Genomic DNA, 48,359 nt, shown 5'->3' on the forward strand with positions numbered 1-48,359 from the left:
ATCTGGGGCCGTGGGGCCCCGGCACCGGTTCAGGTGGTTCTGCGGCTGCGCGCCAGATAGCGCTGGGCCACGACGACAACGATAAGGAAACCGCCGCTGACGACCGACTGGTACGAGGAGTTCAGCGAGCCGATCTGGTTGATCAGGTTCTGGATCACCTGAAGGAGCAGGACGCCCCAGAGCGTTCCGCTGATGGAGCCGGCGCCGCCGATGAGGAGGGTGCCGCCGATGACGACGGCGGAGATCGCGTCGAGCTCCATGCCCACGCCGACGATGGTGACTCCGGAGGAGAGCCGGGCGGCGTTGAGCGCGCCGGCCAGCCCGGCCAGCAGACCGCTGAGCGTGTAGACGAGCATCTTCGTACGGGCGACGGGCAGGCCCATCAGCGTGGCGGCGTCGCTGCTGCCGCCGACGGCGAAGATCGACTGCCCGAACGAGGTGCGCTGGAGGAGGAGTCCGCCGAGGCCGAACAGCGCGAGGGCGATGAAGATCGGGTAGCCGAAGCCCCAGACGGCACCCTGGCCGAGTTCGGCGAAGGCGGAGTCCTTGGGCACCAGGTAGGTGGTGGCGCCCTCGTCCGTGATCGCGAGGAGCAGTCCGCGCGCCCCCAGGAGGGTGGCGAGCGTGACGATGAACGGGGCCATTCCGGCGCGGGCCACGAGGAAGCCGTTGAGCAGTCCGATCGCGCCGCACACCACCAGCGGGACCAGCAGGGCGGGCAGGATGCCCCATTGGGAGGCCCAGGCGGCGAGCACCCCGCCCAGGGCGAAGACCGACCCGACGGAGAGGTCGATGCCGCCGGTGATGATGACCATGGTCATCCCGAGCGCGACGACGGCCAGGAACGATGCCTGGACGGTCACTCCGCGGGCGTTGTCCACGGTGGAGAACGTCGTCGGGTAGATGCAGGACGCGACGATCACGACTGTCAGGAAGACGACCAGGACGCCCTGGCGTTGCAGGAGTTCGGCGATCCGCCGTCCGGTCGTCCGCGGCGCCGCGGCACCGGGCGCCGGCGTGGTGGCGCCGGAGGCGGCGGAGGTCTTGCGCGGGGCCGGGGCAGGGGCCGCCGGGGCAGGTGAGGTTTCGTTCATCGGGACCGACGCTCCCGGGCGACGTAGACGGCGGCGATGATGATGGCCGCCTGGGCGATCTGTGCGGTGGAGTCGGGCAGGTCGTGCTTGATGAGGGTGGCCCGCAGGAGCTGCATCAGCAGGGCGCCGGCGACGGTGCCGAGGACCCGGATGGAGCCGCCGTTGAGCGGCGTCCCGCCCACCACGACCGCCGTGATGGCGGAGAGTTCCATGAGGGTGCCGAGCGAGGAGGGGTCGCTGGCGGTGAGCCTGGCGGTGGCCAGGACTCCCGCGAGGGCGGCGAGCACCCCGCAGAGCACGTACACGCCGATGAGGACACGGCGCACGGGCAGTCCGGCCAGGGCGGCGGCGGAGCGGTTGCCGCCGATGGCGACGACCTGGCGGCCGAAGGTGGTCCGGGTCACGAGGAAGGCCACGGCGACGGCGAGGACACCGGCGATGAGGACGACCAGCGGGATGCCGAGGAAGGAGCCGGTGCCCAGGGAGAGCAGGTCGGGGTTGACGATCTGCTTGAGCTGGCTGTCCGCCATGACCAGGGCGAGGCCCCGGCCGCCGACGAACAGGGCGAGTGTGGCGACGATCGGCTGGAGGCCGACGAGCGAGACCAGGGTGCCGTTGACCGCTCCGACGAGGGCACCGGCCAGCAGCGCCATGACGAGTGCGGGGACCAGTCCGTAGCCGAGGTAGAGCGGCAGCAGCGCGGCGGCCAGGGCCATGGTCGAGCCGACGGAGAGGTCGACGCCCTCGGTGCCGATGACGAGCGCCATGCCGAGGGCGACGATGACGATCGGGGCGACCTGGACGAGCTGGGTGCGCAGGTTGTCCACCGTCATGAAGTGCTCGGTGAACACGGCGTTGAAGACGAGGACGACCGCGACGGCGAGGTAGACGCCGTACTCCTGGTACCAGGCGGGGTCGCGCAGCCGGGCGAACGGCCGGGCTGCGGGGGTGGTGACTGCGGCCTGGGTCATCGGGGGTCCTCCTTCGCGGCCGGCGCCTTGTCCGCGGCTGCCGGTGAGTGGTCGGCGAGCACTTCGAGCAGATGGCTCTCCGCCACCTCGTCGCCCGCCAGTTCGCCCGCGACCGCACCGCCCCGCAGGACGACGATCCGGTCGGCGCCCTCGATCAGTTCCTCGATGTCGGAGGAGATGAGCAGGACGGCCAGGCCCTCGCGGGCGAGGTCGTCGATGAGGCTCTGGACCTCGGCCTTGGCGCCGACGTCGATGCCCCGGGTGGGTTCGTCGAGCAGCAGGACCTTGGGTTCCAGGCAGAGCCAGCGGGCCAGCAGCACCTTCTGCTGGTTGCCGCCGGACAGCTCGCCGACCTTCTGCTCGGGGCTCGCCGCCTTGATCCTCAGTCGCTTCATGAAGATGTCGACAATGCGGTCCTGCTTGGCGCGGGAGACGATGCCGGCGCGGGAGAGCCGGGGCATCGCGGCCAGCACGATGTTCTCGCGGACCGAGAGCCCGGGCACGATGCCCTCGGCCTTGCGGTCCTCGGGCAGCAGGCTGATGCCGGCCCGGATGGCGCCGGCGGAGGTGAGGCGGCGCAGGGTGCGTCCGGCGATGCTCACCTCTCCGGAGTCCAGTGAGAGCGCTCCGGCGACGGCCTTCGCGGTCTCGCTGCGGCCGGAGCCAAGGAGGCCGCCGAGGCCCAGGACCTCACCCGCGTACAGGTCGAGGGAGATGTCGTGCAGCTGGTGGTCGCGGGAGAGGCCGGTGGCGGTGAGGACGGGGGTGCGCGCTGCCTCATGGCCCTCGGAGCCGAAGCTGGTGAGCCCTTCGCGGCGCACCTCGGCCATGTCGCGGCCGAGCATCATCGAGACGAGCTGCATACGGTCGAGGTCGGCGAGGTCGCCGGTGTGGATGTGGTGGCCGTCGCGCAGGACGGTGACCCGGTCGCAGATCCGGTACAGCTCGTCCATGCGGTGGCTGACGTAGAGGACGGCGATCCCGCGTCCGCGGAGGTCCTCGATGACCCGGAAGAGGGTCTCGACCTCGCGGGGCTCCAGCGAGGAGGTGGGTTCGTCCATGATGACGACCTGGGCGTTCACCGAGACGGCGCGGGCCATCGCGACCATCTGCTGGGTGCCGATGCCCAGGGTGTGCAGGGGGCGCTTCGGGTCGACGCGTACGCCGAAGCCGTCGAGCAGTTCGCTCGCCTCGCGGTGCATCCGGGGGAAGTCGATCAGGCCGAAGCGGTTCTTGGGCTCGCGGCCGAGGAAGATGTTGCGCGCCACGCTCATCAGCGGGACGAGGTTCACCTCCTGGTAGATCGTGGAGATCCCGGCCTCCTGCGCCTCGAACGGCCGGGCGAACGCGATCGGTCGGCCGGCCAGCCGCAGTTCGCCCTCGTCGGGGCGGTAGACGCCGGTCAGCACCTTGATGAGGGTGGACTTGCCGGCTCCGTTCTCCCCCACCAGGGCGTGGGTCTCGCCGGCGCGCAGGGAGAAGGAAACGCCGTCGAGGGCGACGACGCCCGGGAACCGCTTGCTGACCGAGCGGGCCTCCAGGACGGCCGGTGCCGCGCCGGGCTCGTCCGCGAGGGCCGTTCCGGCCGCGCTCCTCTCCTTCTCGTCGGCGGCCGGCTCCGGCGGCTGCGGTACTGCTTCGGGTGGTGCCATGGCTGGTCTTGGCCTTCCGCTCTTCCAAGGATGGGGGCCCGGCGGCCGCCGTGACGGGGGTGCGCCACGGCGGCCGAGAACCGACGGAGCCGGTACGGGCAGATGGGGCCGGCTGGGATCAGAACGCGTTGCCGACCGTGGACTTGGCGTTGGACTCGTCGTAGGAGCGGTCGCTGATGATGACGTTCTCGGGGATCTCCTCGCCGCCGTAGAACTTCTGGGCGGTCGCGAAGGCCAGCGGGCCGAAGCGCGGGTTGGACTCGATGACGGCGTTGTACTCACCGTTGACGATGGCCTGGACGGCGTTGCGGGTGCCGTCGACGGAGACGATCTTGATGTCCTTGCCGGGCTTCTTGCCGGCGGCCTTCACGGCGGTGACGGCGCCGAGGCCCATCTCGTCGTTCTCCGCGTAGATGGCGGTGATGCCGGGCTTGGACTGGATCAGCTGCTCGGTGACCTGCTGGCCCTTGTCGCGGGCGAACTCACCGGTCTGCTGGGCGACGATCTCCATGTCCGGCGCCTTGGCCTTGAGCTGGTCCACGAAGCCCTTGGTGCGGTCGGTGGTGACGTTGTTGCCCGACGAACCGAGGAGGATGGCGACCTTGCCCTTGCCGCCGGTCGACTTGATCATCGCGTCGGCGGCGCGCTTGCCCTGCTCCACGAAGTCGGAGCCCAGGAAGGCCACGTAGTCCTTGCAGGCGGTGGCGTTGAGCTTGCGGTCGACGGTGAGTACCGGGACCTTCTTGGCGGCGGCGGCCTTGAGGGCCGGCTCCAGGCCGTCCGAGTTCAGCGGGGCGACGATGAGGAACTGGGCGCCCTGGGCGAGCATGTCCTGGATGTCGCTGATCTGCTTGGACAGCTGGGACTGGGCGTTGGTGGTGAGCAGCTTCTTGACGCCGATCTTGTTCGCCTCGTCCTTGATGGACTGGGTCTCGGCGATACGGAAGGGGTTGGCCTCCTTCTCCGACTGGGAGAAGCCGACCACCGCGTTCTTCAGGTCGAGCTTGGGCGCGCCGTAGCTCTGCAGCGAGCAGCCGGAACCGGACGAGGACTCGGGGGTCTTGGCCGCCTGCGCGGCCTGGCTGCTGTCGCTGCTCGCGTTGTTGTCCGAGCCCTCCGACTTGGAGCAGCCGGAAACGGCCAGCGTGGCGGTGGCGGCGAGGACGCACGCCACGGCGAGGGTACGGGGTCGGCGCTGGATCATCATGCGCGGGGGCTCCTTGGCGGGATGACGGCACGCCGGAAAGCGTGCGGTCGGTCATGGCTGGACGATGCATCGGCCGCTGCGCGGCGGCTGATGACACTGCACTCACGGCCCCGCTAGGAGACGGCCCCCTAGCTGCACAAACTGCGGTCGTGAGAGCCTGCGCGGCCTCTCGGCGGCTCGGTTTACAACGTTATATAGGCGGCGCGGCGCGGGCGGCAAGAGCGTTGTCGATGCGTTTCCAAAATGTGTCGGGGCGGGCCTCACCGGGTGGCGGCACCCGTCGGGGGAGATGCCGCCGCACCCCTGGACAGCCGCCCGACGACGTGCTGTCATACCGCCTGAACCCCGTTTTCCAACGTTGCATAAGAGGCACCGCACCCTCCGCCCGGATCGTGTCGGCGCTCTTCGCCATGCGTGCGTCCGGACCGCACCGCCACCGCCACGTCCCCCCTCTTGTCATGCGCATTCCTTGAGCCGGAGCCCCGCGTCCGGCAGAGCAGGAGCCCTCTCCCATGCCTCTGAACCGCAGACAGCTCATGACCGGCGCCCTCGCCACCGTCGCCGCCACCACGGCGGCCGGCCGCTGGTCGGCCACCGCGACCGCCGCCGAGCACCGCGCGCGGCCCGCGCACGGCGGCCACTACTCCCCCAACGCGGAACCCCTGCACCCCACCGCCTTCCTGAAACTCCCGCCAGGCAAGGTCACCGCGCGCGGCTGGCTCGCCGGACAGCTGAAGCTCCAGCTGGACGGGCTGTGCGGCCGCTACGAGGAGTTCTCGCACTTCCTCGACTTCACGGCCACCGGCTGGGTCCGCCCCGGACTCGGCGGCTGGGAGGAGGTCCCGTACTGGCTGCGCGGCTACACCGACCTGGCGATCGTCACGGGCGACGCGAAGGCGCTCGAGGCGGTGCGCCGCTGGTTCGACGCGATCCTCGCCACCCAGCAGTCCGACGGGTTCTTCGGCCCGAAGGCGCTGCGCACCTCGCTGAACGGCGGCCCGGACTTCTGGCCGTTCCTGCCGCTGGTGCAGGCCCTGCGCTCCTGGCAGGAGTACACCGGGGACACCCGGATCATCCCCTTCCTGAGCCGGTTCTTCCGCTACATGAACGCCCAGGGCCCGGGCGCCTTCAACACCAGCTGGATCGCCCTGCGCTGGGGCGACGGCCTGGACAGCGTCTTCTGGCTCTTCAACCGCACCGGCGACACCTTCCTCCTGGACCTCGCCGACAAGATCCACACGTACGGGGCCGACTGGGGCGACAACCTGGTCAACCCGCACAACGTGAACATCGCCCAGGGCTTCCGCGAGCCCGCCCAGTACGCGCTGCGCAGCGGCTCGGCCCAGGACACCCGGGACACGTACGGGACGTACGGCAAGGCCATGGACCAGTACGGCCAGTTCCCCGGCGGCGGCTTCGCCGGGGACGAGAACGCGCGCCCCGGGCACGGCGACCCCCGGCAGGGCTTCGAGACCTGCGGCATCGTGGAGTTCATGGCCAGCCACCAGCTGCTGACCCGGATCACCGGCGACCCGCTGTGGGCCGACCGCTGCGAGGAGCTGGCGTTCAACTCGCTGCCCGCCTCGCTCGACCCGTCGGGGAAGGCGATCCACTACATCACCAGCGCCAACAGCGTCGACCTGGACAACGTGCCCAAGTCGCAGCGCCAGTTCCAGAACGGGTTCGCCATGCAGGCGTTCCTGCCGGGCGTCGACCAGTACCGCTGCTGTCCGCACAACTACGGCATGGGCTGGCCGTACTTCACCGAGGAGCTGTGGCTCGCCACCCCCGACGGGGGGCTGGCCGCCGCGATGTACGCCGCCTGCGAGGTGACGGCCAAGGTCGCCGACGGCACCGAGGTCACGTTCACCGAGGAGACGGACTACCCCTTCAAGGAAACCGTCACCCTCACCCTGAAGGCCCCGAGGCGGCTGGCCTTCCCACTGGTGCTGCGCGTCCCCGCCTGGTGCGACGCCCCCGAGATCACGGTGAACGGGCGGCGCGTGGACGCCCCGGCCGGGCCCGCCTTCACCCGGATCGACCGCACCTGGGCCGACGGGGACCGGGTCGCCCTGCGCTTCCCGCAGCGCACCACCGTACGCACCTGGGCGCACAACCACGGCTCCGTCAGCGTGGACCGCGGCCCGCTCACGTACTCGCTGCGCATCGGCGAGACGTACGAGCGCATCGGCGGCAGCGAGCAGTTCCCCGAGTACGCGGTCCACGCCACGGGCCCGTGGAACTACGGGCTCGTCCTGGACGCGAAGAAGCCCGCCGCCGCCCTGCGCCACCACACCGCCCGCGGAGTGAAGGGCGGCAACCCCTTCACGCTGGACGGGACCCCGCTGTCCATCACCGCGAAGGCGCGCCGCATCCCGGAGTGGACGGCCGACGACGAGCACGTGGTGGCCCCGCTCCAGGACTCGCCGGCCCGCAGCGCCGAACCGGTGGAGGAGGTCACCCTCGTCCCGATGGGGGCGGCCAGGCTGCGCGTCACCGCGTTCCCGACCGCTGCCCCGGACGCGGAACCGTGGCTCGCGGACCGCTGGTACCGCATCCGCAACCGGCACTCCGGCAAGGTCCTCGGCGTCGACGTCATGTCCACCGCCAACAGCGCGCACGTGGTGCAGTTCGGGGACACGGGCACCGACGACCACGACTGGCGGCTGATCGCGGAAGGCGACGGCTGGTACCGCATCCGCAACCACCACTCGGGCAAGGTGCTCGGCGTCGACAACATGTCCATGGACGACAGCGCCCACGTCGTGCAGTTCGACGACAACGGCACCGACGACCACCTCTGGCAGCTCGTCCCGGACGGCGGCGGCTGGTACCGCATCCGCAACCGCCACTCCGGCAAGGTCCTGGGCGTCGACAACATGTCCATGGACGACAGCGCCCACGTCGTGCAGTTCGACGACAACGGCACCGACGACCACCTCTGGCAGCTCGTCTGATTCCGGGTGCCCCGCGCACTCCCCCCATACCGCTCCCGTCCCCGGGGGCAGAACCGAATCAAGGAGACGAACCTGTGAGCCGTTTACGTGTGCCGGGCCGAAGGCCGTGGTGGAGACGGGCGATCGCGACGACCGGGCTGCTGGCGGTGGTGTCCTCCACGCTGGTCGGGGTCGGCGCCTCGCCGGCCGGGGCCGCGTCCTGGTCGCCCAAGACCCCGCCGATGACGACACCCTGGACCGGTCAGGTCCCGGTCGACAACCCGCTGCCGGAGTACCCGCGCCCGCAGCTGACCCGGTCCGACTGGGCCAACCTCAACGGCATCTGGGACTTCGCGGTGACCGGCCGGGACGCCGGGCAGCCGTCCTCGTGGCCGGAGCAGATCCGGGTGCCGTTCGTCGCCGAGTCCGCGCTCTCCGGCATCCAGCGCAGGATCACCGAGAACGACAAGCTCTGGTACAAGCGCACCTTCACCGTCCCGTCGAACTGGAACGGCCGCCGGACCGTGCTCAACTTCGGCGCCTCCGACTGGCAGACCACGGTCTGGGTCAACGGCACCCAGGTGGGCACGCACAAGGGCGGCTACGACTCGTTCTCGTACGACATCACGCCCCAGCTGGGCGGCGGTACGAACACGATCGTGGTGTCCGTCTACGATCCGACGCAGACCGGCGGCCAGGCGGTCGGCAAGCAGCGCATCAATGAGGTGCAGCCGCACAACGGGGGCGGCATCTTCTACACCGCCGCCTCCGGCATCTGGCAGACGGTCTGGCTGGAACCGGTCGCCGCCGCGCACATCACCCGGCTGGACATGACGCCGAACCTGGGCGACAGCACCCTGCGGGTGAAGGTACAGGCCGACTCAGCCTCCGGGCGTACCGCCAGGGTCACCGTCTCCAGCGGCGGCACCGTGGTCGGCTCGGCCAGCGGTACGGTCGGCTCCACGGTCTCCGTGCCGGTGCCGAACACGCATCTGTGGACTCCGGACGACCCGTTCCTCTACGACGTCAAGGCGGAACTGCTCGACGGCACGGCGGTGACGGACACGGCCGGCAGCTACACCGGCATGCGCTCGATCGCGATCGCGAAGGTCGACAACGTCCTGCGGCCGGTGCTGAACGGCAGGTTCGTCTTCCAGACGGGCACCCTGGACCAGGGCTACTGGCCGGACGGCATCTACACCGCGCCGACCGACGCCGCCCTGAAGTCGGACCTCCAGGCCCACAAGGACCTCGGGTTCAACATGGTCCGCAAGCACATCAAGGTCGAACCGCAGCGCTGGTTCTACTGGGCGGACAAGCTGGGGCTCCTGGTCTGGCAGGACATGCCGGCCATGGACACCGGCAAGTCCCCGAGCACGGCGGCCCGCACCCAGTGGGAGACCGAGTTCCACGCGATCATCGACCAGCACCGCAGCTCCCCGTCGCTGGTCATGTGGGTGGACCAGAACGAGGGCTGGGGCCAGTACGACCAGGCCAGGATCGCGAGCGAGGTCAAGGCGTACGACCCGACCCGGCTGGTCGACAACATGAGCGGGGTCAACTGCTGCGGCTCGGTGGACGGCGGCAACGGTGACGTGGTGGACAACCACATCTACGTCGGTCCGGGCAACACCGCGCCGACCGCGACCCGGGCGGCCGTCCTCGGCGAGTTCGGCGGGCTGGGCTACAAGGTCCCGGGGCACGAGTGGTTCCCCGGCGGCGGCTTCAGTTACGAGGACCAGTCCAGCCTCTCCGCGCTGAACGACCGGTTCGTCGGGCTCATCGACGGCATCCGGATCGGCCAGCTGCCGGCGGGCCTCTCCGCCTCCGTCTACACCGAGATCACCGATGTGGAGAACGAGGCCAACGGGCTCCTCACCTACGACCGCCAGGTCGTCAAGGTGGACACGGCCCGGGTGCGGGCCGCGAACCAGGCCCTGATCAACGCCTCGAAGAACCCGGCCCCGCCGGTGACCCTGCCCACCGGGGGCTACAAGTCCCTGCGGGTCACCACGCCCGGCTACACCAACAAGTACCTGCGCCACCAGGACTCGCTGGCCTTCACCGAGGTGGTCGACGGCAACAGCGGGGCACTGCTGAAGAACGACGCCACCTGGAAGATCGTGCCGGGCCTGGCGAACGGCAACTGCTACTCGTTCGAGTCGCGCAACTACCCGGGTGAGTATCTGCGCCACCGCGACTTCCGGGTCCGCCGCGAGGCGAACGACGGCTCCGCGCTGTACAAGGCCGACGCCACCTGGTGTGCGGTCGCCGGCTCCGGCGGTGTGCGGCTGACCAGCGCGAACCTGCCGGGCAGCTATCTGCGGCACATCAAGTCGGAGGTGTGGCTGGCCACCCCGGGCGGCGGTCACGACTGGGACAACCCGGCCACGTTCACCGAGGACACCACCTGGGCGGTGGAGGCGCCCTGGGCACCCTGAGCCGGGCACCGGGGCCCGGCGGACCGCCGCCGGGCCCCGGCTTCGTCACGCGTCGCCCATGACCAGGCCCTCGATGGTGTGCTTCTGCACGATGGGCGCGAGTTCATCGACCACCGGGCAGCCCAGGTGCGCCCGGACCCGCTCGGGCAGCGACTCCCAGAAGCCCCGGGTGACCGCCATGTCGTGGTGGCCGTCGTTCCCCGCGCCCGGGCCGTCCACGCCGAGGACCAGGACCGGGCGCGGGTCCTGCGACTGGTTGGCGGTGCCCCGGTGGACGGTCAGGGCCGAGCGCGCCGAGATGTCGCCGCGCTGCGGGTACTTGCGCTCGGCCAGCGCCTCGTAGCGCGGGTAGTCCTCGCGGCGCGGGAACATCGCGTGCCCGAAGCGGGCGTCGTCGTCCCACTGGGTGCCGGGCGCGATCTCGAACGGGCCCATGTCCGCACGGGTGTCGACGGCGGTGAGGTTGAACGCCAGCGAGGTGAGCCTGCGGTCGCGGCGGGTCTCCTCCGGCATCGGGAAGTCGCGGTGCCAGGGCTGGTTCACCGCCCCGGCCAGCGGCACGTCGAAGCCCAGCTCCACGATCCGGTAGCCGGGGCCGAGGACCGCCTCGCTCACCGCGCGCACCCAGGGGTGGTCGACCAGGTCCACGAAGCCCCGCAGCTGCTCCGGGTGGATCTCCACGTAATAGCGGTGCGGGCCGCGGCCGACCGCGCCGCCCTCCCGGCCGCGCGCCTCGGCGAACGCCGCGTCGATGTCCTCGCGCATCCGGTCCGCCCACTCCGGGGTGAAAGCCCCCCGGCAGGCGGTGATCCCCGGGCCGTACAGGTCGCGCACCGCGTCCTCGGCGGGCGGGAAGGGGGCGGTGGTGGTCGCGGCCTCAGTCATGGTGTGTTCCTTCCTCACGTTCTGGGCCCCCTCATATTGCAACGTTGCAATCAACGTGGCAAGGGCTTGTGCGGGTGGATCTCGCACCACCTGTTACGGTCACTGCGCACAGCCCGCCGGCAGAGAGCAGGAGCACCGAACGTGGCAGCGAGACTCAAGGACGTGGCCGCACTCGCGGGTGTGTCCGTCAGGACCGTCTCCAACGTGGTGAGCAACGCCGCCGCCGTCGCCCCCGGCACCCGGGCCCGGGTGCTCGCCGCGGTGGAGGAGCTGGGCTACCGGCCCAACCTCGCCGCCCGCAACCTCCGCCAGGGCCGCACGGGGCTCATCGGTGTGGCCGTCCCGGAGCTCCACTCCCCCTACTTCGGCGCGCTGACGGGCCTGCTCATCGACGCGGCCCAGGAGCGCGGCTGGACGGTGCTCGTGGAGCGGACCGGGGGCCGGGCGGACCTGGAGCGGAGGCTGCTGGACGGCTCCGAGGGGCACCAGGTGGACGGGATGGTCATCAGCCCGTGGTCGACGTCCCCCGCCGAACTGGCCTCGCTCGCGGGGGGCCTGCCGCTCGTCGTGCTCGGCGAACTCGATCCCCGCGGGTCCATCGACCATGTGGCCCTGGACAACGTGGCGGCGGCCCGGGACGCCGCCCGGCATCTGGTGGCGGCGGGCCGCCGGCGGGTCGCCGCGATCGGGCTCCAGTCAGCCCTGGGGCACGGCACCGCCGAGCTGCGGGCCGAGGGCTTCCGGCAGGGGCTCGCCGAGGCGGGGCTGAGCCCGGTCGCCGAGATGGAGGTGGCGGACCTGCACCGGGAGGAGGGGGCGCGGGCGCTGCGCGAGCTGCTGGATCTGCCGGAGCGCCCGGACGCGGTGTTCTGCTTCAGCGACGAACTGGCCCTGGGGGCGCTGCGGGCGGCCGGTGAGCGGAGGGTGCGGGTGCCCGAGGAGCTGGCGCTGGTGGGCTTCGACGACATCGAGGACGGGCGGTTCTCCACGCCTTCGCTGACCACGGTCTCGCCGGACCTGGCGCAGATCGCCGAGCGGGCGGTGCAGTGCCTGAGCGAGCGCGTCCTCGGTCGGCTCTCGGGGCTGGCGGCGCGGCGCATCGTGGTGCCGCACCGGCTGCTGGTCAGGGAGAGCAGCGCAGCGTAGGGGTCCTTCTTCGGACAGCCGGAAGCTCCCGGCGGTGCGGGCCTTTGCACCGCACCGCCGGGAGCGGTCCTGGGAGCGGGGAGGGCTTACGCCTTCCCGCCGTCGTACAGCGCGGTCACCTCCTGGTCGGTGAGCGCCTTGTCGTACACCTGGACCTGGTCCACGGAGCCGTTCCAGAAGTCGGTGTTGTTGCCCGACCACTTGGCGCGTCCCACGGACAGGGCGCCGCTGCTCACGTCGGCCGATCCGGCCGCGGCGGTGGAGGCGAGCTTGCCGTCCACGTACAGCTTGATCCGGTCACCGCTGCGGACGCCGACCAGGTGGTACCAGTGGCCGAGCTCCGGGGTCATCTCCGCCCGGGCGCGGTGGGCGCCGGGGGTGGAGAAGGCGAACGCGCCCTGACCGTACTGGAGGTAGAACGGGTTCTCCTGGCGCCGGCCGTCCTGGCTGACGACGGTCGCGTAGTTGCCCGGGAGGGCGTCCAGGGAGGCCCATGCCGAGACGGTGTAGTCGCCGGTGGTGTCGACGACCGGGCCGTCGGTCTCCGCGTACTGGCCCTCACCGTTGAACTTCAGCGCCGAGCCGTGCACGCCGGGGGTCCAGGACGTGCCCTCGGAGAGGGTGAGGTCCTTGTGGTTCGGGCCGCTGTCGGCGGCCTTGGTGCCCTTGTTCTCGTCCAGCGACCAGGAGCCGCCGCCCTTGACCGGGGTGCGGGAGCCCGCTGCGGCGCCGGCGGCGATGACCTGCTGGTTGATCTCGCGGACCTCGGCGGCATTGACCTTGATCTCGCGGCGGTCGTACGTCCAGAGGCCGTTGAGCTCGTTCTCCAGGTCGGTCACCTGGGTGTAGATGGAGCCGGAGAGTTCGGCGCCGGCCGCTTCCAGGTAGTACTTGCGGGTGTTCTCGACGTACTTGGCGGTCAGCGCGGCCTTGTCGGCGACACCGCTGTAGATCACGGTCGGGGCGCCGGGCCACATGTGGCCGGGCATCCGCAGGGTGAAGCCGCCGTGCTCGCCGTCCATCGCGGCGCGGCCGGCGTCCGGGAAGGCCGGGTCGGTGTTGTTGTAGTCGTGGTGGTCGATGATGTCGCCCTTGCCCGAGTCACCCTTCGAGTTGCAGCAGTTGACACCGCTGTGGGCGTTGACGATGCGGGAGGGGTCGGCGGCCTGGACCTTCTCGGTGATCTTCCCGGTCTCGGTGCGGTCCCATTCGCCCCAGCCTTCGTTGAAGACGATCCAGGAACCGATCGAGGGGTAGTTGTGGAGCTGCTTCATCATCTCGGCGCCCTGGTCGAGGAAAGCCTGGTGGCCCTTCTCGTTGGTGAGGTTGCCGGAGACGAAGTCCTGCCAGACGAACAGACCGAGCTGGTCGGCGTGGTAGTACCAGCGGGCGGGCTCGACCTTGATGTGCTTGCGCACGGAGTTGAAGCCGAGGTCCTTCTGCGCCTTCAGGTCGAAGACCAGCGCGTCGTCACTGGGCGCGGTGTTCAGGCCGTCCGGGTAGAAGCCCTGGTCGAGCTGGGCGAGCGAGAAGAACGGCTTCCCGTTGAGGACGATCTTCTGGTAGCCGCCGACCTTGGCGATGCCGACGGAGCGCATGCCGAAGTAGCTGTCGACGGTGTCCTTGTACCGGCCGTCCTTGAGGGTGACCTCCAGGTCGTACAGGTACGGGTCGTCCGGCGTCCACAGGTGCTGCTTGGCGACGGGCAGGCTCAGGTCGCTGTTGGCCGGTCCGGTGACCGTGCCGACGACCTTGCCCTTCTTGTCGCGGGCGACGGCGGTGATCCGGGCCGACTTCGAGGCGTCCCCGGAGTTCACCTTCAGGGCGAGGCGGCCCTTGTCGATGTCCGGGGTGGTCGTCAGGGAGTCGACGGCCGCCGGGGCGACGGGCTCCATCCAGACGGTCTGCCAGATGCCGGAGGAGGCGGTGTAGAAGATGCCGCCGGGGTTGGCCGACTGCTTGCCGGTGGGCTGGTCTGGTCCGGTGGTGTCGGTGACCGCGACCACGATCTCCTGCGGGCCGCTGCCCTTGACCGCGTCGGTGATGTCGGCGCTGAAGGCGGTGTAGCCGCCGGTGTGCTCGGCGACCTGCTTGCCGTTGACCCAAACGGTGGCCTGGTAGTCGACGGCGCCGAAGTTGAGCTTCAGCCGGTTGCTCTTGCCGTGCTTGTCGCCCTTGACGGCCCAGTTCTTCGGAACGGTGACGAGCTTGCGGTAGAACATGTGGTCTTCGTGGCGCTCCAGGCCGGAGAGCTGCGACTCGACCGGGTACGGCACGGTGATGCGCTCACCGAGCTTCTTCCCGAAGACGGGCTTCTCGCCCGCCTCGGCCCCGGCGAACTCCCACTGCCCGTTGAGGTTCTGCCACTTGTCGCGCACCTGCTGCGGCCGGGGGTACTCGGGCAGCGGGTGGTTGCGGTCGACCTTGTCGCCCCACTTGGTGGTGAGGCGGTGCGTGGAGTTGTTGGTGGCGGTGCGGTTGATGTCGGGGACGGTCTCGCCGCCCGCCTTCAGGCCGCCCTTGCCGTCGTACGCGATCTTGACGCGCTGGTCCTTGAGGACGGCGGCGTCCAGCTTGACGACGAGTTCCCTGCCGTCGCGGGTCCGGGTGACGGACTTGACCGGCATCGGGGTGGTGTCGGCCTCGATGGTGAGGTGGTTCTTCAGGTCCGCGTAGTCGCTGACCTGGTCGTCGAAGACCGCGTGCAGTTCGGTGCCGTTGTCCGCGACGCTCAGCCCGACCGGGTAGACCTCGAAGTCGGCGGGCGGGGTGAAGGCGGACTCCGGGACGAACTGCCTGGCCAGGTTCGCGCTGGACCAGCGCAGGAACATGTTGGCGCCGCCGGTGTCCTGGAACATCTCCAGCTTGAACTCGTGCGCCTCGCCGGCCTTGAGCGATATCGGCGCGCTGGTCTGCTCGTTGTCCCAGTCGGGCTCCCAGTGGTCGATGACGGCCTTGCCGTCGATGAACAGCCGGAAGCCGTTGTCGCCGCTGGCGGCGAAGGTGTAGTCGCCGTCCTCGGGGGCGGTGATGAAGCCGGTCCAGCGGGCGGTGGTGTTCTCCGTCCGACCGGTGGTCGACTCGAACGTGCCGGTGAGGCCGGGGAAGTTGATGTTCGGGTCGAGCGAGACCCCGCCCAGCTTGTCGAAGTCGCGCGCACCCGGCGCGGACATGCTGAAGTATTCGCCCTTCAGCCCGTGGACGGTGGTGGCCGGGTCGCCGGCCTTGAAGGTGGTCGAGGCGGCGCTCGCGGGGGCGGCCGCAGCGGCCGGGACGAGCGTGGCGCCGAGGGGGATGAGCAGCGCGGCGGCGCAGGCCGCCGTCCTGAACAGAGCGCGGGGGTGGGGCGTTTGTGGTCTCAAGGCGTCGTCCTGTCGAGAGAGCTGAAGTGCCTCGAACCTGTGAGGCACAGCACACAATCGAACATTGAGCCACAGCATCAAACGCAAAACAACAGTCGTGCGCGAGGATTTTTCAACGATAGAAAGAACGGCCGGTGCGGGTCCCGCGAGGGAGCACGCAGACCGCCCCCTTCGCACACCTTGGGTGCGAAGGGGGCGGTCGGGTACGAAAGGGCAAGCCCTCAGGGTGGGTCAGATGGCGTAGCCGTACGGGGTGGGGGCGTGCACCGTGCCGTTCAGCGCGCGGGCCGCGTCCCGCGCCCAGGAGGGGCTGCGCAGCAGTTCGCGGCCGAGGAGGACGGCGTCCGCGCGGCCCTCGGTGAGGATCTTCTCGGCCTGCTGCGGGTCCGTGATGAGGCCGACGGCCGCCACCGGCAGCGAGGTCTCCCGCTTCACGCGCTCGGCGAAGGGCACCTGGTAGCCCGGGCCGGTGGCGATACGGGCGCGGGGCGCGTTGCCGCCGGTGGAGACGTCGAGCAGGTCCACCCCGTGGTCCCGCAGGAGCGCCGCGAGGCGCACGGTCTCGTCGGCCGTCCAGCCCTCGCGCTCGTCCTCGGGGTTCTCGGTGAGCCAGTCCGTCGCGGAGACGCGGAAGAAGACCGGCAGCTCCTCGGGCCACACCTCGCGGACGGCGTCGACCACCTGGAGGGCGAGGCGGACGCGGTTCTCGAAGCTGCCGCCGTACTCGTCGGTGCGGTGGTTGCTGTGCGGGGAGAGGAACTGGCCGATGAGGTAGCCGTGCGCACCGTGCACCTCGGCGACCTGGAAGCCCGCGTCGAGGGCGCGGCGGGCGGCCTGGCGGAAGTCGTCCACGACGCGCGCGATCTCGTCGGTGGTGAGTTCGTGCGGGACCGGGTAGCCGTCGTCGAACGGCAGCGGGCTGGGGCCGACCGGGGTCCAGCCGTGCTCCTCGGGTCCGACGGGGCCGCCGCCGGTCCAGGGGGCGGCGGTCGACGCCTTGCGGCCCGCGTGGGCGAGCTGGATGCCGGCCACGGAGCCGTGCGCCTTGACGAAGTCGGTGATCCGGCGGAACGCCTCGGTCTGGGTGTCGTTCCAGATGCCGAGGTCGGCCGGGCTGATGCGGCCCTCGGGACTGACGGCCGTGGCCTCGGTCAGGATCAGGCCGGTGCCGCCGGTGGCCCGGGCGGCGAGGTGGGCGAAGTGCCAGTCGTTGGGCACACCCGTCTCCGGCCCTTCCACCGCGGCGCTGTACTGGCACATCGGCGCCATCCACACCCGGTTGGGCACGACAAGCGACCTGAGGGTATAGGGCTCGAAGAGGGCACTCACGACGGACTCCGTTTCGCCGGGTACGGAAGGATCGCTAGTACGATACATCCCGTAGTACGACGCCCGTCAAATTACGACCACTCTCGTACAAGCGGACTGCCGTTTCGCGGGGTCCGGGTCAGCGGGGTTTCAGCGGGTACGAGCTGCGGCCGGCCGCGTCGTCTATCTCGTCGTGCGCCTTGGTCAGGAGCTTCATCGCCAGTTCGTTGAGCGCGCGGGCTCCGGCGATCTCCTCCCCCACCCGTGGCTGCTCGGCGTCGGAGGGGTGGCGGCTGGCGTAGCCGTGGGCGCGCACCTCCTGCCCGTCGGAGAGCCGCACCAGGGCGGCCGCGCGGGTGCGGTGGGTGTCCTCCTCGAATGCGAGCTCGATGTGCCATCCGACAGCGGTTCGGGTCATGGCGGTCCACCTCCGGAAGGTCTCCTTCCAGGGTGCGCCCGCCGCCGGGCCGCGCGCGAACGGGCGGCCCTCGCCCTAGGCGCCCGGCAGCCGGCCCCGGCGCCGGAGCGGGATGGCGGCGTCGGCGTCGTACATCTGGTTCCAGCTGCGCCCGGCGCCGGACGCCCAGGTGACGTGGGCGGTGCCGCCTTCGACGCGGACGGCCTCCACGGTCATGGCGCGGTCTCCGTCGCGCACATCGCCCCGGCGCAGTTCCTCCGCCCTGACGGTGACGGGGTCGGCCGGCCCGCTCTCGGCCTCGTCCGCCGCGAGGCCGAGGGCGGCGGCCAGTTCCCGGGCCCGGGCCGGGGTGCACAGGAAGGTGTGCCCGCCGGACGGGACCGCGACCGTGATCCCGACCGCCGCCCCGGCGGGGGCGACCTCCAGGATTCCGCCGTCCCCGTGCTCGTCCGTCATCGTGCGCACCTTCCCGTGTACGTTCCGTGCCCCGGGCTCAGTCCAGCCGGAGGCTTTCCGGCGGGCCCAGGTAGCTCGGTTCGAGGCCGCCGGTGTCGATCACCAGGTTCTGGAGGACCACCGTCGGGTCGACCATCCAGAATTTCAGCACATGCACCCCGGGACCGGTGATGCGGTGGACCGTGCCGGTGATGTTGACGTTGTCGGAGGTGTGCCGGGCCCACTGCGGGTTCATGGTCCCGTCGTCGGCCCCCGTCGCCTCGGTGACGTTCACCCGCTGCGGGGCGGCGTCGTCGAAGGAGACCGCGTACGTCAGCCCGTCGGTCGGCAGCGCGTTGTTACGGGGCGAGAGGTACGCGTACACGGTGACCGGCCCGGTGGTGAAGAGGCTGACCCGGTACTCCAGGCGCGGGCTCCGGCCGCCGGGCGTCCGGCGGGCGGCGGTGACCGGGAAGGGCTCCATGCCGGCCCCGGTGCGTCCGATGTCCGGGATGCGCTGCCAGGTGACGCCCCCGCCGCCGACCGCCCGGTGGTAGTGGTCGGCCTCGATGGACACGTATCCCCCGGCCTCCAGGAAGCCGCCGAGCCGGGACCGGGAGAGCGTGGGGCGGTCGGCCACCGCCGTGACGGTCACCTCCGTCCCGTCCGGCCCGGTGACGACGACCGGGACGCGGGTGACGCCCTTGGGCGCGCGGTCCCAGTCGACGCGCAGGGTGATCCGGTCCTGCGTGGTGACGCGGCCGCGCACCCGGTCGACGGTCAGCCAGGACGCTCCGGTCCGCACCCGGTAGTCGAACGGATCGCGGCCCCGGTTGAACACCTCGATGTACTGCGCGGGCCGGGTCTGGTACGGGCTGAACACCGGCAGCACGGCGGGCGCGGTCTCGTGCGGCCACCACGCGGTGGAACCGTCGACGGCGACGCCCATCCGGGCCCCGGCGGGCAGGTCGATGCGCTTGACGGCCGGGAAGAGCACGTCCTTGATGGCCACGTTGTCGACTTCGGGCTGCTGCCAGGGCGCGTTGGGTCCGTAGCGTTCGACGTCGCCGTAGTCGATGTGCGGCTGGGTCTGGAAGCCCTGCCACTTGCCGCCCGCGATCTTCTTGTTGAAGCGGTCGGCCAGGGCGAAGTCGTCGGCGAGTCGCGCCTCCGCGGTGGCTGCCAGCTCGTTGGTGAGGGCCCGGCCCTGGGCCGCGTAGTGGATGTTGGTGAACTCCGCCTCGCGCAGCGCGTACAGGTTGGCGGTGGCCGCGACCTCGTAGCCGACCAGTTCGTACCAGGCGTCCTGCGCGGAGGCGGGAAGCCTGCGCCCGATCCGCCCGGCGCGCTCGCCGAGCCGGCGCCACTCCTCGGTGACGCGTTCCAGCTCGCGGTAGTGGACGAGGCTGAAGGGGGTCGACCGGTCGTCGTAGACCACGGCCGAGCTGTCGGTCGCGGGGTCCTTGGCCGGGTCGAGGGTGATGCGCCTGTTGAGCAGTTCGGGCTTGCGGCGGGCCTGGAGCCGGGCGTACTCACGCAGGACGGAGGCGATCTCGGCGGCCTGCTTCTCGCCGAAGTTCTGCCGGGCGTACGTCTCCTCCCACTCCGGCAGCCGGTCCAGGGTCCAGCGCTCCGGGTTCCAGGCGTACTCCAAGAAGAACTGCGTGGGCAGTTCGTTGCCCTTGAGGTCGCCGACGTTGGTGACCCAGAGACCGTGGTTGCCGTACGCGTCGCACTGGTGGAGCTGGTCCCACATGTTGGGGAGGGACGCGGTGTCGACCCACTTGTAGTTGCGCCCGACGCCCACGTAGTCGAAGTGGTAGTACAGCCCGTAGCCGCCCCGCCTCGGGCCCTCGGCGGGGTCGGGGAGCTTGCGGACGTTGGCCCAGTTGTCGTCGGTGAGGACCACGGTGACGTCGTCGGGGACGCGCAGGCCCCGGTCCCAGTAGCGCTGGACCTCCTTGTAGAGGGTCCAGACCTGCGGGATGGTGGTGACGTCCTTGCCGGAGACCTCGGCGAGGATCTGCCGTTGGGTGGCGATGATCTCGCTCATCAGCTCGATGCCGTCGCCGTCGGGGAGGCTGACGTCGCCGTTGCCGCGCATGCCGAGGGTGACGACGCCCTCGAAATCCTCGTCCTTCATCCGGCGGATGCCGTCCGCCCAGTACGCCTTGAGCGCGTCGGCGTTGCGGCGGAAGGACCACTCGCCGGTGCCGCCGTACGGGTCGTGGCCGGGGGTGGTGACGTTGCCCTCGCTGTCGCGCACGGCGGCGACGGCGTGCCGGTTCCACTCCTCGATGCCGCGCATCATGGGTGCCTCGTGCGAGGTGCCCATGACGACGCCGTACGCCTTGGCGGTGGCGTGGTTGAGCGGGTCGTCCTCGGCGAAGGCGCGGCCCCAGACGGCCGGCCACAGGTAGTTGGCCTTGAGCCGGAGCATGACCTCGAAGACGCGGGCGTAGAAGTCCGCGTTGAAACCGCCCTCGAAGCCGGGCGCCTTGCCGGGGCCGAAGTAGGCGGGGGCCCAGGTGCCGAGGGCCGGGTTCTCGTCGTTGATGAAGAAGCCGCGGTACTTCACGGCCGGGGTGCCCTGGGTGTGCCGTCCGGGCAGTACGTGGATCTCGTCGCGGTGTACGGGGACGACGTCGTCCCACCAGTACCAGGGCGAGACGCCGATGCCGCGCGAGACGTCGTAGGCCCCGAAGATCGTCCCGCGCTGGTCGCTGCCCGCGATGACGAGGGCGCGTTCGACGCCGGGCAGCGGGTTGTCGACGACGGTCTGGAGGCTCGTCTCCCACTTGCCCCGGATCGAGGAGACGTCGAGCCGGCCATCGGCGACCAGCCGGTCGATCAGGGGGCTGCGGCCCACGGTGCCGACGATGGTGATCTCGCGGGCCTCGGGCACCGTCCCGTGCGAGAGGGCGGGGCGGACCCCGGTGACGCGTGCGATGTCGTCGCGGAGGTCGCCGGCGGCCCTGACGACGCCCGGCCAGTCGCTGTCGCTGACCAGGAGCGGTGCCGCCCGTCCGTGCCTGACCAGCGGGAAGCTGCCGCGCCGGGCGGTGAACGAGATGTAGGCGCCGGGGTCGGTGGGCCGGGGCGCGGGGCCGTGTCCGGTGGCGGACGCCTCACCGGCCAGTCCGACGAGGGAGCCGAGGGGTGTGGCGGTGAGTGCGGTGAGGCCCAGGCCGAGGCCGAGGACCGATCTGCGGGTGGCCCGGCGGGGCGTGCCGTTGCCGGAGCTGCCCGGGCCGGGAGTGTCGCTGTCCATCCTGCTCTCCTTCTCCGTACTCAGTTACGGCCGCCGGCGAGGAGCAGGTCGTCGCGCAGGGCGCTGTAGGCGGGCTTGGCCTTGTAGTCCTCGTCGAAGAGGTTGGCCGCGCCCTCGCCCTCGAAGGTGTCGGGCACCCAGGAGTACTTGTCGGTGAAGCCCCATACCGTGAAGTCGGTGCACTTGCGGGTGAGCAGGCAGCCGCGCAGCAGCACGTCGTAGCCCTCGGCCTGGGCCTCCTGCTTGGTGCTGTCGGAGGGCATCGGGATACGGACGTCGGCCTCGGTGATCGCGGTCTCCAGGCCGAGGTCGTCGAACCGCTTCATGTTCTCGGCGATGTCGTGGGGCGCGTTGTACTGGACGGACAGGTGGCCCTGGATGCCGACACCGTGGATCGGTACGTGCTGCCTGCGCAGCTTGACGACCAGGTCGTAGAGGGCGGTGCTCTTCGCGTTGACGCCCTCGATGTTGTAGTCGTTGATGAAGAGCTTGGCCTTGGGGTCGGCCTCGTGGGCCCAGCGGAAGGCGTCCGCGATGTAGCCGGGGCCCAGCTTCTGGAGCCAGATGCTGTCGCGCAGGCTGCCGTCCTCGTTGAACGCCTCGTTGACGACGTCCCACTGCCAGATGCGGCCCTTGAAGTGGCGGGCCTCGTCGGTGATGTGCTTGCGCAGGATGGCGCGCAGTTCGTCGGCGGTGAAGTCGCCGGTGGTGAGCCAGGCGGGCAGCTGGTTGTGCCAGAGCAGGGTGTGGCCGCGCACGAGCTGGCCGTTGGCGCGGGCGAAGTCGACCAGTTCGTCGGCCGCCTTCCAGTCGTACTGTCCGCGAGCCGGCTCGACGACCTCCCACTTCATGACGTTCTCGGGGGTGACCGAGCTGAACTCGCTCGCCGCCTTGGCGCGGTAGGGCGCGTCGTCCGCCAGGGCCGCCATGTCGACGGCGGTGCCGATGCGCACGCCCGACCGCAGGCCGAGGGCGCCGAGGGTGGTGGCCCGCGTGTCCTGGTGCCCGCGTCCGTGGTCGTCGTGGGCGGCGAAGGCGTTGATGGTGCACGGGGCGAGCAGAGCGGCGGCGGCGGTGCCGACCAGAACAGCCTTGATTGGCTTGCGCATGACAGAAACCCTTCGAGAGAGCGCGCACGGCCGGACCCCGGTGACCGGGAGGCGTGCGCGGGTGTGGGTGTTTCGAAAGTTTCGTGGATCTCTGGACCGGGCGGGGGCGTTGCGGCCACCCCCCCCCCCCCCCCCCCCGGGGTACGGGGGCGGTCAGCCCTGTACGGGAGCGACCGCCGGCATGGCTTCGACCTCGGCGTCGCACACCAGCCGGCGCCGGTGATCCACCGTGCGCTCGGGTCCGGTGAGGCGCAGGTGCACCGTGTGCCGGATGTCCTCGGCACCGCTGGACGTGGCGAGCCGCAGCTCCAGCGCGCCCGGCTCCACGACGCGTCGCCCGCCGATCCCGGTGAAGGACACCAGGTCGGCGTGGAACCGGAAGCGCACCCGCGCCTCCTGGCCCGCGTCCAGCGGGACCCGGGCGTAGCCGATGAGCCGCGTGTCGGGCCGGGTCGTCTGGGCGACCGGGTCGTGCACGTAGAGCTGGACGACCTCCGCGCCCGCCCGGTCCCCGGTGTTGCGGACGGTCAGCTCGATGTCGGCCGAGCCGTCGGTGGGGATCTCCTCCGGGGCGGGGGCGCCGGGCTCCCAGGCGAAGGAGGTGTACGTGAGGCCGTGGCCGAAGGGGTACAGCGGCGTCGGGTCCAGGTTGCTGACCCCGTTGGCGAGCCCGAGCGGCGGCTGGAGGTAGGTCCACGGCTGGCCGCCCGGGTGGCGCGGCACGGAGACCGGCAGCCGGCCGGAGGGGCTGACCCGGCCGGAGAGCACGGAGGCCAGGGCCGGGCCGCCCTCCTCACCGGGGAAGAACGCCTGGACCACGGCGGCGGCACGGTCTGCCCACCGGCCGAGCGCGTACGGGCGGCCGGTCAGCAGGACCAGGACGACCGGGGTGCCGCTGTCCAGCAGCGCGTCGAGCAGTTCGCCCTGCACGCCCGGGAGCGCGAGGTCGTCGGCGTCGCAGCCCTCGCCCGAGGTGCCGCGCCCGAACAGCCCGGCCCGGTCGCCGAGTACGGCGACGCACACGTCCGCGTCCCGGGCCAGGCCGGCCGCCTCGGCGATGCCCGAGGTGTCGGTGCCGTCCACCTCGCAGCCGGGGGCGCCGGTGACCGTGGCCCCGGGGAACTCGCCGCGCACCGCGTCGAGCACGGTGGGGATGTCGATGCCCATGGCGGTCTCGGGGTGCAGGACGCCTACGTGGCTGGGGAAGGAGTAGCAGCCGAGCATGGCGAGCGCGTCGTCGGCGCGGGGACCGATCACCGCGATCCGCCCGGTCCCGGCGAGCGGCAGCACCCCCTGCGGGTTGGCGAGCAGGACCACGGCCTGTTCGGCGAGTTCGCGGGCGAGGGCGCGGTTGCGCGGCGGGTCCAGGTCGATGGTCTCGCGGGCCTGCTCCGGGTCGGTGTCGCGCAGGAGCGCGGGGAGCGGGGTCCAGTCGGGGTCGAGCAGCCCGAGTTCGCACTTCTGGAGGAGGACCCGGTGCAGCGCGCGGTCGACCAGGGCCTCGGGGACCGTGCCGGCCAGGACGGCGGCGGCGAGTTCGTCACCGTAGCTGCGGACGGTCGGCAGTTCCACGTCGACCCCCGCCTGCAGCGCGAGGCGGGCGGCGTCGGCGCGGCCCTCGGCGACCTTGTGCAGCGTCTCCAGGAAACCGATGGCGAAGTAGTCGGCGACGACGGTGCCCTCGAAGCCCCAGGTGTCGCGGAGCAGCCCGGTGAGCAGGGCGGGGTCGGCCGCCGACGGAACGCCGTCGATCTCCGCGTACGACTGCATGACGGAGCGGGCGCCGCCGTCGAGGAGGGCCATTTCGAAGGGCGGCAGGATGACGTCGGCCAGCTCCCTGGCTCCGGCCCGGACCGGCGAGAGGTTGCGGGCGCCGGCCGATGCCGCGTACCCGGCGAAGTGCTTGAGGGTGGCGACGATGCCGGCGGACTCCAGGCCCTTCACGTACGCGGTGCCGATCGTGGCGACGAGGTAGGGGTCCTCGCCGATGGTCTCCTCGACGCGGCCCCAGCGCAGGTCGCGCACGACGTCCAGGACCGGGGCGAGGCCCTGGTGGATGCCCACGGACCGCATGTCGCTGCCGATCCGGTGGGCCATCTCGGTGACCAGATCCGGGTTCCAGGCCGCGCCCCAGGAGAGCGGGACGGGGTAGGCGGTGGCGCCCCAGGCGGTGAAGCCGGCCAGGCACTCCTCGTGGGCGAGCGCCGGGATCCTGAAGCGGCCGGCGTCCGTGATGGCCCGCTGGGCCCGGGCGAGCGAGATCGCGCCGACGGCGGGGTCGACGGGGGCGGTGCCGAAGGGGCGGGTCAGCTGGCCGAGACCGCGCGGAATCAGTGCGTCCCAGTCGATGACGTCGACCATCTCGTTCTGGTGCGGGGCGACCCCGTCCCCGTCGGCGTCGGCGCCCACCCAGATTCCGTACAGCTGGGCGGTCTTCTCCTGGAGGGTCATCCGGGAGACGAGATCGGCCACACGCTCCTCGGGGGCGAGCGCGGGGTCCTGCCAGGGGCCGTCGACGGCGGTGGCCGCTTCGGTCCTGCGGGCATGCGGAACAGGGGGGTTTGCCATGGCGGCGGGGATTCCTCTCAAGAGTGCGGTGGTACGCGGCGGCGTGGGTGTGTTACTTGCCGCCCACCCCCATCAGTCCGTTGACCAGTGCCTTGCGTGCCACGAGGTACACGGCGAAGATCGGTACGACGGAGAGCACGATCGCGGCGAGCACCGCCGGGATGTTCACCCCGAACTGGGACATGAAGTTGAAGAGACCGAGGGTCAGCACACGGTTCTCCTCCGACTGGGTCAGGATCAGCGGGAACAGGAAGCCGTTCCACGCCTGGAGCGCCGTGTAGATCGCGACCGTGCTGATGCCCGCCTTGGACATCGGGATGGCCAGCTGCCACAGCATCCGCAGCGACGAGGCGCCGTCGAGCGCCATGGCCTCGTACATCTCCTCGGAGACGTCGCGCATGGTGCCGCTGAGGATCAGCACCGCCACGGGCATCGCGAACGCCGCGGTCGGCAGGATGATGGCCGGCAGGCTGTCGTACAGGCCCATCTTGCTGATGAGCAGGTAGAGCGGCACGATCACGGCCTGGGCGGGAATGGCGACGCCGAGCAGGAAGGTGCGGAAGGCGAGTCCGGAGAGCCTGCTGCGGGTGCGTACCGCGACGTACGCGACGGGGATCGAGAGGACCAGCACGATCGCCGTGGTCGCCACGGCGACGATCGCCGTGTTGGAGAGCATCGTGGAGAAGCCGCTGTCCAGCACCGTGCGGTAGTTGTCGAGCGTCGGGTCGGTCGGGATGGCCAGCGGGTCGCCGTTCAGCGCCTCGTCCTGGTGCATCAGCGAGGACGAGACCAGCGTGTAGAGCGGGACGATCACGAGCACGAGCCAGACCAGCGAGCCGAGGCCGGCCAGCGGGTTGCCCCACCTGCGGCGTCGCCGCGGGGCGGTGGGGCGGGTGCGTGTCAGGGGCTGCTTGGGGTGCGCCGCGGGGCGGGTGTCGATCGACATCGCGTCACATACCTTCCCGGGTGGAGCGCATGTTCCCGAAGCCGCTGAAGCGGACGAGGATCAGCGAGATCGCGGTGGCGACGACGACGAGGGCGGTCGCGATCGCGGCCGCGTATCCGAGGTCGTAGGTCTGGAAACCGGTGCGGTACATCAGGTACGGCAGGATGGTGGTGTCCGTGCCCGGACCGCCCTTGGTCATGATGAGCACGGTGTCGAAGTAGGTCAGCGAGCCGACGATCATCAGGACCGAGGAGGTCGTGATGGTGTTGCGCAGCTGCGGCAGGGTGATGTGGAAGAACTGCCGGAACATGCCCGCGCCGTCGATCTCGGCGGCCTGGTAGAGGACCTGCGGGATCTGCCGGGTGCCGCCCTGGTAGATCAGGGTGTGGAAGGGCATGAACTGCCAGCCTCCGACGAACGCCACGGTGAGCAGGGCGCCGGTGGACGAGCCCATGATGTTCGGGTCGATGCCGAACCAGGGCCCGATCTCCTTGATGACTCCGAAGTTCGGGTCGAGCAGCGCGTGGAACAGCATCGCGATGGCGGTGGTGGACAGCAGCAGCGGGATGAAGAAGATCGCGGAGAGCACGGCGCGGCTGCGCTGCCGGCCGGCCGCCCAGACGCCGAGGAGCAGGGCCACCGGGGTCTGGAAGGCCCAGCTGATGGTGGTGAGGAGCAGGCTGAGCCAGGCGGCCTGGCGGAACTCGGGGTCCTTGAAGAGCCGGGTCCAGTTGGCCGTGCCGGCGGAGGTCGGGGAGTTCAGCCCGTCCCAGTGGCAGAAGGAGAGGTACACGGCGATCGCCAGCGGGACGATCGCGAAGAGGGCGAAGAAGAGGATGCCGGGCAGTGCCCAGGCGACCGGGGGGCGGCCGACGTTTCCGACGGCCGCCTTCCGTCCTCCGCGCACCTTCGGTGACGAGGAGACGTGCGACATCGTTACTTGACGGCCTTCATTGCGGCGACGAACTGCTCGGGCGTGGACTTGCCGGCGAACAGCTTGCTGATCTCGGTGAGCAGCGGGGTGGCGATCTTGGACTCCAGGGCCTGGTCCCAGGACAGGGTGAAGTCGGGGGCCTTCTGGACCATCTCGTACTGGTCGGTGGCGAACTTCGGGTTCGGCGATCCGCTCAGCATGGAGGCGGCGTTGGAGGTGGTGGGCACGTCGCCGTTGTCCACGAGGGCCTGCGCGTAGGACTTGGAGGCCATGGCCTTGAGGAAGGCTATGGCCGCGTCCTTGTGCTTGGTCCGGGCGTTCACCGACCAGTAGTTGGTGGGGTTGCCCACCACGTCGGCCGGGTCGCCGACGCCGCCGGTGACGGTCGGGAAGTTCGTCCAGCCGAGGTTCTTCTTGGCGAACTCGGGCGCCTTGCCGAGCTGGGTGGAGTACTCCCACGAGCCCATCAGGTGCATGGCCGCCTTGCCCTTGTTGAGCAGGGTGGGCGCACCGCCGTTTCCGTAGTCGACGGAGTTGAAGTTCTTGCCGAAGGCGCCGTCGTCGACGAGCTGCTTGACGGTCTGGGCGGTCTTCAGGACGGCCGGGTCGCCCCAGGCGGAGCTGTCACCGTTCTGGATCTTGCGGAAGACGTCGGGGCCGCCGATCCGGTCGAGCAGGTACTCCAGCCACATCAGCTCGGGCCACTTGTCGGAGCCGCCGAGGGCGAACGGCGTGATGCCCTTGCCCTTGAAGGTCTTGATGGCCTGCTGCAGGTCCTCCCACGTCTTGGGGACCGTGACGTTGTTGTCGGCGAAGAGGGCCTTGTTGTAGAAGAGCATCACGGGCTGCATACCGCGCATCGGGACGCCGTAGACCTTCCCGTCGAGGCTGCCGGCCGTGACGATCGACGGCAGGAAGCCGTCCTTCAGGGTGGCGTCGCTCTTGAACGTCGAGGTGAGGTCGACCAGCTGGTTCGCGTCGACGTACGGCTTGATGGAGCCGCCGCCCCAGTTGAAGAAGATGTCGGGGGCGCTGGGGGATCCCATGGCGCTGCGAAGCTTGTTGACGTAATCGGTACCGGGCACCGAGACGAGCTTGACCTTGACGTCGGAGGTCTTGTTGAACTCCTTGACCGCCGCCTGCTGCACCTTCACCGCGTCGTCGCCGTAGACGTACGCGGTCAGCGTGCCGCCACCGCCGCTGCCGCTGTCGCTGTCCGATCCGCAACCCGCCAGGACTCCCGCCATGACCATGGCCGCACCGGCGGCGGTCCATCTCGCCGCGCGCTTGCCCTGAGTGAAAATTCCCGACCGCATGACCGCACCTCTGTCGAATCTTTCGGAGTTGCTTGCGAATGTTGCCGGAACCGTACGGTTGGGTTTCCGGCCAGTCAAGAGGTCGCGGACAGCGAATTTTTCGCCGGGGCTCTCGCCGCCGATGGGCCGCCGGGCGGTTACGATTCGCTCTATGAGCCCCGCAAACGTCCAGTCACATCAGGAGAATGCGCCTGCCGCAGCGCCGTCGGACGGCACTGCCACGCTGGCGGAAATCGCCCGAGCGGCCGGAGTCTCGGCTCCGACAGTTTCGAAGGTGCTGAACGGGCGTGCCGATGTCGCGCCCGGTACGCGCACCAAGGTCGAGGAGCTGCTGCTCCAGCACGGCTACCGCCGCAGACGCGGCTCGACCACGCAGTCGCAACTCATCGACCTGGTCTTCCACGAGCTGGACAGCGCGTGGGCCATGGAGGTCGTACGCGGGGTGGAGAACGTCGCACGCGAGGAGGGCCTGAGCCTGGTCCTCTCGGAGAGCGCGGGCCGCCTCAGCCCCGGGCAGACCTGGGTCGACGGAGTACTGGCCCGCAGGCCGGTCGGGGTCATCCTGGTCCTGTCCGACCTCACCGCCGCCCAGCGCGCGCAGCTCACCAGCCGCAGCATCCCGTACGCGGTGGTCGACCCGGCCGGAGACCCCGGCGACGACATCCCGTCGGTCGGCACGACGAACTGGCAGGGCGGCCTGGCCGCGACCCGCCACCTCACCGGCCTGGGCCACCGCAGGATCGGCGTGGTCAGCGGACCGTCCCGGATGATGTGCAGCAGGGCCCGGGTGGACGGCTACCGGGCCGCCCTGGAGACGGCGGGCATCCCGATCGACCAGTCACTGATCCGCGAGGGCGAGTTCTCGCACGAGGCGGGGTACGCGGCCGGGATGGAGCTGCTGCGCTCGGCGGACCGGCCGACCGCCGTCTTCGCCGGCAACGACCTCCAGGCGCTCGGCGTGTACGAGGCGGCGCGCGAGCTGGGTCTGCGCATCCCGGAGGACCTGAGCGTCGTGGGCTTCGACGACCTGCCGCTCACCCGCTGGATCGGCCCGCCGCTGACCACGGTGCGCCAGCCCCTGATCGAGATGGCCGAGACGGCCGCCCGGCTGGTCCTCGACCTGGGCCGGGGCCGGCAGCCCGCCACGACCCGGGTGGACCTGGCGACGAATCTGGTGGTCCGCAGCAGCACGGCCCCGCCCTGCCGCTGAGGGCCCGCCCGGACCGGGACACCCCGGGCCGTGGTCCGGGCCGCTGTCAGTGCCGGGGTGCAGACTGACCGATATCCGGCACAACGGCGTTTCGGGAGGTTCGGTCATGACCGGGGTACTGCTTACCGTGGGCACCCGCAAGGGGCTCTTCATCGGCCGCAGGCGCGGCGGTGCATGGGAGTTCGAGGGCCCGCATTTCAACGCCCAGGCGATCTACTCGGTCGCCATCGACACCCGGGGCGGCCGGCCCCGGCTGCTGGTCGGCGGGGACAGCGCGCACTGGGGCCCGTCCGTCTTCCACTCCGACGACCTGGGTGCGAGCTGGGTCGAGCCGAAGACCCCGGCGGTGAAGTTCCCCGAGTTCACCGGGACCTCGCTGGAGCGGGTGTGGCAGTTGCAGCCGGCGGGGCCCGAGGCGCCCGGCGTGGTCTACGCGGGCACGGAACCGGCCGCGCTCTTCCGGTCCGAGGACGGCGGCGGGTCCTTCGAGCTGGTGCGCCCGCTGTGGGAGCACCCGACGCGTTCGCGGTGGGTGCCCGGCGGAGGCGGAGAGGGGCTGCACACGATCCTGACCGACGAGCGGGACGCGCGCGCCGTGACGGTCGCGGTCTCCACCGCCGGGGTGTTCCGGACCTCCGACGGCGGAGCGAGCTGGGCCCCGGCCAACAAGGGGGTCTCGGCGGTCTTCCTGCCCGACCCGGACCCGGAGTTCGGCCAGTGCGTGCACAAGGTCAGCCGGGACGCGGCCGACCCGGACCGCCTCTACCTCCAGAACCACTGGGGCGTCTTCCGCAGTGACGACGCCGGGGGCAACTGGACGGACATCGGGGCGGGCCTGCCCTCGGACTTCGGCTTCGCCGTGGCCGCCCACCCGCACCGGGCGGACACCGCGTACGTCTTCCCCATCAACGCCGACGCCGACCGGGTGCCCGCCGAGCACCGCTGCCGGGTCTACCGGACCACCGACGCGGGCGCCCACTGGGAGCCGCTGTCGGCGGGCCTGCCCGAGAGCGCGCACTACGGCACGGTGCTGCGTGACGCGCTCTGCACGGACGACGCGGACCCGGCCGGGGTGTACTTCGGCAACCGCAACGGCGAGTTGTACGCGAGCGCGGACGACGGGGACAGCTGGGAGCAGCTCGCCTCCCATCTCCCGGACGTGCTGTGCGTGCGGGCGGCGGCGGTCGAGGTGTGAGTCCTGCGGAATTCTCCTACGGAAGCCGCCAGTCGACCGGCTGGGCGCCCTGGGCGACGAGCAGTTCATTGACCCGGCTGAACGGCCTGGAGCCGAAGAAGCCGCGGTCGGCGGACATCGGGGAGGGGTGGGCGGACTCGATGGCCGGCAGGTCGCCGAGCAGGGGCCGCAGATTGTGGGCGTCGCGGCCCCAGAGCACGGACACCAGCGGCTTGCCCCGGGCGGCCAGGGCGCGGATGGCCTGTTCGGTGACCTCCTCCCAGCCCTTGCCGCGGTGGGCGCCGGGCGAACGGGGCGCGGTGGTCAGCGCCCTGTTCAGCAGCAGCACGCCCTGACGGGTCCACGGGGTCAGGTCGCCGTTCGACGGCCGGGGCAGGCCGAGGTCGGCGTTGAGCTCGCGGTAGATGTTCTCCAGACTGCCCGGCAGCCTGCGGACGTCCGGGGCAACCGCGAAGCTCAGCCCGATCGCCATCCCCGGTGTGGGATAGGGGTCCTGACCGACGATCAGGACCCGTACGTCCTCGAAGGGCTGCTGGAACGCGCGCAGCACGTTCGCCCCGGAGGGGAGGTAGGTGCGGCCGGCCGCGACCTCCGCGCGCAGGAAATCACCCATCGCGGCGATGCGCCCCGCCACGGGGGCCAGGGCGTCGGCCCAGCCGGGCTCGACTACTTCGTTCAACGGTCGCGCTGTCACGGAAGATCACCCTACCGGCGCAGCGCGGTGCCCCGGGATAGGGTGCTGCCCGTCCCTCACCTCTACGCCCCGGGAGCCGGTCCATGACGCCACACCGACAACCGGGCGCCTTGGTACTCGGCGTGGATTCGGGCGGCTCCGGGCTCCGGGTGGCGCTGGGGACGGCGGAGGCCGACGCCCCGCCGGCCACCGTCACGTGCGGGGGTCCGGTGCGCACGGGACCGCGCGGCATCGACGCCGCGCACCTCCTGGGGCAGGTGCTGCCCGCCGTACGCGGCCTGCTCGACGAGCACGTCCCCGGCGGGCGGATCACCGCCGCGGCGGTCGGCGCCGCGGGGATGGCCACGCTCGGCGACGAGCTGCGCGCCGAACTGCCGGGCGCTCTGGCGGACGCGCTGGGGGTGCGCCGGATCGCGCTGGCGGCGGACGCGGTGACCGCGTACGCCGGGGCGGTCGGGCAGCGGCCCGGCGTGGTGGTGGCCGCCGGCACCGGGCTGATCGCACTGGGCACGGACCTGACACGGTGGCGGCGGGCGGACGGCTGGGGGCATCTGCTGGGCGACAGCGGGGGCGGTGCCTGGATCGGGCGGGCCGGGCTCGACGCCGCGATGCGCGCGTACGACGGAAGGCGCGGCGGTTCACCCGCGCTGCTGGCCCGGCTGGAAGCGGTGTTCGGGCCGCCTCAGGAGCTGCCCGGTCTGCTCTACCCGCGCGCCGACCGGCCCGCGCTGCTGGCCTCGTTCGCACCGGAGGTGGCCGCGTGCGCGGACCGCGATCCGGTCGCCGAGGGCATCCTGCGGGGAGCCGCCGCACACATCGCGGAGGCGGCCGCGGCGGTGTGCCCGGAGGCGGAGGCGGACGAGGACGCCTGCGAAGTCGCTCTGACGGGCGGGCTGTTCCGGATGGGCGAACCGTTGCTCGTACCGCTGCGCGAGGAGCTGGCGCGACTGCTGCCCCGGGCACGGGTCGTCCCCGGTTCGGGTGATCCCCTGATCGGTGCGCTGCGTATCGCCCAGGCCCTGGACACCGGAGGGCTCAGGCTGCCGCACCACCCGACGCTGCTCTGCCTTCCGGCTCCCGGGCCCGTGGCGTAGGGTGCGGGGCGGACGGACGGCCGCACCGGATCAGGGCAGTCGGCCGGTAAGCCGCCGATCGGATAAAAGCGGACAGAGGCCGCTCGACCGGACCCTCCCCGCGCAGGGCGCCGTCCAAAACCAGTAGCATGCGGCGCCATGAGCACCCCCACTGGGCCCGCTTCCGGCCTGCCTGTACGAATGCCGCGACCTCGCCAGTCCGGACGGCACCGCCGCCCGGAGCCCGTGGTCGCACCCGAGGGCGCTGCCGCGCTCGTTCTCGCCGTCCCCGGTACCCCCTCCTCGACGAGCCGCGCTCTGGCCGAAGAGGTCATCAGCATCGCCCGTTCCGAGCTTCCCGGTCTGAACGCCCTGATCGGTTACGTGGACGGGGACGACGCCGAGTACCCGGCGCTGGCCTCCGTGATCGCGCATTCCGCCGCCGAGCGCACCGCGCGCTACGAGCAGGCGCTGGCCGTGGGCCGTGAGGTCGCCGAGCCCGAGGGCCCGGCCGCCGTGGTGGTCCCGCTGCTCGCGGGCCCGGACAGCTCGCTGGTGCAGCGGATACGTCAGGCGATCACCGGCAGCGAGGCCCCGGCGGAGCTGACCGACGTGCTCGGCCCGCACCCGCTGCTGGCCGAGGCGCTGCACGTGCGGCTGTCGGAGGCCGGGCTGGCCCGCGCGGACCGGGCCAGGCTCTTCACGGTGGCGACGGCCGCCGACGGAATCGTGCTCGCCACGGTGGGCGGCGAGGAGGCCGTGCAGGCGGCGGGGATCACGGGCATGCTGCTCGCGGCCCGGCTCGCGGTGCCGGTGATGGCCGCCGCGCTCGACGTGGAGGGTTCGGTCGCCGCGATCGCCGATCAGCTGAAGGGCTCCGGCTCGCTCCAGCTGGCCGTGGCGCCGTACCTGGTGGGCCCGGAGGTGGCGGAGGGCCTGCTGGACGCCGCGGCCAAGGAGGCCGGCTGCGCGAGCGCGGAGCCGCTGGGCGCGTACCCGGCGATCGGCAGGCTGGTCCTCTCGATGTACACGTCGGCCCTCGGGATCGTTCCCCCGGTGGCCCAGGGGGCGCAGGCCCGCTGATTCTTCGGCATGCGTGAGGCCCCGGCCCGGACGGCAGTCCGGGCCGGGGCCTCACCCGTTTTCAGCCGAAGACCACGCAGGACGCCGCCGGGGCGTCCAGGGTGCCCCCGTGGGCCGGGACACCGGTCTCCGGGTCGACGGTGAACCAGGCGACGTTCCCGCTGCGCTCATTGGCCGCGTAGAGCCGGCGCCCGGCCGGGTCCAGGGCGAGGTCGCGGGGCCAGTGCCCGCCGCAGCCCACGGTCGTGACCAGGGACGGCTTCTCACCGGTCGCGTCGAGCGCGAGGACGGAGATGCTGTCGTGGCCCCGGTTGGCAGCCCACACGAACCGGCCGTCGTGGGAGACGACGACCTCGGAGGCGTAGCTCTCGACGGCCACGCCCTCGGGCAGCACCGGGACCTCGCCGACCGGTTCCAGGACGCCTGTGGCGGCGTCCCAGCGGCACACGGTGAGCGTGGGTTCCAGCTCGTTCAGCACGTAGGCGTGGCGGCCCGAGGGGTGGAAGGCCAGGTGGCGCGGGCCGGTGCCGGGGCGCAGGGCCGTCTCGCCGTGCGGGCGCAGCACGCCGGTGGCCGGGTCGGCCGCGCAGACCCGCACCGAGTCGGTGCCGAGGTCGACGCTGAGCAGCCAGGCCCCGGAGGGGTCGGGCAGCACCTGGTGGGCGTGCGGGCCCTCCTGGCGGTCCGCGACCGGTCCGCCGCCCTCGTGCGCGAGAACCGCGGCGACCGGGCCGAGGGTGCCGTCCCCGGCGACGGGCAGCACGCTGACGCTGCCGGAGCCGTAGTTCGCGGTGACCAGGTGGCCGGCCGCGAGGGCGAGGTGGGTGGGGCCGTCGCCGTCCACCGCCCGGACCTCGCCGAGCGGACGGGGGTCGTCCGTGCTGACGTCGAGAGCCGCCGCACCACCCGGCTCGGTCTCGCTGACCGCGTAGAGAACCGTGCCGCCGGGGCCGAGTGCCAGGTAGGAGGGGTCGGGCACGGCGTCCGTGGCCCCCAGGACGGTGAGCGCGCCGGTCTCCGCGTCCACGGCGGCGACGGTGACGCCCCGTCCGCCCGCCGAGGTGAACGACCCGATGAATGCCCGTCCCGCTCCGTTGCTGCTGTCCACCGCTGCTCCTCCCCGCCGGCTGTGCGCGGCGGACGTGGCCGTCGTGATCTTTCGCCGCGACGGTAGCAGTGCGACAGTGCGGTCTAGACCAAGGGTGCCGGGTCGGGCCCGTGCCCGGACGCGGTCAGGCCGTGACCAGGGGGGCGCTCGGCGGGCTGTGCAGCGGCGCGGCGAGTTCGGCGAGGGCGCGTTCCAGGCTGTGCAGATGGGCGAGGGCGGGTTCGGTGGCGGCGAGGTGCGCCGGGACGGCGGACGCGACGGCCGTGCGGCCGGTCAGCGCCTCCACCGCGTTCTCGACGCGCCAGCAGGCGGCGGCGAGCCGGGCGTCGTGGGACGCCTCCGGGTCGGCGGCCACCGAGGCGAGGCCCCGCACCTCGCGGGCGCACTCGTCGAGGAGGGCCAGCACGTGTCCGGCCCGGGCCCGGCGGGCGCGGAGCGGGCTCAGCGGGTGGACCAGCGGGGCGAGCGAGAGGCGGACGCGTCCGAGGAGCGCCTCCAGCTCCGCGACGCGCGGGGCCGGGTCGGCGGTGGCGGAGCCGGAGAGCCGGGCGGCGGCCTCCTCGGTGCAGGCGTGCACGCAGCGCAGGGCGCGCTGGATCCAGGCGTCGGTCGTGGCGTGCGTGGTGACGGGCAGGACGCACAGCACCGCGAGCATCGCCCCGAGCGCGCCGACGGCGGTCTCGCCGAGCCGCAGGGCGAGCAGCCCGGGGTCGAGCACGCCCAGCGAGCCGTAGAGCGCGCCGGCCATGACCGTCACCGAGAGCATCATCCAGGTGTAGGAGACCGCGGCCGTGTAGAAGATCCCGAACACCCCGGCGGCGACGACGAGGGCGGTCGGCACGGGCGCCCCGTGCAGCGGGACGACGACGGCGAGGCCGACCGGGATGCCGATGAGGGTGCCCAGCACCCGGCGGAAGCCGCGGACCAGGGTCTCGCCGCGCGAGGCGGTGTTCACGAAGACCCACCAGGTGGCGCCGACAGCCCAGTACCAGCGCTGGTCGGACATCAGCTGCCCGGCCATGAGCGCGACCGCTCCGCCGGTGACCGCCTGGACGGCCTGGCGGGTGGTGACCCTGGCCAGACCGGTGCCGGAGGGCGGCGGAACGGGTGCGGCGGGGGCGGTCAGCCGGCGTTCGTAGCACCAGAGGCCGAAGCGGACGGCCGAAGCCGAGAGCAGGGACAGGGCGACGGCGGAGTAGAGCGCGGGCAGCTGCCCGGGCAGCGTGTGGAGGAACTGCGTGGTGAAGAACGCCATGAAGGCGAAGATGCCGAGCGAGTGCCCGCGCGGCCCCCACCGCCTCGCGTAGACCCCCGCCCCCATGACCGCGAGGAACGCGGTGTCGCGGGCGAGCGGGTGATCGTGGAGTACGGCGGCGAGCGCGAGTACGGGGAAGCCGACGGCGGGCAGCAGCGCGGTGGTGACCGCCTGACCCCGGACCGTGGGGTCGGTCACGGTGAACAGGGCGAGCAGCGCGGCCAGGCCGCCGGTGATGGCCGCCACGAGCGAGTGGCCGACGAGCCCGCACACCACGACGGCGAGTCCGATGCCGAGCACCGCGCGGGACGCGAAGCGCAGGCGCAGCCGTCCCGGGTCCCGGGCCACGAACGCTTTCCTCAGCACTGCCGCTCCCCCACTCCGATTCACCGGCTCTCCCTCCAGGCACGAAAAAGGCGCCGCGGAGGTCCGCAGCGCCATCGACGGATACATCAGACCATCCGGAGGGCGGTTGGCTCAAATTGAACTCGATCCGCTGGGCCATTGGCCTACTTCACCGCCCATCTGGAGGACCAGTCACCAGCCAACGGACCAGCACCACCGGGGAGCCGGCCCACGACCCGCCTTTCCTTGGTCTAGACATGTCAAATTGCCATCGCTACGCTCACCCTTGGTCTAGACCGCAGCACTCTCCGGACATCACCCCACATCTCCAGGAGCGACGTATGCGCCAAAGGATCACTTCGTTACTGGCCGGGCTGGCGGTCGCCGGTGCGGCCCTGCTGGCCACCTCGGCCCCGGCCCAGAGCCACGGCTACACCGACTCCCCCATCAGCCGGCAGCAGCTCTGCGGGATCGGCACCGTCAAGCGCTGCGGGCAGATCCAGTGGGAGCCCCCGAGCGTCGAGGGCCCGAAGGGCTTCCCCACCCGGGGCCCCGCCGACGGCCACATCTGCTCGGGCGGCATCGGCCGCTTCTCCGAGCTGGACGACCCCCGCGGCGGCGCCTGGCCCGCCACCAAGGTCACCGCCGGCCAGAACTACACGTTCAACTGGCGGATCGAGGCGCGGCACGCCACGACCGACTTCCGCTACTACATCACCAAGGACGGCTACGACCCCGCCAAGCCGCTCACCCGGGCCGACCTGGAGACGCAGCCGTTCCTCACGGTGCCCTTCGGCGGACGGCTGCCCGGCTCGACGGTCAGCCACTCCGGCGTACTGCCGCAGAAGTCCGGCAAGCACCTGATTCTCGGCGTGTGGACGATCGCCGACACCGGCAACGCGTTCTACGCCTGCTCCGACGTGCAGTTCTGACCGTCCGGTCCGTGCCCCGCGCCACCCGCCCGTGCGCGGGGCACATCCGGCCGGGACGGTGACGCGCGGCCCGCCGCGCACGGAGGCCGTTGATACAGTCGCTGGCCCCCGGAGGACGCACCGAAAGAGGCCGGCGAAGCATGGCGGTGGACGCGCTCGACACCCGTATCCTGCGGCTGCTCATCGAGCAGCCGCAGACGAGCGTGCGCGAGTACGCACGCATCCTGTCCATCGCCCGGGGCACCCTCCAGGCACGCATCGACCGGCTGGAGCGGGACGGCGTGATCACCGGGAGCGGCCCCTTCCTCTCCCCCGCCGCACTCGGCCACCCCGTCCTCGCCTTCGTGCACCTGGAGGTCACGCAGGGCCACCTGGACGAGGTGGGCGACGCGCTCGCCGCCGTGCCCGAGATCATCGAGGCGTTCTCGACCACGGGCGGCGGCGACCTGCTGACCCGGGTGGTCGCCCGGGACAACGGGCACCTGGAGGACGTCATCCAACGGCTCATCCGACTGCCCGGCGTGGTCAGGACCCGGACCGAGGTCGCCCTGCGCGAACGCGTGCCGCACCGGCTGCTTCCCCTCGTCGAATCGCTGGGCGGCGCCGCCCGTTGAGGAGGGCCGGTCGTACGGGGTCCGCGCGCCGGATATCCTGATCTTGCCGCGCTCCCCCCACCCCGCTCTCGCCCCGGCGAGGCCGTCGCCGCGGCAGTCGAAGCGGTCCTCGGTCCGGGCCGTGCGAGGCCGGGCTATCGAGATTGGTGTGCACAGGTGCTGGTTGCTGGTCGGTACCGGCTGATATCCGCCATCGGCCGGGGCGGGATGGGTGAGGTCTGGCGGGCCACCGACGAAATCCTCGGCCGTGCCGTCGCCGTGAAGCTGCTCCTCGGCGAACACGCCGACGAGTCGGCCACCGCCCGGTTCCGCCTGGAGGCCCAGACCGCCGCCCGACTGAGCCACCCTCATCTGGTGGCCGTCTTCGACTTCGGGGCCTGGGAGAACCGGCTCTTCCTCGTGATGGAGCTGGTCGAGGGCCGGAGCCTCGCGGATCTGCTGCTGGCCCAGGAGAGGCTGGGCCCCGAACAGGCCGCCCACATCGCGGGGCAGGCCGCCGCCGGGCTGGCCGCCGCGCACCGCCAGGGCATCGTCCACCGCGACATCAAGCCCGGAAACCTCATGCTGGACGGCGAAGGCACCGTCAAGATCGGGGACTTCGGCATCGCGCAGTTCGTGGACGACCCGTCCGCCGCGCTGACGACGACGGGCCAGATCGTCGGTACGAGCCTCTACCTCGCCCCGGAACGGGCGCTCGGCCGCACGGCCGACGCCGCGTCCGACATGTACTCGCTCGGCTGTGTCGTCTACCAACTGCTGCTCGGCGAGCCGCCGTTCCGCTCGGACACCGCGACGGCCACCCTGTACCAGCACGTGGACACGCCTCCGGTGCCGCTGCGCCGCCGCGGCGTGGACGTCCCCGCCGCCTTCGACACGTACCTGCTCGGCCTCCTCGCCAAGCAGCCGGAGGAGCGGCCCACCGCCCAGCAGGTCGCCGACTGGTTCCACAGCGACGCCTGGCGGGGCCGGCCGGAACCGCTGCCGCCGCACCACCCGGAGCCCGCTCGGGCGCCCGCCCCCGCACACTTCCCCGCCGCGCCCGCCCCACTGCCCGGAGCGGACTCCGGTGCGCCGACGACGTACCGGCTGCCGCAGGCAGCGGCGGGGCAGGGGACCGTTCACGGACCTGGCGGGCACGGACGGCGTGCGGCGGCCCGGACCGGGAAGGGCCGGCGGCGGACCGCCGGCGAGGCGATCCGGCGCCGGCCCAGGGTGGCCAGCGCCATCGCGGGTGCGATCGCCTTCCTGGCGGCCGTGTTCCTGGGGATGAGCCTGTTCTCCGGGCGGTGACTACCAGCGGTCGTGGACCGTCGCGCGGAACCGCCGGTCGTAGAGGTCGCGCACCGCGTCCAGCGTGCTCTGCGGAAGCGGCGCGAGCGCGGCGGCGGCCGCGTTGGACCGTGCCTGCTCCGTCGAGCGGGCGCCGGGGATGACGCTGGTGACGCCCGGCTGCTGGATGATCCAGCGCAGCGCCGTCTGCGCCGAGGTCGCCCCCTCGGGGGCCAGCGCGGCGAACTCGCCGGCGGCCGCCACACCCGTTCCGTAGTCGACGCCGGAGAAGGTCTCGCCCTGGTCGAACGCCTCGCCGTGCCGGTTGAAGGTGCGGTGGTCCTCGGGTGCGAAGACGGTGTCCGCGGTGTACTTGCCCGAGAGCAGACCGGAGGCCAGCGGCACCCGGGCGATGATGCCCACCCCGGCCGCCCGCGCCGCCGGCAGGACCTCGTCCAGCGGCTTGAGGCGGAACGGGTTCAGGATGATCTGGACGCTCGCCACCCCCGGGCGGGCGATGGCCGTCAGTGCCTCGGCGCACGTCTCGACGCTGACCGCGTAGGCCGCGATCCGCTGCTCGGCCACGAGCGTGTCCAGCGCGTCGTACACCTCGTCGGAGGAGTAGACCGCGGTGGGCGGGCAGTGCAGCTGTACGAGGTCGAGAGTGTCGACGCCCAGGTTGGCGCGGGAACGGTCGTTCCAGGCGCGGAAGTTGTCCAGGACGTAGTTCTCGGGCACCTGGTCGACGCGGCGGCCCATCTTGGTCGCCACGAAGATCCCGGCGTCGGGCCGCTCCTTCAGATAGCGGCCGATGAGCTGTTCGCTCCGGCCGTCCCCGTAGACGTCCGCCGTGTCGAAGAAGGTGACCCCCGCTTCGGCGGCGGCGTCGAGCACTCCGAGGGCGTCCTCCTCGCGGACCTCGCCCCAGTCCCCGCCGAGTTGCCAGGTGCCCAGTCCGACGACCGACACGTTGCGTCCGGTCCTGCCCAGTTCGCGCTGTTCCATGGGGATCATGCTACGTCCGCCCCGGCGGCCTGCCCGAGCGCGGTGAGGCGTGCCATCTCCTCGTCGGTCAGCCGCAGGGCACCGGCCGCCACGTTGTCCTCCAGGTGGGCGGGGTTGCCGGTGCCCGGGATGGCCAGGACGTGCGGGCCCTGCTGGAGGGTCCAGGCCAGCCGGACCTGGGCGGGCGAGGCGCCGTGGGCGCGGGCCACGTCGGTCAGCGCCTCGTGCTCGGCGACGGCCCCGGCCTCGCGGCCGGCGCCCGCGATGGCGTAGAAGGGGACGAAGGCGATGCCCAGTTCACCGCACAGGTGCAGGACCTCCTGGGAGTCGCCGCGCCGCTCGCCGATGCCGTAGCGGTTCTGCACGCAGACGACGGGTGCGATGGCGCGGGCCTCGGCAATCTGCTCCGGCCAGACGTTGGAGAGGCCCAGGTGGCGGATGAGCCCTTCCTCGCGCAGCTCGGCCAGGGCGCCGAAGAGGTCGGAGACGGGACGGTTGCCGTTCATCCGGAGGTTCACCACGTCGAGGTGGTCGCAGCCGAGCTGACGAAGGTTCTCCTGGACCTGGCCGCGCAGCTGCTCGGGGCGGGCCCAGTCGAGCCAGTCGCCGGAGGGGCCGCGGCCCGGGCCCACCTTGGTGGTGATGACCAGGTCGTCCGGGTAGGGACCGAGCGCCCGGTTGATCAGCTCGTTGGCCGAACGCAGGGGCGAGAAGTAGAAGGCGGCCGTGTCCATGTGGTTCACGCCCAGCTCGACGGCGCGGCGCAGCACCGCGACGGCCCGGTCCCGGTCGTGCGGGGTGCGCTCGTCACTGAGCGCCCGGCCGTTCTGGGTCAGCCGCATGGCGCCGAAGCCCATCCGGTTGACGGTCAGATCACCGAGCCGCCAGGTGCCGGCGGCCGCTGCGGCGAGGGGGTGCGAGGTCAAGGCTGGCGCCTTCCTTGTAGGGCGGGCGAGAAGAGAGGGGACTCATGAGGAGGGTCAGAAATGCTTGCACGTATGCCGGTTCAGTGATATGCTCGCCTCGACAGTTACGTGTAGATCACCGTTCTGGTGAGAGTGCAGGATAACTTCCGCCTCCCCGCCTGTCCATCCCCTTTTTCCGCATGCGCATCCTGCGGCACGCCCGTCCGACTTGACGAGACTTGCCAACTCCCTTGCGGGCGCCCGCAGTTCGTTGACGGGGTCATGACCACATGTGAGTGTTCGGTCGCTCGATCACGGACACCATGAGGAGCCTCGATGAAACGCAGACCGATGACGGCCGGGACGACCCTGGCCGTCCTCGCCGGAATGCTGGTCGCCGTCAGCGGCCCGTCCGCCTCGGCGGACCCCGCACCGCCGCCCGCCCCCAAGGCACTCAACACCGCCGTCTCGGCCGCCGACAAGGCCGCTGCCAGCGGGCTCGACACCCTGGCCAAGGGGCCGGAGGAGCGCTACGAGCGCCGGATGGTCACGCCGTGGGTCAACGGCCTCTACTCCGTCGCGTACGAGCGCACCTACCGCGGCCTGCCCGTCGTCGGCGGGGACGCCGTCGTGGTGGCCGACTCCGAGGGACGGGTACGCGGTTCGCAGTCGGCGGTCTCGCGGCGCATCAACGTGCCCACCACCGCGACCGTCTCGGCGAAGACCGCCGAGGCCGCCTCCCGCAGGCAACTGCGCACGGTGGACAAGGTCGAGAGCCACCGGCTCGTCGTCCGGGCCACCGGCAAGCGCTCCCGGCTGGCCTGGGAGACCGTGCTCACCGGCCGGACCGCGAAGGCGCCCAGCCGGCTGCACGTGTTCGTGGACGCGGGCACCGGCGCCGTCCTCGACAGCTACGACGACGTGCGGGCCGGCACCGGCAGCAGCCAGTGGAACGGGCCGAGTCCGCTCACCATCAACACCACGTCGTCGGGCGGGAGTTACTCGCTCCGCGACCCGAGCCGCACCGGCCTCAGCTGCGCCGACTACAGCACCGGGAGCGTCTTCACCAAGTCCACCGACTCCTGGGGCAACGGCAGCGCCTCCAGCAAGGAGACCGGCTGCGTCGACGTGATGTGGGCGGCCCAGCACGAGTGGGACATGCTGCGCGACTGGCTCGGGCGCAACGGCCACGACGGCAACGGCCGCAGCTGGCCGGTCAAGGTGGGGCTCAACGACGTCAACGCCTACTGGGACGGCTCCACGGTCTCCATTGGCCACAACCAGGCCAACCAGTGGATCGGCGCCATGGACGTCGTGGCCCACGAGTTCGGCCACGGCATCGACCAGTACACACCGGGCGGCGCCAACCACGAGTCGGGGCTCGGCGAGGCCACCGGCGACATCATGGGCGCACTGACCGAGGCGTACACCAACGAGCCCGCCCCGTACGACGACCCGGACTACACCGTCGGCGAGAAGATCAACCTGGTCGGGAACGGGCCGATCCGGGTCATGTACAACCCCGGCCAGATCGGCGACCCGAACTGCTACAGCTCCTCCATACCCAACACCGAGGAGCACGCGGCGGCCGGGCCCCTGAACCACTGGTTCTATCTGCTCGCCGAGGGCTCGAACCCCGGCGGCGGCAAGCCCTCCAGCCCCACCTGCAACAACTCCACGGTCACCGGCGTCGGGATCCAGGACGCCGGCAAGGTGTTCTACGGCGGCATGCTCCTCAAGACCAGCGGCATGACCTACAAGCGATACCGCACGGCCACCCTGACCGCGGCCAAGAACCTCGACGCCACCTGCACCCTGTACAACCGCGCGAAGGCGGCGTGGGACGCGGTCAGCATCCCCACGCAGAGCGGTGAACCCAGCTGCTCGCCGAGCGGCGACAACGACTTCTCGCTGTCCCTGGACCCGGCGTCCGGCTCGGTGAAGCCCGGCAGCTCGGTGACGGCCACCGTGCGTACGACGGTCACCTCCGGCAGCGCCCAGACGGTGAACCTGTCCGCGAGCGGCCTGCCCAGCGGGGTGACCGCCTCGTTCAGCCCGGCCTCGGTGCAGTCCGGCGGCACCTCCGCCATGACCGTGTCGACGACGTCGGCCGCCGCCCCCGGCTCCTACACCTTCACCGTGAAGGGCGCGGGCACCCAGGACCACACCGCGCAGTACACCCTCACCGTCAACGACGGCGGCGGCACGCCCGGCGGCACCCCGCCCGACATCGACGTCGCCAAGGTGCAGGCACACCTCGCACAGTTCAGCACCATCGCCTCGCAGAACGGCGGCAACCGGCGGGCCGGGAGCAGCGGCTACAACGCCTCGCTCTCCTATGTGAAGGGCAAGCTCCAGGCGGCCGGCTACACCGTCACCGAGCAGACCTGCGCCACCTGCACCTACACCGGCACGAACCTCATCGCGGACTGGCCCGGCGGACCCGCCGACAGCACCGTGATGTTCGGCGCGCACCTGGACGGTGTGTCCGCCGGACCCGGCATCAACGACAACGGCTCCGGCTCCGCCACCCTGCTGGAGAACGCGCTCGCGCTCGCCCAGCAGAACCCCACCATGACCAAGCACGTCCGGTTCGCCTGGTGGAACGGTGAGGAGCAGGGCCTCCAGGGCTCCAAGTACTACGTGAGCCAGCTGAGTTCGGCACAGCGCAGCGCCATCACCGCCTACTACAACTTCGACATGGTGGCCTCGGTCAACGGCGGCTACTTCATCAACAACATCAACTCCGCCGCGTCGGCCCCGATGAAGGCGTATTGGGACTCCCTGGGGCTCGCCCCGGAGGAGAACGTGGAGGGCCAGGGCCGCTCCGACGACTACTCCTTCCAGCAGGCGGGCGTCGCGACCTCCGGGTACGCCACCGGGGCCAGTGACACCAAGACGTCCGGTCAGGCGTCCAAGTGGGGTGGCACGGCGGGCCGTTCGTACGACCCGTGCTACCACTCCTCCTGTGACACCACCGCCAACATCAGCGCCACCGCGCTGAACCGCAGCGCCGACGGGGTCGCGTACACGCTGTGGAAGTCCGCCGTGGGCTCCACCGCGCCCGGCGACGACTTCTCCGTCTCGGTGAACCCGGTCTCGGGCAGCGTCCAGCCGGGCGGCTCGGTCACCGCGACCGTGTCCACGGCCACCACCAGCGGCGACGCTCAGAGTGTGCGGCTGTCGGCGTCCGGTGCGCCGAGCGGTGTGACCGTCTCCTTCTCGCCCACGTCGGTGCAGTCGGGCTCGTCGGCCACGATGACGGTCTCCGCGAGCGCCCAGACCGCGGCGGGTACGTACACGCTCACCGTGACCGGGACCGGGACCGCCACCCACACCACCACCTACTCGCTGGTGGTCGGAGGCGGCGGCAACTGCCAGCCCCGGCAGGTCGTGACCAACGGCGGGTTCGAGAACGGGACCGCGCCGTGGACGCAGACCGACGGTGTGATCAACAACCGGACCTCCGAGAAGCCCGCGCACAGCGGCTCCTACCAGGCGTGGTTCGGCGGCTGGGGCAGCACCCACAGCGACACCGCCACCCAGTCGCTGACCGTACCGGCCGGCTGCTCGTCGTACCGGCTCTCGTTCTATCTGCGCACGGACACCGCCGAGACGCCCGACGGGAACGCGTACGACACGTTCACCGTGAAGCTGGGGTCCCGGACGCTGGCCACGTACTCGAACCTCGATGCGGCCGGGGGCTACGTCCTGCGGACCTTCGATGTCGCGTCGGCCGCCGGGCAGACGGTGACGCTGGGCTTCACCAGTAAGGAGGACGCCTACCTGCAGACCAGCTTCGTCGTGGACGACGTGGCCCTCGACGTGAGCTGACCGCCGGAGGCGTGGGGACGAGGGCGGGGCGTGGACCACACGCCCCGCCCTGCGCTTCAGCGGACGACGGCGGCCAGCCTGCGGACGAAGTCCTCCGTCTCCGCGCACCGGTCGGAGCGGCCGGCCAGCCGCCCGTACAGTCCGCGCAGCTCCTGGCCTAGCAGGGTCGCGGGGTGCACCACGGTGCTGTCCAGGACCGGTCCGGCCACCGCCGCCGCGGCGGCCGGTTCGCCCGCGCAGACGTACGCGTCCGCCGTGCGGGCCAGGAACAGCTTGCGGGCCGAGTGCAGGCCCGGAGGCAGCAGCCGGATCGCGCTGCCGGCCGCGTCCAGGGCGCGCAGCGCGTACCGGCGCTCCCCCGTCGCGGCGGCGAGGTCGCGCAGGGCGCCCGCCGCGCCGGACTCCACCCGCAGGCGCACGGAGGCGACGGAGAGCCAGGGCGCCTCGGCCTCGTCCCGCTCACCGGCCAGATCCATCTGCGACCAGGCCCGGGCGATGTGGTGCAGGGTGCGGTGGGCGTCACCGCGCACCGCGTGGCCGCGTGCCTGGTACAGGTCGCTCATGGCTCCCGCCCAGTGGCGGCCCGCCGCTGCCGGGCGGACGGCCTCGCCGTACGCGAGGGCGGAGGGGCCGTCGCCCTCCAGCCTGGCCAGGGTGCTCATGTCACTGAGCGCCGCGACCCGGACGCCGACGTGGCCGGACATGGCCGCCCACACCAGGGAGCGGTCCAGCCAGGCCATCGCCGTGCCGTTGCGGCCCCACAGGAGCCTGAGACAGCCGGCCGACTGCGCGTACTCGGCGGCCAGCGGAGCGAGTTGGCGCTGGTACGGGGCGGCCGGGAGGGCCATCCAGCGGAGCATCGCGTGCAGGGTGCGCTCGACCACGGCGGTCGCTCCGGGCCAGGCGCGCTCCTCGTCGGCGCGCAGGCAGACGGCGAGCAGCGCGGTCAGGGCGTGCACCGTGTCGGTGTCCAGGGCGGGGTGGCCGGTGCCGTCGTGCCCCGGAGCGCAGAACCGCGCGTGCAGGGCGACGACATCGTCAAGCGCCGGGACCGCGCAGCCGTCGCGCCCGTGCAGCGGGCAGACCAGGCCGTACGCCGGCAGCCGTCCGGGCAGGACGGTGCCCGGGGGCAGCATCGCCGGGAGTTCCCCGCCGGCGGGCTCGCCGGGCAGCGGGTACTGCCGGACCGGGTCGGGCGGGGGTCCGGGCACGGCCGGGGCCGCCGGCGACCGGTCACCCGCCTCGGCCTCCTCGCAGGCGGCGACGAGGTCACCGCCCGCCCGCAGCAGCTGGTCCAGGCGGCGGGCCAGCGGGAGCGGGGTGCGGCGGCTGCCGTGTTCGAGTTTGCTGATGGCGGTGTGGTCGTAGCCGACCCGGGCGCCCACCTGGGCCTGGGTGAGACCGGCCCGCCTGCGCCATCCGCGCAGCCTGGTGCCGAACGCCCGCCATGCCTGGACAGCCCGTGCGTCCGCGGGCGCGGGGCCCGTCGCCTCGGTCACCCCGGGCCTCGTCGCGCCTGGTCAGGGCTGCTTCTCGCGCCACGCTCACGGCTCATGCCCCGGAGAATAGCGACGGGCCGGGCCGCTGTCCCGGGGGCGGGGACAACATGTCCGGTAACAGGCGCGGGGGTTGGCGGCCGAGGGGCCCGCGTGTCCGATCCGCACGCCCGGTGGTTGCGGTGGCAACGATCAGCTCGGCCGCCCTCACTCCCCGTACGCGCCCCGTCATCACCTGAACCGACGGGGCGTCAGCTCGCAGGCGGCAGCACCCGCAAGATGGTCGCAAGGCGGACACTCGTGAGCTTTCCGTCGTCAACTGTTGTTCGCAAGGCCACGTGAACAAGCTGTTGCCGCACACCTATTGACGCGTCGTGAGCCAGGGTGAAGTATCCCCATCGGCCGGAGAGAGCGCTCTCCGGCTTCGTGTCGTGCACCCGTTCCGCGACTCAGGAGACAAGCCCCCATGTATGGACCCCCCTCGCTCCGCAGAACCGCACCTTCGACCGGAAGGAGACGCACCGGCGTACTGGCCGCCGTCGCCGGTCTCGTCGTCTCACTTCTCGCCTTCGTACCCTCCACCGCGGCCAACGCGGCCCCTTCCCTGCTCTCGCAGGGCAAGACGGTGACCACGTCCAGCCAGGAGAGCGCCGGCACCCCCGCCACCGCCGCCGTCGACGGCGACAACGGCACCCGCTGGTCGAGTGCGTTCTCCGACCCGCAGTGACTCAAGGTCGACCTGGGCACCTCCGCCTCGGTCAGCCAGATCGCCCTGAAGTGGGAGGCCGCCTACGCCAAGAGCTACAAGATCGAGTTCTCCACGGACAACAACACGTGGAGCACCGCCTACTCGACCACCACGGGTCCCGGCGGCAACGAGACGCTGAACGTCTCGGGCACCGCCCGCTACGTGCGGCTGACCGGCACCGCCCGAGCCACCGGGTACGGCTACTCGCTGTGGGAGTTCCAGGTGTTCGGCACCACCGGCGGCGACGGGGGCCCGCAGCTCCCGGGCGGCGGTGACCTCGGCCCGAACGTCCTGGTCTTCGACCCGTCGACGCCGGGCATCCAGGCCAAGGTGGACGAGATCTTCCACCAGCAGGAGTCCGCGCAGTTCGGCAACGGCCGCTACGCGCTGCTCTTCAAGCCCGGCACGTACAACAACATCAACGCGCAGATCGGCTTCTACACGTCGATCGCCGGCCTCGGCCTCAAGCCCGACGACACGACGTTCAACGGTGATGTCACCGTGGACGCGGGCTGGTTCAACGGCAACGCCACGCAGAACTTCTGGCGTTCGGCGGAGAACCTGGCGCTGAACCCGGTCAGCGGCACCGACCGCTGGGCGGTCTCGCAGGCCGCGCCGTTCCGCCGGATGCACGTCAAGGGCGGCCTCAACCTCGCCCCCAACGGCTACGGCTGGGCGAGCGGCGGGTACATCGCCGACAGCAAGATCGACGGCCAGGTGGGCCCGTACTCGCAGCAGCAGTGGTACACCCGCGACAGCTCCGTCGGCAGCTGGGGCAACGGCGTCTGGAACATGACGTTCTCCGGCGTCGAGGGCGCTCCGGCGCAGAGCTTCCCCAACCCCCCGTACACCACGCTCCAGAACACCCCGGTCTCCCGGGAGAAGCCGTTCCTCTACCTGGACGGCAACGACTACAAGGTGTTCGCCCCCGCCAAGCGCACCAACGCGCGCGGTGTCTCCTGGAGCGGGACCCCGCAGGGCGAGTCGATCCCGCTGAGCCAGTTCTACGTCGTCAAGCCGGGGGCCACCGCCGCCACCATCAACGCGGCCGTCCAGCAGGGCCTGCACCTGCTGTTCACGCCCGGCATCTACCACGTGAACCAGACGATCAACATCGACCGCGCCAACACCGTCGTGCTGGGCCTCGGCCTCGCCACGATCATCCCCGACAACGGGGTCACCGCCCTCAAGGTCGGTGACGTGGACGGCGTGAAGCTGGCCGGTCTCCTCGTGGACGCCGGACCGCAGAACTCCCAGGTCCTCGTGCAGGTCGGTCCCGAGGGCGCCTCCGCGAGCCACGCGGCCAACCCCACCAGCGTCCAGGACGTGTTCGTCCGGGTCGGCGGCGCGGGCGCCGGCAAGGCGACCACGGGCATGGTGATCAACAGCAACGACACGATCATCGACCACACCTGGCTCTGGCGCGCCGACCACGGCGAGGGCATCGGCTGGGAGACCAACCGCTCCGACTACGGCCTCCAGGTCAACGGCGACAACGTCCTGGCCACCGGACTCTTCGTCGAACACTTCAACAAGTACGACGTCCGCTGGTCCGGCGAGAACGGCAGGACGATCTTCTTCCAGAACGAGAAGG

The 48,359-nt window shown here is 71.6% G+C and carries 32 protein-coding genes and 1 pseudogene; 12 read left to right on the top strand and 21 right to left on the bottom strand.

Features of this window, described 5'->3' with window-relative positions; all coding sequences use genetic code 11:
• Positions 1–29 precede the first annotated feature (29 nt).
• The 4 genes from ACN6LM_RS21675 to ACN6LM_RS21690 all read right to left on the bottom strand — a co-directional run bounded on the left by ACN6LM_RS21675 (position 30) and on the right by ACN6LM_RS21690 (position 4,924).
• Positions 30–1,094, bottom strand: coding sequence for an ABC transporter permease (locus ACN6LM_RS21675; RefSeq protein ID WP_445067031.1), 1,065 nt, complete (start codon positions 1,092–1,094; stop codon positions 30–32).
• Positions 1,091–2,065, bottom strand: a complete 975-nt coding sequence (locus tag ACN6LM_RS21680) for an ABC transporter permease (RefSeq protein ID WP_445067032.1) — start codon at positions 2,063–2,065, stop codon at positions 1,091–1,093. The genes ACN6LM_RS21675 and ACN6LM_RS21680 overlap by 4 nt, the downstream gene beginning before the upstream one ends.
• Positions 2,062–3,717: a sugar ABC transporter ATP-binding protein gene (locus ACN6LM_RS21685; RefSeq protein ID WP_445067033.1), complete on the bottom strand. Its 1,656-nt coding sequence runs from the start codon at positions 3,715–3,717 to the stop codon at positions 2,062–2,064. Before ACN6LM_RS21685 ends, ACN6LM_RS21680 begins: the two co-directional genes overlap by 4 nt.
• Positions 3,718–3,835: 118 nt before the next feature.
• Positions 3,836–4,924, bottom strand: a complete 1,089-nt coding sequence (locus ACN6LM_RS21690) for an ABC transporter substrate-binding protein (protein WP_445067034.1) — start codon at positions 4,922–4,924, stop codon at positions 3,836–3,838.
• Between the two features lie 512 nt (positions 4,925–5,436).
• Between ACN6LM_RS21690 and ACN6LM_RS21695 the strand changes: the two genes are divergently transcribed.
• Positions 5,437–7,881: an RICIN domain-containing protein gene (locus ACN6LM_RS21695; RefSeq protein WP_445067035.1), complete on the top strand. Its 2,445-nt coding sequence runs from the start codon at positions 5,437–5,439 to the stop codon at positions 7,879–7,881.
• 149 nt (positions 7,882–8,030) lie between these two features.
• Positions 8,031–10,301, top strand: coding sequence for an AbfB domain-containing protein (locus tag ACN6LM_RS21700; protein ID WP_445067056.1), 2,271 nt, complete (start codon positions 8,031–8,033; stop codon positions 10,299–10,301).
• 45 nt (positions 10,302–10,346) lie between these two features.
• Here the strand turns inward: ACN6LM_RS21700 and ACN6LM_RS21705 are convergent, their stop codons facing one another.
• On the bottom strand, positions 10,347–11,186 hold the full coding sequence (locus tag ACN6LM_RS21705; protein WP_445067036.1) for a phytanoyl-CoA dioxygenase family protein: 840 nt from the start codon (positions 11,184–11,186) through the stop codon (positions 10,347–10,349).
• A gap of 141 nt (positions 11,187–11,327) precedes the next feature.
• On the opposite strand from ACN6LM_RS21705, the gene ACN6LM_RS21710 reads away from it, so the two are divergent.
• Entirely contained in the window at positions 11,328–12,332 is a 1,005-nt protein-coding gene (locus tag ACN6LM_RS21710) for a LacI family DNA-binding transcriptional regulator (RefSeq protein WP_445067037.1), read from the top strand.
• A gap of 86 nt (positions 12,333–12,418) precedes the next feature.
• On the opposite strand, the gene ACN6LM_RS21715 is transcribed toward ACN6LM_RS21710, so the two are convergent.
• From ACN6LM_RS21715 to ACN6LM_RS21760, 10 genes are all read right to left on the bottom strand, one after another.
• Positions 12,419–15,694 (bottom strand): LamG-like jellyroll fold domain-containing protein, encoded by a 3,276-nt coding sequence (locus ACN6LM_RS21715; protein ID WP_445067038.1) that lies wholly within the window; start codon positions 15,692–15,694, stop codon positions 12,419–12,421.
• Between the two features lie 231 nt (positions 15,695–15,925).
• Entirely contained in the window at positions 15,926–17,023 is a 1,098-nt protein-coding gene (locus ACN6LM_RS21720) for an NADH:flavin oxidoreductase/NADH oxidase (RefSeq protein WP_445067039.1), read from the bottom strand.
• A gap of 118 nt (positions 17,024–17,141) precedes the next feature.
• A complete protein-coding gene (locus ACN6LM_RS21725) occupies positions 17,142–17,420 on the bottom strand; it encodes a DUF1876 domain-containing protein (RefSeq protein WP_164399364.1) in 279 nt (92 codons plus the stop codon).
• Between the two features lie 75 nt (positions 17,421–17,495).
• Positions 17,496–17,876 carry a hypothetical protein gene (locus ACN6LM_RS21730; RefSeq protein WP_445067040.1) on the bottom strand — a complete coding sequence of 127 codons (381 nt, stop codon included), beginning with the start codon at positions 17,874–17,876 and terminating at the stop codon, positions 17,496–17,498.
• A 37-nt stretch (positions 17,877–17,913) separates the two neighbouring features.
• Entirely contained in the window at positions 17,914–21,126 is a 3,213-nt protein-coding gene (locus ACN6LM_RS21735) for a glycosyl hydrolase 115 family protein (RefSeq protein WP_445067041.1), read from the bottom strand.
• Positions 21,127–21,146: 20 nt separating this feature from the next.
• A complete protein-coding gene (locus tag ACN6LM_RS21740) occupies positions 21,147–22,235 on the bottom strand; it encodes an endo-1,4-beta-xylanase (protein ID WP_445067042.1) in 1,089 nt (362 codons plus the stop codon).
• A 153-nt stretch (positions 22,236–22,388) separates the two neighbouring features.
• Positions 22,389–24,803, bottom strand: coding sequence for a beta-xylosidase/alpha-l-arabinosidase (locus tag ACN6LM_RS21745; RefSeq protein WP_445067043.1), 2,415 nt, complete (start codon positions 24,801–24,803; stop codon positions 22,389–22,391).
• Positions 24,804–24,855: 52 nt separating this feature from the next.
• Positions 24,856–25,749, bottom strand: coding sequence for a carbohydrate ABC transporter permease (locus tag ACN6LM_RS21750; protein WP_445067044.1), 894 nt, complete (start codon positions 25,747–25,749; stop codon positions 24,856–24,858).
• 4 nt (positions 25,750–25,753) lie between these two features.
• Positions 25,754–26,683 carry a carbohydrate ABC transporter permease gene (locus ACN6LM_RS21755; protein WP_445067045.1) on the bottom strand — a complete coding sequence of 310 codons (930 nt, stop codon included), beginning with the start codon at positions 26,681–26,683 and terminating at the stop codon, positions 25,754–25,756.
• 2 nt (positions 26,684–26,685) lie between these two features.
• Positions 26,686–27,936 (bottom strand): extracellular solute-binding protein, encoded by a 1,251-nt coding sequence (locus tag ACN6LM_RS21760; protein WP_445067057.1) that lies wholly within the window; start codon positions 27,934–27,936, stop codon positions 26,686–26,688.
• Between the two features lie 214 nt (positions 27,937–28,150).
• Here ACN6LM_RS21760 and ACN6LM_RS21765 point away from each other — a divergent pair, with 214 nt between their 5' ends.
• Together ACN6LM_RS21765 and ACN6LM_RS21770 are read left to right on the top strand one after the other, a co-directional pair.
• On the top strand, positions 28,151–29,209 hold the full coding sequence (locus ACN6LM_RS21765) for a LacI family DNA-binding transcriptional regulator (RefSeq protein WP_425811495.1): 1,059 nt from the start codon (positions 28,151–28,153) through the stop codon (positions 29,207–29,209).
• Between the two features lie 106 nt (positions 29,210–29,315).
• Entirely contained in the window at positions 29,316–30,404 is a 1,089-nt protein-coding gene (locus ACN6LM_RS21770; RefSeq protein WP_445067046.1) for a WD40/YVTN/BNR-like repeat-containing protein, read from the top strand.
• Between the two features lie 16 nt (positions 30,405–30,420).
• Here ACN6LM_RS21770 and ACN6LM_RS21775 read toward each other — a convergent pair whose 3' ends face one another.
• Positions 30,421–31,098 (bottom strand): uracil-DNA glycosylase, encoded by a 678-nt coding sequence (locus tag ACN6LM_RS21775; RefSeq protein WP_445067047.1) that lies wholly within the window; start codon positions 31,096–31,098, stop codon positions 30,421–30,423.
• Between the two features lie 83 nt (positions 31,099–31,181).
• Here ACN6LM_RS21775 and ACN6LM_RS21780 point away from each other — a divergent pair, with 83 nt between their 5' ends.
• Together ACN6LM_RS21780 and ACN6LM_RS21785 are read left to right on the top strand one after the other, a co-directional pair.
• A complete protein-coding gene (locus ACN6LM_RS21780; protein ID WP_445067048.1) occupies positions 31,182–32,192 on the top strand; it encodes an N-acetylglucosamine kinase in 1,011 nt (336 codons plus the stop codon).
• A 138-nt stretch (positions 32,193–32,330) separates the two neighbouring features.
• Positions 32,331–33,254, top strand: coding sequence for a sirohydrochlorin chelatase (locus ACN6LM_RS21785; RefSeq protein ID WP_445067049.1), 924 nt, complete (start codon positions 32,331–32,333; stop codon positions 33,252–33,254).
• Between the two features lie 61 nt (positions 33,255–33,315).
• On the opposite strand, the gene ACN6LM_RS21790 is transcribed toward ACN6LM_RS21785, so the two are convergent.
• Together ACN6LM_RS21790 and ACN6LM_RS21795 are read right to left on the bottom strand one after the other, a co-directional pair.
• A complete protein-coding gene (locus ACN6LM_RS21790) occupies positions 33,316–34,362 on the bottom strand; it encodes a lactonase family protein (protein WP_445067050.1) in 1,047 nt (348 codons plus the stop codon).
• Between the two features lie 124 nt (positions 34,363–34,486).
• The gene (locus ACN6LM_RS21795) at positions 34,487–35,983 is read right to left on the bottom strand and encodes an FUSC family protein (protein WP_445067051.1); all 1,497 of its coding nucleotides are present in this window, start codon (positions 35,981–35,983) and stop codon (positions 34,487–34,489) included.
• A 320-nt stretch (positions 35,984–36,303) separates the two neighbouring features.
• Between ACN6LM_RS21795 and ACN6LM_RS21800 the strand changes: the two genes are divergently transcribed.
• The 3 genes from ACN6LM_RS21800 (at position 36,304) to ACN6LM_RS21810 (ending at position 38,798) form a co-directional block, all read left to right on the top strand.
• A complete protein-coding gene (locus tag ACN6LM_RS21800; RefSeq protein ID WP_445067052.1) occupies positions 36,304–36,894 on the top strand; it encodes a lytic polysaccharide monooxygenase auxiliary activity family 9 protein in 591 nt (196 codons plus the stop codon).
• Positions 36,895–37,034: 140 nt separating this feature from the next.
• Positions 37,035–37,508, top strand: coding sequence for an Lrp/AsnC family transcriptional regulator (locus ACN6LM_RS21805; protein WP_164398671.1), 474 nt, complete (start codon positions 37,035–37,037; stop codon positions 37,506–37,508).
• A 207-nt stretch (positions 37,509–37,715) separates the two neighbouring features.
• Positions 37,716–38,798 (top strand): serine/threonine-protein kinase, encoded by a 1,083-nt coding sequence (locus ACN6LM_RS21810; RefSeq protein ID WP_445067058.1) that lies wholly within the window; start codon positions 37,716–37,718, stop codon positions 38,796–38,798.
• On the opposite strand, the gene ACN6LM_RS21815 is transcribed toward ACN6LM_RS21810, so the two are convergent.
• Both ACN6LM_RS21815 and ACN6LM_RS21820 read right to left on the bottom strand, forming a co-directional pair.
• Positions 38,799–39,791, bottom strand: a complete 993-nt coding sequence (locus ACN6LM_RS21815) for an aldo/keto reductase (RefSeq protein ID WP_445067053.1) — start codon at positions 39,789–39,791, stop codon at positions 38,799–38,801.
• The gene (locus ACN6LM_RS21820) at positions 39,788–40,708 is read right to left on the bottom strand and encodes an oxidoreductase (RefSeq protein WP_445067054.1); all 921 of its coding nucleotides are present in this window, start codon (positions 40,706–40,708) and stop codon (positions 39,788–39,790) included. The genes ACN6LM_RS21815 and ACN6LM_RS21820 overlap by 4 nt, the downstream gene beginning before the upstream one ends.
• Positions 40,709–41,038: 330 nt before the next feature.
• Between ACN6LM_RS21820 and ACN6LM_RS21825 the strand changes: the two genes are divergently transcribed.
• Positions 41,039–44,521, top strand: a complete 3,483-nt coding sequence (locus tag ACN6LM_RS21825; RefSeq protein ID WP_445067059.1) for a M28 family peptidase — start codon at positions 41,039–41,041, stop codon at positions 44,519–44,521.
• A 56-nt stretch (positions 44,522–44,577) separates the two neighbouring features.
• Here the strand turns inward: ACN6LM_RS21825 and ACN6LM_RS21830 are convergent, their stop codons facing one another.
• Positions 44,578–46,020, bottom strand: a complete 1,443-nt coding sequence (locus ACN6LM_RS21830; RefSeq protein WP_445067055.1) for a helix-turn-helix domain-containing protein — start codon at positions 46,018–46,020, stop codon at positions 44,578–44,580.
• Positions 46,021–46,483: 463 nt separating this feature from the next.
• Here ACN6LM_RS21830 and ACN6LM_RS21835 point away from each other — a divergent pair.
• Positions 46,484–48,359 (top strand): annotated as a pseudogene (locus ACN6LM_RS21835) (discoidin domain-containing protein); the annotation flags it as partial.

This window comes from Streptomyces sp. SAS_281 (assembly GCF_052542855.1).

What these genes read in the sequence shown, in the direction of transcription:
- ACN6LM_RS21705 (WP_445067036.1), bottom strand. Translation starts at nt 11,186, where the DNA reads ATGACTGAGGCCGCGACCACCACCGCCCCCTTCCCGCCCGCCGAGGAC.
- ACN6LM_RS21765 (WP_425811495.1), top strand. Translation starts at nt 28,151, where the DNA reads ATGAGCCCCGCAAACGTCCAGTCACATCAGGAGAATGCGCCTGCCGCA.
- ACN6LM_RS21785 (WP_445067049.1), top strand. Translation starts at nt 32,331, where the DNA reads ATGAGCACCCCCACTGGGCCCGCTTCCGGCCTGCCTGTACGAATGCCG.
- ACN6LM_RS21685 (WP_445067033.1), bottom strand. Translation starts at nt 3,717, where the DNA reads ATGGCACCACCCGAAGCAGTACCGCAGCCGCCGGAGCCGGCCGCCGAC.
- ACN6LM_RS21695 (WP_445067035.1), top strand. Translation starts at nt 5,437, where the DNA reads ATGCCTCTGAACCGCAGACAGCTCATGACCGGCGCCCTCGCCACCGTC.
- ACN6LM_RS21800 (WP_445067052.1), top strand. Translation starts at nt 36,304, where the DNA reads ATGCGCCAAAGGATCACTTCGTTACTGGCCGGGCTGGCGGTCGCCGGT.
- ACN6LM_RS21740 (WP_445067042.1), bottom strand. Translation starts at nt 22,235, where the DNA reads ATGCGCAAGCCAATCAAGGCTGTTCTGGTCGGCACCGCCGCCGCCGCT.
- ACN6LM_RS21725 (WP_164399364.1), bottom strand. Translation starts at nt 17,420, where the DNA reads ATGACCCGAACCGCTGTCGGATGGCACATCGAGCTCGCATTCGAGGAG.
- ACN6LM_RS21690 (WP_445067034.1), bottom strand. Translation starts at nt 4,924, where the DNA reads ATGATGATCCAGCGCCGACCCCGTACCCTCGCCGTGGCGTGCGTCCTC.
- ACN6LM_RS21730 (WP_445067040.1), bottom strand. Translation starts at nt 17,876, where the DNA reads ATGACGGACGAGCACGGGGACGGCGGAATCCTGGAGGTCGCCCCCGCC.
- ACN6LM_RS21825 (WP_445067059.1), top strand. Translation starts at nt 41,039, where the DNA reads ATGACGGCCGGGACGACCCTGGCCGTCCTCGCCGGAATGCTGGTCGCC.
- ACN6LM_RS21750 (WP_445067044.1), bottom strand. Translation starts at nt 25,749, where the DNA reads ATGTCGATCGACACCCGCCCCGCGGCGCACCCCAAGCAGCCCCTGACA.
- ACN6LM_RS21745 (WP_445067043.1), bottom strand. Translation starts at nt 24,803, where the DNA reads ATGGCAAACCCCCCTGTTCCGCATGCCCGCAGGACCGAAGCGGCCACC.
- ACN6LM_RS21810 (WP_445067058.1), top strand. Translation starts at nt 37,716, where the DNA reads ATGGGTGAGGTCTGGCGGGCCACCGACGAAATCCTCGGCCGTGCCGTC.
- ACN6LM_RS21805 (WP_164398671.1), top strand. Translation starts at nt 37,035, where the DNA reads ATGGCGGTGGACGCGCTCGACACCCGTATCCTGCGGCTGCTCATCGAG.
- ACN6LM_RS21755 (WP_445067045.1), bottom strand. Translation starts at nt 26,683, where the DNA reads ATGTCGCACGTCTCCTCGTCACCGAAGGTGCGCGGAGGACGGAAGGCG.
- ACN6LM_RS21735 (WP_445067041.1), bottom strand. Translation starts at nt 21,126, where the DNA reads ATGGACAGCGACACTCCCGGCCCGGGCAGCTCCGGCAACGGCACGCCC.
- ACN6LM_RS21760 (WP_445067057.1), bottom strand. Translation starts at nt 27,936, where the DNA reads ATGGTCATGGCGGGAGTCCTGGCGGGTTGCGGATCGGACAGCGACAGC.
- ACN6LM_RS21770 (WP_445067046.1), top strand. Translation starts at nt 29,316, where the DNA reads ATGACCGGGGTACTGCTTACCGTGGGCACCCGCAAGGGGCTCTTCATC.
- ACN6LM_RS21680 (WP_445067032.1), bottom strand. Translation starts at nt 2,065, where the DNA reads ATGACCCAGGCCGCAGTCACCACCCCCGCAGCCCGGCCGTTCGCCCGG.
- ACN6LM_RS21675 (WP_445067031.1), bottom strand. Translation starts at nt 1,094, where the DNA reads ATGAACGAAACCTCACCTGCCCCGGCGGCCCCTGCCCCGGCCCCGCGC.
- ACN6LM_RS21780 (WP_445067048.1), top strand. Translation starts at nt 31,182, where the DNA reads ATGACGCCACACCGACAACCGGGCGCCTTGGTACTCGGCGTGGATTCG.
- ACN6LM_RS21815 (WP_445067053.1), bottom strand. Translation starts at nt 39,791, where the DNA reads ATGATCCCCATGGAACAGCGCGAACTGGGCAGGACCGGACGCAACGTG.